Annotated in this window: 58 protein-coding genes and 1 pseudogene; 28 read left to right on the top strand and 31 right to left on the bottom strand. The window is 57.0% G+C overall.

Features of this window, described 5'->3' with window-relative positions; translation table 11 throughout:
* Positions 1-138 precede the first annotated feature (138 nt).
* Positions 139-2,754 carry a DNA mismatch repair protein MutS gene (mutS, locus tag ACR0LH_RS09845; protein WP_480721163.1) on the top strand — a complete coding sequence of 872 codons (2,616 nt, stop codon included), beginning with the start codon at positions 139-141 and terminating at the stop codon, positions 2,752-2,754.
* A 58-nt stretch (positions 2,755-2,812) separates the two neighbouring features.
* On the opposite strand, the gene ACR0LH_RS09840 is transcribed toward mutS, so the two are convergent.
* Both ACR0LH_RS09840 and hrcA read right to left on the bottom strand, forming a co-directional pair.
* Positions 2,813-3,376, bottom strand: coding sequence for a nucleotide exchange factor GrpE (locus ACR0LH_RS09840; RefSeq protein ID WP_170386960.1), 564 nt, complete (start codon positions 3,374-3,376; stop codon positions 2,813-2,815).
* Between the two features lie 10 nt (positions 3,377-3,386).
* On the bottom strand, positions 3,387-4,451 hold the full coding sequence (gene hrcA, locus ACR0LH_RS09835) for a heat-inducible transcriptional repressor HrcA (RefSeq protein WP_480720765.1): 1,065 nt from the start codon (positions 4,449-4,451) through the stop codon (positions 3,387-3,389).
* Between the two features lie 112 nt (positions 4,452-4,563).
* On the opposite strand from hrcA, the gene rph reads away from it, so the two are divergent.
* Genes rph through ACR0LH_RS09815 form a run of 4 tightly spaced genes read left to right on the top strand, consistent with a single transcriptional unit; the run spans position 4,564 to position 7,389 of the window.
* Positions 4,564-5,277, top strand: coding sequence for a ribonuclease PH (gene rph / locus ACR0LH_RS09830; protein WP_170602129.1), 714 nt, complete (start codon positions 4,564-4,566; stop codon positions 5,275-5,277).
* Complete coding sequence (gene rdgB, locus ACR0LH_RS09825) at positions 5,274-5,888, top strand: RdgB/HAM1 family non-canonical purine NTP pyrophosphatase (RefSeq protein ID WP_170620924.1); 615 nt, start codon at positions 5,274-5,276, stop codon at positions 5,886-5,888. Before rph ends, rdgB begins: the two co-directional genes overlap by 4 nt.
* Positions 5,878-7,032, top strand: a complete 1,155-nt coding sequence (gene hemW, locus ACR0LH_RS09820; RefSeq protein ID WP_480720764.1) for a radical SAM family heme chaperone HemW — start codon at positions 5,878-5,880, stop codon at positions 7,030-7,032. Before rdgB ends, hemW begins: the two co-directional genes overlap by 11 nt.
* Positions 7,033-7,035: 3 nt before the next feature.
* A complete protein-coding gene (locus ACR0LH_RS09815) occupies positions 7,036-7,389 on the top strand; it encodes a YbaN family protein (protein WP_480720763.1) in 354 nt (117 codons plus the stop codon).
* On the opposite strand, the gene ACR0LH_RS09810 is transcribed toward ACR0LH_RS09815, so the two are convergent.
* The 7 genes from ACR0LH_RS09810 to ACR0LH_RS09780 form a co-directional block, all read right to left on the bottom strand.
* A complete protein-coding gene (locus ACR0LH_RS09810; protein ID WP_480720762.1) occupies positions 7,379-8,272 on the bottom strand; it encodes a ParB/RepB/Spo0J family partition protein in 894 nt (297 codons plus the stop codon). The genes ACR0LH_RS09815 and ACR0LH_RS09810 overlap by 11 nt on opposite strands.
* A 19-nt stretch (positions 8,273-8,291) precedes the next feature.
* Positions 8,292-9,092, bottom strand: coding sequence for an AAA family ATPase (locus tag ACR0LH_RS09805; protein ID WP_170386946.1), 801 nt, complete (start codon positions 9,090-9,092; stop codon positions 8,292-8,294).
* On the bottom strand, positions 9,085-9,699 hold the full coding sequence (gene rsmG / locus ACR0LH_RS09800; RefSeq protein WP_480720760.1) for a 16S rRNA (guanine(527)-N(7))-methyltransferase RsmG: 615 nt from the start codon (positions 9,697-9,699) through the stop codon (positions 9,085-9,087). Before rsmG ends, ACR0LH_RS09805 begins: the two co-directional genes overlap by 8 nt.
* Positions 9,696-11,564 carry a tRNA uridine-5-carboxymethylaminomethyl(34) synthesis enzyme MnmG gene (gene mnmG / locus ACR0LH_RS09795; RefSeq protein ID WP_480720759.1) on the bottom strand — a complete coding sequence of 623 codons (1,869 nt, stop codon included), beginning with the start codon at positions 11,562-11,564 and terminating at the stop codon, positions 9,696-9,698. The genes rsmG and mnmG overlap by 4 nt, the downstream gene beginning before the upstream one ends.
* A 12-nt stretch (positions 11,565-11,576) precedes the next feature.
* Positions 11,577-12,863 carry a tRNA uridine-5-carboxymethylaminomethyl(34) synthesis GTPase MnmE gene (gene mnmE, locus ACR0LH_RS09790; RefSeq protein WP_480720758.1) on the bottom strand — a complete coding sequence of 429 codons (1,287 nt, stop codon included), beginning with the start codon at positions 12,861-12,863 and terminating at the stop codon, positions 11,577-11,579.
* A 30-nt stretch (positions 12,864-12,893) separates the two neighbouring features.
* Positions 12,894-14,165: a transcription termination factor Rho gene (gene rho / locus ACR0LH_RS09785; protein ID WP_170412710.1), complete on the bottom strand. Its 1,272-nt coding sequence runs from the start codon at positions 14,163-14,165 to the stop codon at positions 12,894-12,896.
* A 148-nt stretch (positions 14,166-14,313) separates the two neighbouring features.
* Positions 14,314-14,763, bottom strand: a complete 450-nt coding sequence (locus ACR0LH_RS09780; protein ID WP_480720757.1) for a CopD family protein — start codon at positions 14,761-14,763, stop codon at positions 14,314-14,316.
* A 404-nt stretch (positions 14,764-15,167) separates the two neighbouring features.
* Here ACR0LH_RS09780 and ACR0LH_RS09775 point away from each other — a divergent pair, with 404 nt between their 5' ends.
* Genes ACR0LH_RS09775 through dnaQ form a run of 4 tightly spaced genes read left to right on the top strand, consistent with a single transcriptional unit; the run spans position 15,168 to position 17,902 of the window.
* Positions 15,168-15,767: a nucleoside triphosphate pyrophosphatase gene (locus ACR0LH_RS09775; protein ID WP_170802926.1), complete on the top strand. Its 600-nt coding sequence runs from the start codon at positions 15,168-15,170 to the stop codon at positions 15,765-15,767.
* Positions 15,764-16,597 carry a shikimate dehydrogenase gene (locus tag ACR0LH_RS09770; RefSeq protein ID WP_480720756.1) on the top strand — a complete coding sequence of 278 codons (834 nt, stop codon included), beginning with the start codon at positions 15,764-15,766 and terminating at the stop codon, positions 16,595-16,597. The genes ACR0LH_RS09775 and ACR0LH_RS09770 overlap by 4 nt, the downstream gene beginning before the upstream one ends.
* Positions 16,594-17,187, top strand: coding sequence for a dephospho-CoA kinase (coaE, locus tag ACR0LH_RS09765; RefSeq protein WP_480720755.1), 594 nt, complete (start codon positions 16,594-16,596; stop codon positions 17,185-17,187). The genes ACR0LH_RS09770 and coaE overlap by 4 nt, the downstream gene beginning before the upstream one ends.
* Positions 17,180-17,902: a DNA polymerase III subunit epsilon gene (gene dnaQ, locus ACR0LH_RS09760; RefSeq protein WP_480720753.1), complete on the top strand. Its 723-nt coding sequence runs from the start codon at positions 17,180-17,182 to the stop codon at positions 17,900-17,902. The genes coaE and dnaQ overlap by 8 nt, the downstream gene beginning before the upstream one ends.
* A 27-nt stretch (positions 17,903-17,929) precedes the next feature.
* Here the strand turns inward: dnaQ and secB are convergent, their stop codons facing one another.
* Both secB and ACR0LH_RS09750 read right to left on the bottom strand, forming a co-directional pair.
* Positions 17,930-18,427 carry a protein-export chaperone SecB gene (gene secB, locus ACR0LH_RS09755; protein ID WP_170386927.1) on the bottom strand — a complete coding sequence of 166 codons (498 nt, stop codon included), beginning with the start codon at positions 18,425-18,427 and terminating at the stop codon, positions 17,930-17,932.
* A gap of 64 nt (positions 18,428-18,491) precedes the next feature.
* Positions 18,492-18,983 (bottom strand): FxsA family protein, encoded by a 492-nt coding sequence (locus tag ACR0LH_RS09750; protein WP_480720752.1) that lies wholly within the window; start codon positions 18,981-18,983, stop codon positions 18,492-18,494.
* A gap of 107 nt (positions 18,984-19,090) precedes the next feature.
* Here ACR0LH_RS09750 and ACR0LH_RS09745 point away from each other — a divergent pair, with 107 nt between their 5' ends.
* From ACR0LH_RS09745 to ACR0LH_RS09735, 3 genes are read left to right on the top strand one after another with little or no spacing between them, the layout of a single operon-like run.
* Entirely contained in the window at positions 19,091-19,750 is a 660-nt protein-coding gene (locus ACR0LH_RS09745; protein WP_170386923.1) for a Tim44/TimA family putative adaptor protein, read from the top strand.
* Complete coding sequence (mltA, locus tag ACR0LH_RS09740) at positions 19,747-20,781, top strand: murein transglycosylase A (RefSeq protein WP_480720751.1); 1,035 nt, start codon at positions 19,747-19,749, stop codon at positions 20,779-20,781. The genes ACR0LH_RS09745 and mltA overlap by 4 nt, the downstream gene beginning before the upstream one ends.
* Positions 20,781-21,368: a Smr/MutS family protein gene (locus ACR0LH_RS09735; RefSeq protein ID WP_480720750.1), complete on the top strand. Its 588-nt coding sequence runs from the start codon at positions 20,781-20,783 to the stop codon at positions 21,366-21,368. The genes mltA and ACR0LH_RS09735 overlap by 1 nt, the downstream gene beginning before the upstream one ends.
* Here the strand turns inward: ACR0LH_RS09735 and ACR0LH_RS09730 are convergent.
* The 3 genes from ACR0LH_RS09730 to hslU all read right to left on the bottom strand — a co-directional run bounded on the left by ACR0LH_RS09730 (position 21,365) and on the right by hslU (position 25,086).
* Positions 21,365-22,585, bottom strand: coding sequence for an MFS transporter (locus tag ACR0LH_RS09730; RefSeq protein ID WP_480720749.1), 1,221 nt, complete (start codon positions 22,583-22,585; stop codon positions 21,365-21,367). The two genes, ACR0LH_RS09735 and ACR0LH_RS09730, sit on opposite strands and share 4 nt — an antisense overlap.
* Positions 22,582-23,679, bottom strand: a complete 1,098-nt coding sequence (locus ACR0LH_RS09725; RefSeq protein ID WP_170483120.1) for an alpha/beta fold hydrolase — start codon at positions 23,677-23,679, stop codon at positions 22,582-22,584. Before ACR0LH_RS09725 ends, ACR0LH_RS09730 begins: the two co-directional genes overlap by 4 nt.
* 99 nt (positions 23,680-23,778) lie before the next feature.
* On the bottom strand, positions 23,779-25,086 hold the full coding sequence (gene hslU, locus ACR0LH_RS09720) for an ATP-dependent protease ATPase subunit HslU (RefSeq protein ID WP_170777173.1): 1,308 nt from the start codon (positions 25,084-25,086) through the stop codon (positions 23,779-23,781).
* Positions 25,087-25,278: 192 nt separating this feature from the next.
* Here hslU and ACR0LH_RS09715 point away from each other — a divergent pair, with 192 nt between their 5' ends.
* On the top strand, positions 25,279-26,520 hold the full coding sequence (locus tag ACR0LH_RS09715) for an MFS transporter (protein ID WP_480720748.1): 1,242 nt from the start codon (positions 25,279-25,281) through the stop codon (positions 26,518-26,520).
* Here ACR0LH_RS09715 and hslV read toward each other — a convergent pair.
* Positions 26,509-27,069: an ATP-dependent protease subunit HslV gene (gene hslV, locus ACR0LH_RS09710; protein ID WP_170483114.1), complete on the bottom strand. Its 561-nt coding sequence runs from the start codon at positions 27,067-27,069 to the stop codon at positions 26,509-26,511. The genes ACR0LH_RS09715 and hslV overlap by 12 nt on opposite strands.
* 198 nt (positions 27,070-27,267) lie before the next feature.
* Between hslV and ACR0LH_RS09705 the strand changes: the two genes are divergently transcribed.
* Positions 27,268-27,462 (top strand): DUF1127 domain-containing protein, encoded by a 195-nt coding sequence (locus ACR0LH_RS09705; protein WP_170386910.1) that lies wholly within the window; start codon positions 27,268-27,270, stop codon positions 27,460-27,462.
* 57 nt (positions 27,463-27,519) lie between these two features.
* Here the strand turns inward: ACR0LH_RS09705 and ACR0LH_RS09700 are convergent, their stop codons facing one another.
* The 10 genes from ACR0LH_RS09700 to regB all read right to left on the bottom strand — a co-directional run bounded on the left by ACR0LH_RS09700 (position 27,520) and on the right by regB (position 40,122).
* Complete coding sequence (locus ACR0LH_RS09700; RefSeq protein ID WP_480720747.1) at positions 27,520-27,882, bottom strand: Lin0512 family protein; 363 nt, start codon at positions 27,880-27,882, stop codon at positions 27,520-27,522.
* Complete coding sequence (locus ACR0LH_RS09695) at positions 27,879-28,229, bottom strand: Lin0512 family protein (protein WP_480720745.1); 351 nt, start codon at positions 28,227-28,229, stop codon at positions 27,879-27,881. Before ACR0LH_RS09695 ends, ACR0LH_RS09700 begins: the two co-directional genes overlap by 4 nt.
* 66 nt (positions 28,230-28,295) lie before the next feature.
* Complete coding sequence (gene trxA / locus ACR0LH_RS09690; RefSeq protein WP_170386904.1) at positions 28,296-28,616, bottom strand: thioredoxin; 321 nt, start codon at positions 28,614-28,616, stop codon at positions 28,296-28,298.
* Positions 28,617-28,676: 60 nt separating this feature from the next.
* Positions 28,677-32,036, bottom strand: coding sequence for a double-strand break repair helicase AddA (gene addA / locus ACR0LH_RS09685; protein ID WP_480720743.1), 3,360 nt, complete (start codon positions 32,034-32,036; stop codon positions 28,677-28,679).
* A complete protein-coding gene (addB, locus tag ACR0LH_RS09680) occupies positions 32,033-34,960 on the bottom strand; it encodes a double-strand break repair protein AddB (RefSeq protein ID WP_480720742.1) in 2,928 nt (975 codons plus the stop codon). Before addB ends, addA begins: the two co-directional genes overlap by 4 nt.
* Positions 34,953-35,639, bottom strand: coding sequence for a nucleotidyltransferase family protein (locus ACR0LH_RS09675; protein ID WP_480720741.1), 687 nt, complete (start codon positions 35,637-35,639; stop codon positions 34,953-34,955). Before ACR0LH_RS09675 ends, addB begins: the two co-directional genes overlap by 8 nt.
* Entirely contained in the window at positions 35,636-36,640 is a 1,005-nt protein-coding gene (locus ACR0LH_RS09670; RefSeq protein ID WP_480720740.1) for an aminoglycoside phosphotransferase family protein, read from the bottom strand. Before ACR0LH_RS09670 ends, ACR0LH_RS09675 begins: the two co-directional genes overlap by 4 nt.
* Positions 36,637-37,110, bottom strand: coding sequence for a tRNA (adenosine(37)-N6)-threonylcarbamoyltransferase complex ATPase subunit type 1 TsaE (gene tsaE, locus ACR0LH_RS09665; protein WP_480720739.1), 474 nt, complete (start codon positions 37,108-37,110; stop codon positions 36,637-36,639). The genes ACR0LH_RS09670 and tsaE overlap by 4 nt, the downstream gene beginning before the upstream one ends.
* Positions 37,111-37,151: 41 nt before the next feature.
* Positions 37,152-38,660: a PAS-domain containing protein gene (locus ACR0LH_RS09660; protein WP_480720738.1), complete on the bottom strand. Its 1,509-nt coding sequence runs from the start codon at positions 38,658-38,660 to the stop codon at positions 37,152-37,154.
* Positions 38,661-38,724: 64 nt separating this feature from the next.
* The gene (gene regB, locus ACR0LH_RS09655) at positions 38,725-40,122 is read right to left on the bottom strand and encodes a sensor histidine kinase RegB (protein ID WP_480720737.1); all 1,398 of its coding nucleotides are present in this window, start codon (positions 40,120-40,122) and stop codon (positions 38,725-38,727) included.
* Between the two features lie 92 nt (positions 40,123-40,214).
* On the opposite strand from regB, the gene ACR0LH_RS09650 reads away from it, so the two are divergent.
* The 9 genes from ACR0LH_RS09650 (at position 40,215) to ACR0LH_RS09610 (ending at position 47,469) form a co-directional block, all read left to right on the top strand.
* Positions 40,215-40,835 (top strand): SCO family protein, encoded by a 621-nt coding sequence (locus tag ACR0LH_RS09650; RefSeq protein ID WP_480720736.1) that lies wholly within the window; start codon positions 40,215-40,217, stop codon positions 40,833-40,835.
* Between the two features lie 181 nt (positions 40,836-41,016).
* Positions 41,017-41,982, top strand: coding sequence for a Hint domain-containing protein (locus ACR0LH_RS09645; protein WP_480720735.1), 966 nt, complete (start codon positions 41,017-41,019; stop codon positions 41,980-41,982).
* Positions 41,979-42,491 (top strand): toxin-activating lysine-acyltransferase, encoded by a 513-nt coding sequence (locus ACR0LH_RS09640; protein ID WP_480720733.1) that lies wholly within the window; start codon positions 41,979-41,981, stop codon positions 42,489-42,491. The genes ACR0LH_RS09645 and ACR0LH_RS09640 overlap by 4 nt, the downstream gene beginning before the upstream one ends.
* 119 nt (positions 42,492-42,610) lie before the next feature.
* Positions 42,611-42,982 carry a cupin domain-containing protein gene (locus ACR0LH_RS09635; protein WP_480720731.1) on the top strand — a complete coding sequence of 124 codons (372 nt, stop codon included), beginning with the start codon at positions 42,611-42,613 and terminating at the stop codon, positions 42,980-42,982.
* 497 nt (positions 42,983-43,479) lie between these two features.
* Positions 43,480-45,012 carry a pilus assembly protein TadG-related protein gene (locus ACR0LH_RS09630; protein ID WP_480720730.1) on the top strand — a complete coding sequence of 511 codons (1,533 nt, stop codon included), beginning with the start codon at positions 43,480-43,482 and terminating at the stop codon, positions 45,010-45,012.
* A gap of 21 nt (positions 45,013-45,033) precedes the next feature.
* A complete protein-coding gene (locus tag ACR0LH_RS09625; protein ID WP_480720729.1) occupies positions 45,034-45,630 on the top strand; it encodes a TadE/TadG family type IV pilus assembly protein in 597 nt (198 codons plus the stop codon).
* 1 nt (position 45,631) lies between these two features.
* Positions 45,632-46,270 carry a TadE/TadG family type IV pilus assembly protein gene (locus ACR0LH_RS09620; protein ID WP_480720727.1) on the top strand — a complete coding sequence of 213 codons (639 nt, stop codon included), beginning with the start codon at positions 45,632-45,634 and terminating at the stop codon, positions 46,268-46,270.
* A 187-nt stretch (positions 46,271-46,457) separates the two neighbouring features.
* Positions 46,458-47,012, top strand: coding sequence for an ActR/PrrA/RegA family redox response regulator transcription factor (locus tag ACR0LH_RS09615; RefSeq protein ID WP_142637470.1), 555 nt, complete (start codon positions 46,458-46,460; stop codon positions 47,010-47,012).
* Positions 47,013-47,097: 85 nt separating this feature from the next.
* Positions 47,098-47,469: a VOC family protein gene (locus ACR0LH_RS09610; protein ID WP_170569938.1), complete on the top strand. Its 372-nt coding sequence runs from the start codon at positions 47,098-47,100 to the stop codon at positions 47,467-47,469.
* Here ACR0LH_RS09610 and ACR0LH_RS09605 read toward each other — a convergent pair.
* On the bottom strand, positions 47,466-48,059 hold the full coding sequence (locus tag ACR0LH_RS09605; protein ID WP_170617868.1) for an HD domain-containing protein: 594 nt from the start codon (positions 48,057-48,059) through the stop codon (positions 47,466-47,468). The two genes, ACR0LH_RS09610 and ACR0LH_RS09605, sit on opposite strands and share 4 nt — an antisense overlap.
* A 205-nt stretch (positions 48,060-48,264) precedes the next feature.
* Between ACR0LH_RS09605 and ACR0LH_RS09600 the strand changes: the two genes are divergently transcribed.
* Together ACR0LH_RS09600 and ahcY are read left to right on the top strand one after the other, a co-directional pair.
* The gene (locus ACR0LH_RS09600; protein WP_170386873.1) at positions 48,265-48,579 is read left to right on the top strand and encodes a hypothetical protein; all 315 of its coding nucleotides are present in this window, start codon (positions 48,265-48,267) and stop codon (positions 48,577-48,579) included.
* Positions 48,580-48,684: 105 nt separating this feature from the next.
* Positions 48,685-50,073 carry an adenosylhomocysteinase gene (gene ahcY, locus ACR0LH_RS09595; RefSeq protein ID WP_170387182.1) on the top strand — a complete coding sequence of 463 codons (1,389 nt, stop codon included), beginning with the start codon at positions 48,685-48,687 and terminating at the stop codon, positions 50,071-50,073.
* 63 nt (positions 50,074-50,136) lie between these two features.
* Here the strand turns inward: ahcY and ACR0LH_RS09590 are convergent, their stop codons facing one another.
* On the bottom strand, positions 50,137-50,784 hold the full coding sequence (locus ACR0LH_RS09590; RefSeq protein WP_480720725.1) for a DUF899 family protein: 648 nt from the start codon (positions 50,782-50,784) through the stop codon (positions 50,137-50,139).
* Between the two features lie 187 nt (positions 50,785-50,971).
* Here ACR0LH_RS09590 and ACR0LH_RS09585 point away from each other — a divergent pair, with 187 nt between their 5' ends.
* Positions 50,972-51,313 (top strand): DUF2853 family protein, encoded by a 342-nt coding sequence (locus tag ACR0LH_RS09585; RefSeq protein WP_480720724.1) that lies wholly within the window; start codon positions 50,972-50,974, stop codon positions 51,311-51,313.
* Positions 51,314-51,513: 200 nt separating this feature from the next.
* On the opposite strand, the gene ACR0LH_RS09580 is transcribed toward ACR0LH_RS09585, so the two are convergent.
* From ACR0LH_RS09580 to tsaD, 4 genes are read right to left on the bottom strand one after another with little or no spacing between them, the layout of a single operon-like run.
* Entirely contained in the window at positions 51,514-51,936 is a 423-nt protein-coding gene (locus ACR0LH_RS09580) for an EVE domain-containing protein (protein WP_170795077.1), read from the bottom strand.
* The gene (locus ACR0LH_RS09575; protein ID WP_170386865.1) at positions 51,936-52,205 is read right to left on the bottom strand and encodes a YciI family protein; all 270 of its coding nucleotides are present in this window, start codon (positions 52,203-52,205) and stop codon (positions 51,936-51,938) included. The genes ACR0LH_RS09580 and ACR0LH_RS09575 overlap by 1 nt, the downstream gene beginning before the upstream one ends.
* Position 52,206: 1 nt before the next feature.
* Positions 52,207-53,169, bottom strand: coding sequence for an NAD(P)H-dependent glycerol-3-phosphate dehydrogenase (locus tag ACR0LH_RS09570; protein WP_480720722.1), 963 nt, complete (start codon positions 53,167-53,169; stop codon positions 52,207-52,209).
* Entirely contained in the window at positions 53,166-54,263 is a 1,098-nt protein-coding gene (gene tsaD, locus ACR0LH_RS09565; RefSeq protein WP_480720721.1) for a tRNA (adenosine(37)-N6)-threonylcarbamoyltransferase complex transferase subunit TsaD, read from the bottom strand. Before tsaD ends, ACR0LH_RS09570 begins: the two co-directional genes overlap by 4 nt.
* Before the next feature lie 96 nt (positions 54,264-54,359).
* On the opposite strand from tsaD, the gene ACR0LH_RS09560 reads away from it, so the two are divergent.
* Both ACR0LH_RS09560 and ACR0LH_RS09555 read left to right on the top strand, forming a co-directional pair.
* Positions 54,360-55,073 (top strand): uroporphyrinogen-III synthase, encoded by a 714-nt coding sequence (locus ACR0LH_RS09560; RefSeq protein ID WP_480720719.1) that lies wholly within the window; start codon positions 54,360-54,362, stop codon positions 55,071-55,073.
* A 54-nt stretch (positions 55,074-55,127) separates the two neighbouring features.
* Positions 55,128-55,371, top strand: a pseudogene (locus tag ACR0LH_RS09555) (hypothetical protein); the annotation flags it as partial.

Here is a 55,371-nt window from a genome sequence, read left to right as displayed (position 1 = left end):
CGGGGCTGATGCGTCATAACGCAGGCAGGGCTGCGCCTCAACGACAATACGTTTTCACCTTTCGTCGCGGATGGGGGATTTGTAAGGTCGCGACCGGAATACGCCAGAAGGGGGCCGCTTTTGTCCACAGTCACGCCGATGATGGCGCAATATCTTGAAATCAAAGAGGCCCACGCAGACGCCCTGCTGTTCTACCGCATGGGTGATTTCTACGAGATGTTTTTTCAGGACGCTGTGAACGCGGCCGAGGCGCTGGACATCGCCTTGACCAAGCGCGGTAAGCACAATGGAGAGGACATCCCCATGTGCGGCGTGCCGGTCCATTCGGCCGAGGGGTATCTGCTGGCCCTGATCCGCAAAGGGTTCCGCGTCGCCGTCTGCGAACAGATGGAAAGCCCGGCTGAGGCGAAGAAAAGAGGCTCTAAATCGGTGGTTCGGCGCGATGTAGTGCGTCTGGTGACGCCGGGTACACTGACCGAAGATGCGCTGCTAGAGGCCCGCCGCCACAACTTTCTGGCCGCTTACGCCGAGGTTCGGGATGAGGCTGCTTTGGCCTGGGCCGATATCTCGACAGGTGCGTTTCACGTGATGCCTCTGACGTCCGTGCGCCTCAGCCCCGAACTGGCGCGGCTAGCCCCGTCCGAGCTGATTGTGGGCGACGGGATGGAGCAGGCGTTGAACGAGACGGTGCGCGATCTAGGGATTTCCCTAACCCCGATCGGACGCGCCAGTTTCGACAGCACAGCAGCGGAAAAGCGTATCTGCGGGCTGTTTCACGTTGGCGCCTTGGATGCGTTCGGATCATTTGGCCGGGCCGAAGTGTCGGCCATGGGCGCGCTGATCGACTATCTTGAGATCACGCAAAAGGGCAAACTGCCGCTGCTGCAAACGCCACTGAAGGAATCCGAGGATCGCGTGGTGCAGATCGACGCCGCCACGCGCCGCAACCTGGAGCTGACCCAGTCTCTGTCTGGTGGCCGCGCCGGATCACTGCTGTCGGTGGTTGATCGCACTGTTACGCCGGGTGGCGCACGGCTGCTGGAACAACGCCTGTCCAGCCCGTCGCGCAATCTGGATGTCATCCACGCCCGGCTGGATGCGGTGAGTTTCGCCGCTGAGGATAGCCTGATCACCTCGGACCTGCGAGAGGCGCTGCGCAAGACCCCCGATCTAGACCGTGCTCTGTCACGCCTATCGCTCGAGCGCGGCGGCCCACGCGATCTGGCCGCCATCCGAAATGGACTGACACAGGCATCGACAATCGCTGAATTGTGCGAAAGTCAGGATCTTCCTGTCCTGTTGGCGACCGCAGTGCAGAACCTTGTCGGCTTTGATGATCTGCTGAACCTTTTGGACGAAGCCCTCGTCGCTGAACCACCCTTGCTGGCCCGTGACGGCGGCTTTATCGCGCCCGGTTTCGACACAGAACTAGATGAGGCCCGCACCCTGCGCGACGAAGGCCGCTCGGTCATCGCGGGCTTTCAGCAGAAATACGCAGAACACACCGGCATCACTTCGTTGAAGATCAAGCACAACAACGTGTTGGGCTATTTCATCGAAACCACGTCCACCCATGCCGAAAAAATGCTGAACCCGCCATTCAGTGAAACCTACATCCACCGCCAGACCACCGCCAATCAAGTGCGGTTTACCACCGTGGAATTGTCTGAGATCGAAACCCGCATCCTAAATGCGGGCAATCTGGCGCTGGAGATCGAAAAACGGCTCTATCAAAGGCTTTCTGGCGAAATTCTAGCCCTCGCCGCCCGCCTGAATCAGGCCGCCCGAGGGCTGGCCGAGCTTGACCTGACCACAGCACTCGCTGATCTGGCGCGCGGAGAAAACTGGTGCCGCCCGCAGGTAGACAATTCGCGTGCGTTCGACGTAAAAGGTGGTCGCCACCCGGTGGTCGAACACGCACTGCGTCAGCAATCGGGCGACGCCTTCATCGCCAATGACTGCGATCTGAGCGCGGATCAAGGCGCGGCGATCTGGTTGCTGACCGGCCCCAACATGGCAGGTAAATCTACCTTTCTCCGCCAGAACGCCCTGATCGCGCTATTGGCGCAAATGGGCGGCTATGTCCCGGCTGAGCAGGCTCATATCGGCATCGTCAGCCAACTGTTCAGCCGTGTCGGAGCGTCGGACGATCTGGCCCGCGGGCGATCAACCTTCATGGTCGAGATGGTTGAAACCGCCGCGATCCTGAACCAGGCCGATGATCGCGCTCTGGTCATTCTGGACGAAATCGGGCGGGGAACGGCCACCTATGACGGCCTGTCGATCGCCTGGGCCACGCTGGAACATCTTCACGCCGCAAACCAATGCCGCGCGCTGTTCGCCACCCACTACCATGAACTCACCGCTTTGGCGGGCAAGCTGGAAGGTGTCGAAAACGCCACCGTCGCCGTCAAGGAATGGGAGGGCGAGGTCATCTTTCTGCACGAGGTCCACAAAGGTGCCGCCGACCGCTCCTATGGTGTTCAGGTCGCGCAATTGGCCGGGCTTCCCGTGTCCGTGGTCGACCGCGCCCGCGTTGTTCTGGACCAATTGGAAAAAACGGAACGCGAAGGCGGCAAACAAAAGGCTCTGATCGACGACCTGCCCCTGTTTTCCGCCGCGCCGCCGCCTCCGCCCTCCGCGCCCAAGGCGTCCCCGCTTGCGGACATGCTGGACGAAATTCTACCAGATGAACTGACACCCCGAGAAGCGCTCGACCTGATCTACAAACTGAAAGAGGCGGCCAAATCCTGACCGCCCCTTCTTCTGTTCAAAAATACTTCCGCCGGAGGCTTGGCCTCGCAGAGGCCAATCAGCTTGCAGGTGTCGAAGACACACCCACCTGTGCCGGACGAAGCAACCGGTCATGCAGCATGAAGCCTTCGGCGGACACCTGAATAATATCACCGGCACGGGTGCCGGGAACAGGAGCCTCGAACATGGCTTCGTGGAGATTTGGATCAAACCGGTCTCCGACTTCCGGGGTAATCACTCGAATCCCGTGTTTTTGGAATACGTCCTTTAGGGCACGCATGGTCAGTTCAACCCCTTCCAGAAGTCCGGCGGCAACCTCTTTCTGCTCGTCTGTTGCTGCCTCCAGAGCGCGCTTCATATTGTCGTAAACCGGCAACATATCCCGAGCCAGTTTCGATCCGCCATACTGTTCGGCATCACGACGCGCCTTGTCACCGCGTTTGCGCGCGTTTTCGGCATCTGCCAGCGCGCGCATGAACTTGTCCTTGAACTCGTCTCGCTCAGCACGCAGCGCTTCAAGCTCTAGCTCTTCTTCGCTGATCTCAGCAAATTCTTCCGCCAATTCTTCCGCTTCGGCGGTTGCGATATCGTCCAGGAAATCTTCGTTTTTGGGTTCTGCCATCTCTTACCCTCTAGCTCCGGTCGGAAATCAGCTTGCCGACCAGTTGCGCCGTATAATCCACGATCGGTACGATCCGTCCATAATTCAGTCGCGTAGGTCCGATAACCCCGACCGCACCGATTATCTTTCGATCAGCGTTCATATATGGAGACACCACCAAAGAGGAACCCGAAAGTGAGAAAAGTTTGTTCTCAGAACCAATAAAAATGCGAACGCCTTCACCTTCTTCGGTTAATTCCAAAAATTCGGCAATATCGCGCTTACGTTCCAGATCGTCAAACAAAGTGCGAATGCGATCCAGTTCCTCTTCCTGACCTGAGTCGCCCAACAGATTCGCGCGTCCACGCACGATCAGCCGGGCGGAGTCTCCGCCGTCTCCGTCCCAGGCCGCCATACCGCTTTCGACCATCTCGCGGGCCAGCACGTCGATCTCTTGCTTGCGGGCGGTGATCTGTGTTTGCATCTGGCGCCTGACCTCGCCAAGCGTCCTCCCTTCGATCAAAGCGTTAAGGAAGTTCGCGGCTTCGCGCATGGAACTGGGCGTTTGCCCCGGAGGAGGTGTAAACAGGCGATTTTCCACATGCCCATCCGCAAATACCAGAACGACCAGCGCGCGGTCATGGGCCAGTGAAACAAATTCGATATGCTTGATCTCGGACTCTTGCTTGGGTGTCAAAACCAAAGACGCGCCATGCGACACGTGTGACAAAGCCGATCCCACCCGGTCCAGCATCCCGCCCACATCGCCTGCGTTAGAGCCTAAAGTCTCATCCAGCTTTTGCCGATCATCCGCCCCCAGATCGCCGACCTCAAGCAATCCATCGACAAACATCCGCAACCCCTGCTGCGTCGGAATCCGACCCGCAGAAACATGCGGACTGTCCAGCAATCCCAGAAACTCCAGGTCCTGCATCACGTTGCGTACCGTCGCAGCGCTGACTTTTTCCGACAGGGTGCGTGTCAGGGTCCGGCTGCCCACCGGCTCACCGCTTTCCAGATAGCTTTCGACGATCAACCGAAACACCTCACGCGACCGGTCGTTCATCTCGTTAAGAATTTTGCTTGCTTCGCTCATCGGCGGTCCCCTGCTGGGTCGTCATTAAATCGCAGGCAAATGAAAGGTCAATCGGGGTTGCATCGTAACGCCACGGGGCGGTATCCCCAACCCAGCAAACAAAGGATTTTCCATGCGACCCTCAGGACGTGATCTAAACGAAATGCGCGCCGTTTCAATCGAGACGGGCTTTACCAAACATGCCGAAGGTTCCTGCCTGATCAAAATGGGCGACACCCATGTGCTGTGTACCGCCACGATCGAGGATCGCGTGCCACCCTTCATCAAGGGCTCGGGCCTGGGTTGGGTGACGGCGGAATACGGCATGCTGCCCCGCGCAACCAACACCCGGATGCGGCGCGAGGCCGCCAGCGGCAAGCAAGGTGGCCGGACCGTGGAAATCCAACGCCTGATCGGTCGCGCCCTGCGCGCCGGTGTGGATCGTGTCGCGTTGGGCGAGCGCCAGATCACCGTGGACTGCGATGTCATTCAGGCCGATGGCGGCACCCGCTGCGCCTCGATCACCGGAGGTTGGGTTGCGCTGCGTCTGGCGGTGAACAAGCTGATGAAAGCGGGCGATGTGATCTCTGACCCGCTGGTCGATCCGGTGGCCGCCGTATCTTGTGGCATTTATGCCGGTCAGCCTGTGCTGGACCTAGACTACCCTGAAGACAGTGAGGCTGGCGTCGATGGTAACTTTATCATGACCGGATCGGGCAAGCTGATCGAAGTACAGATGAGCGCCGAAGGCTCGGTCTTTAGCCGGGCGCAAATGGATCAACTGATGAATCTGGCCGAAAAAGGCGTCGGCGAACTGGCAGCCGCGCAAAAGGCCGCCACCGCATGACCCGCAAGTTCGACGGCGACAGGCTACTGGTGGCCACGCATAACAAAGGCAAGCTCGAGGAGATGGCGCATCTTCTCGAACCCTTTGGTGTAACCGTTGTCGGCGCAGGCGAGATGAACCTGCCCGAACCGGAAGAGACCGAGGATACTTTCGTCGGCAACGCCCGGATCAAGGCTCATGCCGCGGCCAAGGCCACCGGACTGCCTGCCCTGTCGGACGATTCCGGGATTACGATTGATGCGCTGGACGGTGCACCCGGCGTTTACACGGCAGATTGGGCGGAAACCGGCAATGGCCGTGATTTCCTGATGGCAATGACCCGCGCGCATGATGAGCTGGAAGCAAAAGACGCAGCCCACCCCCGAACGGCCCAGTTTCGGTGCACTCTGGTATTGGCCTGGCCCGATGGACATGACGAAGTGTTCGAGGGCATCGCCCCCGGCCACCTTGTCTGGCCGATCCGGGGTAAGGATGGGTTCGGCTATGACCCGATGTTTGTCCCCGACGGGCATGACATTACCTTTGCCGAAATGGATCGCTGGGAAAAGAACAAGATCAGCCATCGCGGTCGCGCGGTGGAGATGTTCGTGAAAGGCTGCTTTGGCGGATGATTGGCGCAACGGGGGCTTTGGCCTGTATGTGCATTGGCCCTTTTGCGAGGCCAAGTGCCCCTATTGCGACTTTAACAGCCATGTGTCTAAAAATATCGACCAAAAACAATGGCTTAACAGTTATCTAGACGAACTGCGCCGCTCTGCTTTGGGCACGCCAGATCGGGTGCTGAATACGATCTTTTTTGGTGGCGGCACACCCTCTCTAATGCACCCGGACACCGTCGCTGCCATTATTGATGAGACCCGCAGCCTGTGGCGGCCTGCTAATGACATGGAAATCACGCTTGAGGCCAATCCCGGCTCGGTCGAGACTGGACGGTTTGCCGCCTATCGCGTCGCGGGGGTGAACCGGATCTCGATGGGTGTGCAAGCGCTGAATGACGACGATCTGCGCCGATTGGGTCGAATCCACACAGTCGCCGAAGCGCGGGCTGCGTATGATATCGCCAGAGCCTGTTTCGACAGGGTCAGCTTTGACTTGATCTACGCCCGCCAGCATCAAACCCTGGCCGCTTGGCGCGCTGAACTGTCTGACGCCTTATCAATGGCCGTTGACCATTTGTCTTTGTACCAACTGACCATCGAGGAAGGCACCGCATTCGGCGACAGATACGCCGTTGGAAAGCTGCGTGGTCTGCCCGAGGATGATAGCGCCGCTGATATGTACCTTGCCACGCAAGAAATCTGCGAAGCGCATGGCTTACCTGCTTACGAAGTTTCCAATCACGCCCGTCCCGGAGCGGAATCTCAACACAACCTGATTTACTGGCGCTACGGTGACTATGTTGGAATTGGCCCCGGCGCACATGGTCGTATCACCCGCGACGGAAAGAAGCTGGCAACCGAAACCTACTTATCTCCGAACAGGTGGCTACAAGCCGTCGATCAAGGTAGCGGAGAAAAGGAACGAACTGAGCTTTCTGCGCAGGATCAGGCCAATGAATACCTTATGATGGGGTTAAGGGTATCAGAAGGTCTAGATATTGATCGGTTTAATTCTTTATCCGGCCAGCCTTTGCCAAAAACCAAGCTGGAACATCTGACCGATATCGGCATGATTGAACAGAAAGACGGGCGCTTGATCGCCACACAAGACGGGCGCGCTGTATTGAACTCGGTCATCCGGGAACTTTTGGGTTAGCGGATGCAATATCTCTGGGCAGCATTGGGATTATTGAGCGTTGCCCTTGCGGTGGTCGGTATTGCTTTGCCTTTACTTCCCACAGTCCCTTTCCTGCTGCTGGCTGCGTTTTTCTTCGCTCGGTCGTCATCCCGCCTGCACAACTGGCTTATCACTCATAAAACCTTTGGCCCAATGATCTTGGATTGGCAGAACTCCGGCGCCATACGCCCAAAAGCAAAAAAGGCAGCAACCCTCTCGATTGCCGCCGTTTTTGGAATTTCAGTTCTTATCCAAGTGCCCAATCACGTGCTAATCATTCAGGCGATTGTATTAGGTGGTGTGATGACCTTTATCTGGACCCGTCCTAACGGCTGAGCTTTGCGCACAGGTCATCAAGTTGATCCAGGTTTTCATAGGTTAGAACAACCTGCCCTGACTCTGTCCCGGCCTTGTGATTGATCGCCACCTTCATAGCCAGAATCGCAGAAAGATCCTTTTCCAACGCGCGTGTGTCTGCGTCTTTTCCTGCATTCAGATTTCGGGATTTCGGCACGGATTTAACAGGATCGGCCTGCTCTTTCTTCACAAGCGCTTCAGTCGCCCGAACGGAAAGACCGTCCTGCACAACAAATTTCGCCAATTCAGAGGGGTTTTCCGCTGTGATCAATGCGCGCGCGTGTCCAGCCGACAGCTTACCTTCGACGACAAGTTGCTGCACATCCATCGGTAGGGAAAGCAAACGCAGAAGGTTTGCAATATGGCTGCGGCTTTTGCCCAAGGCTTCGGCCAGCTTTTCCTGCGTGTGTCCGAAACGATCCATAAGCTGCTTGTAGCCGGCCGCTTCTTCAACAGCATTCAGGTCAGCACGTTGAATATTCTCGATAATCGCGACTTCCAGCACTTCGGTATCGTCGAAATCACGAACAATGACGGGAATATCATGCAGTTGCGCCATTTGCGCTGCACGCCAGCGGCGCTCACCCGCGACAATCTCATAATCGCCTTCCGCTATCTCGCGGACGATCAGAGGTTGGATGATCCCTTTTTCCTTAACCGACGCCGCAAGTTCATCCAGTTGGTCGCGCGAAAAGGTGCGGCGCGGCTGGTTTGGGTTCGCGTGCAGCTTTTCAATCGGAACTTTCATATCCGGGCGGCGAGGTTCTGACGGTCTAAGCCCTTCTGTCTCTTGCGTGACATCCGCCATCAAAGCAGACAGGCCGCGACCCAATCCCCTGGGTTTTGATTTCTTAGCTGCCACTGGACCCTCCTACTGCCGCTTACGCGGCATTTTTATTCTTATGCATGACTTCGCGGGCCAAATGACGATAGGCCATCGCGCCCAGAGACCCAGAATCATATTGCAGCACAGGCAGCGCGTATGACGGCGCCTCGCTGACCCGCACATTTCTGGGTATTTTGGTTTTAAATACCATCTCACCCAGATTGTCACGCGCGTCTTTTTCGACCTGACGGGACAAGTTGTTGCGGTTGTCATACATGGTCAACACAACACCTTCGATTCTCAGGTCGGGATTCGCGGTTTGGCGGACCTCTCGAATCGTCATCATGAGTTGCGACAAACCTTCAAGCGCAAAGAATTCGCTTTGAAGCGGAACCAGTACGGAATGAGCTGCAACCATCGCATTGACGGTCAGCAAATTCAGGGATGGCGGGCAATCTATCAGCACGAAGTCCAGCTCAAACTTGTCGATAGCTGTCTGCCTGAGAGCATCGTGCAACAGATAACTGCGCTTTTCGTTCGAGATAAGTTCGATATCTGCTGAACTCAGATCCACCGTTGCCGGTACAACGTATAGACCACCGATTTCTGTTTCCTGAATGACAGCTTCAAGAGGTGCGTCGTCCAGTATCAGATCGTAGGTCGTCCAATCTCTGTCTTCCACCCCCAGCCCGGTCGAAGCGTTCCCTTGCGGGTCCAGATCAACAACTAAAACCCGACAACCGGCCTCTGCTAGGCCCGCTGCAAGATTAATCGCTGTTGTGGTTTTGCCTACTCCGCCCTTCTGATTGGCAACGGCGATAATCCGGGGCCCTGAGGGACGAGACAGATCAACCACGTGATACTCCTTTAATTTTAAGGATAACGGCCTGAAGTTCAGTTAAACTTGTAATCGGCTCAGCCTGGAAATTCCATTCTTTGCGCGCGTCGTCCAGTTCTTTTTTCCAGGTTGCGCCTTTAGGCAACAGCGCGACACCTGAATCCCCTAAATGTCTGTCACAAAAGGACAATAACACGCCCAGTTCAGCTAGCGCTCGGGCTGATAGGATATCTGCGCCAAGCGGATCGACCACCTCAATCCGTTTGGAAATAACCCTGCAATTTGCCTGACATTCACGGGCAACGTTGCGCAAAAAGGCTGATTTTCGCTGATCGCTTTCGATAAGTGTAAACTGAGCGCTTGGGTTTTCTTCAATGGCCACTATTGCGCAGACCATTCCCGGGAAACCTCCGCCGCTGCCCAGGTCTACCCAATTGGAAAAGGTACCGGCACAACGATAAACCTGAACGGAATCTTTGATATGACGGGTCCAGATGTCATTCAGACTGTTACGCGATACCAAATTGATCTTCGGATTCCATCGCTCTACCAGTTCGACATATTTGGTCAGACGCTCGAATGTTTCACGTGAAACATTCAGATCATCCAATACTCCTTCACTCATACTTTTCTGACCTTTTGTTCTCTGCGGAGCTTCGCAAGAACAAGCGTCAAAGCTGCTGGAGTAACCCCTTCGACCCTACTTGCTTGGGCCACGTTCTCTGGCCGCGCGTTTGAAAGCTTCTGCTTCATCTCAGATGATAGACCATCCAGGGCAAAATAGTCGAAATCAAGTGGAATTTCGTAGGATTCATCACGCTTCATTGCTTCGACATCCCGTTTCTGACGAGCAATGTAGTTTGCATATAGCGCGTCTCTCTCGACTTGCTGGCGTATCTCAGGATCTACGTTGCCAAGTTCCGGAATTAGCGGAAGCAAGTCGGAGAATGAAACATCAGGAAACGCCAAGATTGCCATTCCATCACGACGGTTTCCATCCTGATTGACATTTATACCGACAGAGCGCATTTCCTTTGGAGTATAGGTTCGTTCTGAAAGCCTGGATTTGACTTCAGTCAGCTTTTCGATCTTTTCAGAGAACGACTTTATTCTGGCCTCTCCTACACATCCCAACTCCATGCCGATTGGTGTTAGTCGTTGATCTGCATTGTCGGCGCGTAGGGACAATCTGAACTCTGCTCGAGATGTGAACATACGGTAGGGTTCGGCAACACCGCGTGTCGTCAAATCATCAATCATCACGCCAATATAACTATCAGCTCGTGTGAACTGGATAGGATCTCGCCCGAAAACAGACAGTGCCGCGTTCAGACCGGCCACCAACCCTTGGGCAGCCGCCTCCTCATATCCTGTTGTTCCATTGATTTGACCCGCAAGATATAGACCTGGAACTTCTGGGACGGTCAAAGATGAAGTTAAAACGCGGGGATCCACATAGTCATATTCGATCGCATATCCAGGCTGGAGTATCTCGGCTTTTTCCAGCCCCTTGATCGACCGAACATAGTCCAGCTGCACATCTTGTGGCAAAGATGTTGAAATTCCGTTGGGATAAATCGTGTGGTCGTTAACACCTTCTGGCTCGAGGAATATTTGGTGAGACTCTTTATCGGCGAACCTTACGATCTTGTCTTCGATCGAAGGGCAATACCTGGGACCAACACCATCAATATGTCCCCCATACATTGCCGATCGACTTAGATTCTTCTCAATAATTTCATGTGTTCGCGCATTCGTGTGTGTGATTCCACAGGAAATCTGAGGCGCTACAACAGCCGAGGACATAAATGAGAACAGCGTTGGATCATCATCGCCATCCTGTCTTTCCAAATCTGACCAATCTATCGTGCGCCCATCAAGCCGGGGCGGAGTCCCAGTTTTCAAGCGTCCAAGTGGAAATTGAAAGCTATCCAATCGTTCGGCCAGCTTGACGGACGGCTTATCCCCCATCCGTCCACCCGGGCGCGAAACGTCCCCTATGTGTATGACACCACGCAGGAAAGTTCCCGATGTCAAAATAACCGCTTTAGCGCCAATTTCGGACTCATCCGCGAGTTTCACCCCTGCGACGCGGTGACCATCCATTAGAAAGTCAACAACTTCTCCGGTAACTATCGAAAGATTAGGCTGGGCACTGGTTTCCTGCTGCATGGCAGCTCGATACAACGCGCGATCTGCCTGTGTTCTTGGCCCCTGTACCGCCGGACCCTTTCGCCGGTTCAAAAGTCGAAACTGGATGCCGGCCTGATCAGCGACACGCCCCATAACACCGTCCAGCGCATCTATCTCGCGAACCAGATGACCTTTTCCAAGCCCACCGATTGCCGGATTACAGGACATAACGCCAATATCCGCTGATAAAAGCGTAACCAAAGAAGTTTGGGCACCCATGCGGGCCGCTGCATGCGCCGCTTCGGTTCCAGCATGTCCGGCACCAATCACTACAACGTCGAAACTCGAATGTTTCACGTGAAACACTCCCTATTTTCCAAGGCAGAAACTTGAAAATATCTCATCCAAGAGGTCTTCAACACCGATCCTACCTACCAAAGCCTCTAACGCACGAATGGCCGTGCGCAATTCTTCCGCTGCGATATCATACAAATCCGGGCCCGATTCCAGAACAGACATTGCAGCACCTAGTGAATCTCGGGCGTTATTAAGGGCGATACGGTGCCGTTCTCGCGTAGCTATACCATAACTAGTGGTTCTATGATTCAATATACGCGATATATTGTTTATCAGTTGATCCAATCCCTGACCCGTTTTACCAGATATTCCATCACCTGACCCTTTTCTAAGATCAGCTTTGGGTAAAACCTGGATATCATCCTCGCGCATGACTACGCCCAATTCCGAAGGATTCTCTGTCAGAAAGACTCGTAGATCAGCGGTTTCAGCGCGTTTTCGGGCCAGCTCGATACCAAGACTTTCGACATGGTCCTCAGTCTCGCGCAGCCCTGCCGTATCCAACAAAGTAACAGGCAATCCATCGAGGTCCATTCTAACCTCAATCACGTCACGGGTCGTCCCTGCATATTCAGATGTAATAGCAGCATCACGCCCGGCAAGAGCATTCAGCAGAGTGGACTTACCCGCATTTGGAAGCCCAACGATTGCGACCTCAAACCCAGTCCGAATACGCTCGGCGATCCGCACTCCTTCGGCCTCGCGTTGAAGGTCTGACATAACACCGCTCACCAGTTGACGAACTTCTGGGGTCACATCTGTCGGGACTTCTTCATCCGCAAAATCGATCACGGCTTCTAGCAAGGATGCAGCACGGATCAGGTCACCTCGCCACCGTTCCGCCAAAGAGCCGAGCTCCCCCGCGAGGATGGTCTGAGCTTGTTTCCGCTGTGCCTCAGTTTCAGCGTCGATCAGGTCAGCCAGACCTTCGACTTGCGTAAGATCCATCTTGCCGTTCTCAAGTGCCCGGCGCGTAAATTCGCCTGGCTCTGCAAGACGCAAGCCTTCTGTATCGGAAAGACAGCGGATCACAGCATCCACCGTAGCGGTGCTGCCGTGAATCTGAAATTCAACTACATCCTCGCCAGTGAAACTCGCAGGTGCTTGAAATGTCAGCACTAGGCCGTCATCCAGACGCGACCCATCGGATGCGTAAAGTAACCGAAAGCGCATACCACGGGGCGGCAGCGGATGACCGGTCAATTCAGCAGCAGCAGAATGCGCCAGAGGACCAGAGATGCGGATGACCGCCACCCCTGCTTTGCCCTGCGCGCTGGCCAAGGCGAATATCGTATCCATTCGTAGGCCCCGCGTTGGTTAAGACCTGTATTAGGTGTTCATCGAATCGAAGAACTCACCATTCGTCTTCGTCTGCTTCAGTTTGGACAGCAGGAATTCGATCGCATCGGTCGTGCCCATCGGGTTGAGGATACGGCGCAGGACGAAGGTCTTGGCCAGATCGCCCTTGTCGACCAGAAGATCCTCTTTCCTTGTACCGGATTTGAGGATGTCGATGGCCGGGAACACGCGCTTATCAGCGATCTTGCGGTCCAGAACGATTTCCGAGTTACCTGTGCCTTTGAATTCTTCAAAGATCACCTCGTCCATCCGGCTACCGGTGTCGATCAGCGCGGTGGCGATGATGGTCAGCGAACCGCCCTCTTCGATATTCCGCGCCGCACCAAAGAACCGCTTGGGACGTTGCAGAGCGTTCGCGTCCACACCACCGGTCAGAACTTTACCCGAAGACGGGACGACGGTGTTAAACGCCCTACCAAGTCTTGTGATCGAATCCAGAAGGATCACAACATCTCGTTTATGCTCGACCAAACGCTTGGCTTTTTCGATAACCATTTCCGATACGGCCACGTGGCGGGTTGCCGGTTCGTCAAAGGTCGAGGACACAACCTCACCCTTTACCGAGCGCTGCATGTCCGTCACTTCTTCCGGTCGTTCATCGATCAGCAGAACGATCAGATAGCACTCAGGATGGTTCTGTTCGATTGAATGGGCGATGTTCTGCAAGATTACCGTCTTACCCGTCCGTGGAGGCGCCACGATCAGCGACCGCTGACCCTTACCGATGGGCGCAACCAGATCGATCACCCGGGCCGACTTGTCTTTGATGGTGGGATCTTCGATTTCCATCTTCAGACGCTCGTCGGGATACAGAGGCGTCAGGTTGTCGAACAGGATCTTGTGCTTGGCCTTCTCAGGCTCTTCAAAGTTGATCTTCGTGACTTTGATCAGCGCAAAGTACCGCTCATTGTCATCAGGCGCTTTGATCTCACCTTCGACAGTGTCGCCGGTCCGAAGGGAATGCTGGCGGATCATGTCAGGCGACACATAGATGTCATCTGGCCCCGGCAAATAGTTCGCTTCGGGCGAGCGCAAGAAACCGAACCCGTCCTGTAGAACTTCCAGAACACCGTCTCCTCCGACGGTCCAACCCTCATCCGCGCGTTCGCGCAGAATCTGGAACATCATCTCGCCCTTCCGCATGGTCGAGGCGTTTTCGATCTCCAGCTCTTCGGCCATGGCCAGAAGGTCTTTGGGGCTTTTGGCCTTCAGATCGGCCAGATTCAGGGATTCAGTAGACATGATACAAACCTTCACCGCTGTCAGCGCGGCACGAAGTGGAATTTCAGTACGGAAGATACGCCGCCCGGACGGGCGTGTTGACCCCTACATAAGCGTGGCGTCTGGCGGAGTCAAACCGCCCGTCTGACCCTTGCGCTTAAAAACGCCCTCAGAACTTCAGAATGACCGCTAGAACGATGATTACCATCAAAACGGTCGGAACCTCGTTCATCATGCGATACTGCCGCCCAGTGAGCTTGTTTCGCCCCTCTAAGAAGTCTTTACGGCGTGCCATCAGCCAATGATGAAACCAGGTCATGCCAATGACGGCCGCACCCTTGACCCAAGGCCATGCAAAATCCCACCCGACGATGCCAGGTGTAAACACCATGATCAGGCCACAGACCCAGGCCACGATCATCGCGGGGCGCATGATCACGCGTAGCAGCTTTTCTTCCATTTCAAAGAAGATTGGTTCTGCCTTATCGACAGCCTGCGCTTTTTCGACGTGATAGACGAACAGTCGGGGTAAATAGAACAGTCCTGCCATCCACGAGATTACCGCCATGATGTGAAGTGACTTCACCCATGGGTAAATCGTGAAAAGAAGATCCGTCATCTCGGCTCCGAAGGTTGCTCGGAACTCTCCCTAATAAAAAAATAAGAAAAGAAAAAGGAAGATGGTTTTGTAGGGTGAACAAAATCCGTGGATTACTTTTTTACACAAGTGTTTTCCCCAGGTGGATAGAATCCCCTCAAGAATAGGTGATTCTGTAGAAGGAATTTATTTCACAATAAGATCAGGTACTTATATCTTCATTAAGATGGGAAATCTGGGGGTAACTCTTTGGGTAACGTATGAAAAATCGCTTATCCCCGTGTTCCAAGTTATCCTTGTCCCGTTTGGACAGTGTTCGGGCGAATCTGGGAAGTTTGGCGCGAAAATCCCGGGCTTGCGTGTCAACTGGAAAACCATACAAACCATCCCGGAATAGCTAACGGTTTACTCAAGGGGTTTTCCACATGTCTGTCCCCATCATTCTGGCCTCTGGGTCGTCGATACGAGCGCAGCTTCTTGAGAATGCTGGCGTGCCCTTCACCGTGCAAACCGCGCGCGTGGACGAAGAGACGGCTAAGCGGGCATTACTGGCCGAGGATGCAAGCCCGCGCGATATTGCGGACACGCTGGCCGAAATGAAAGCACGCAAAGTCAGTGACAAGACTCCGGGCGCGATGGTGCTGGGCTGTGATCAGGTGCTGGACTTTGACGGTCGGCTGCTGTCCAAGCCTGAATCTCCAGCGGATGCACTGGCGCAGCTCAGGGCGATGCGCGGTAAGCGGCATATGCTGTTGTCCGCCGCGGTGATCTATCAGGACGGGGAACCCATCTGGCGACATGTTGGTCAGGTGCGATTGCGGATGCGGATGAGCTCGGACGCGTATCTGCGTAACTACGTTGATCGCAACTGGGACAGTATCCGGCACGCGGTCGGGGCATATAAATTGGAAGAAGAAGGCGTGCGTCTGTTCGCAACCATTGACGGAGACTATTTTAACGTCTTGGGTATGCCCCTATTGGAGCTATTGAATTTTCTGGCGGTCAAAGGGGTGATTGATCAATGAGTAAAGACCGTATTCCTCTGGCAGGCGTGATTGGGCACCCGGTTGCGCATTCAAAATCCCCAACACTTCATGGGCATTGGTTGAAGTCCTACGGACTGGCCGGGCACTATATTCCAATGGATGTTGCCCCGGATGATCTTGAGGTCGTTCTGCGTAGCTTGCCCAAGGCCGGGTTTGTTGGGGCAAATGTGACAGTGCCCCATAAAGAAGCGGCCTTGCGATTGGCGGATGACGTATCGGATCGGGCAAGGAAAATCGGTGCCGCGAACACGCTGGTCTTTCGCGAGGACGGTACAATCCACGCCGACAATACCGACGGCTACGGATTTATGGAAAACCTGCGCAGCGGGGCACCGGATTGGACGCCGGGCGACGGACCGGCCGTGGTTTTTGGCGCTGGTGGAGCCGCGCGCGCCGTCTTGCAAGCCTTGGTTGAGGCCGGAGTGCCTAAAATTATGCTGACTAACCGAACACGGGCTAGGGCGGACAAGTTAAAGGATGAATTCGGCCAAACCATCACTGTGGTCGATTGGGTGCAGGCCGGAAACGTGGTCGAAAATGCTGAGCTGGTGGTCAACACGACGTCACTCGGTATGCAGGGGCAGCTTGAGCTGCGGGTTCCCCTGGATGGGTTGCAGCCGGGCGCTGTTGTCACCGATCTGGTCTACGCGCCGCTGAAAACCCACCTTTTGCAAACGGCTGAAGAAGCCGGATGCACAGTGGTGGATGGGCTGGGTATGCTGCTGCACCAGGCGGTTCCCGGATTTGAAAGCTGGTTCGGGGTAAGGCCCGAGGTAAATCTGGACCTGCGCGCGGCCGTTTTGTCATGAGTTTTGCACTGGGCCTGACCGGTTCGATCGGGATGGGAAAAAGCACGACGGCTCGGATGTTCGTCGACGAAGGCTGTGCGCTATGGGATGCGGATGCCGCCGTACATAGACTCTATTCAAGGGGCGGAGCAGCTGTTGAGCCGATGCAGGCCACTTTTCCAGACGTAATCGTCGATGGCGCGGTCAGCCGTGATGCGTTGAAACAGATCATTGCGCGGGACGTGTCCGCCTTGAAACAGATCGAGGCCATTGTTCACCCACTGGTCGCTGCAGATCGCGCGGCATTTCGGCAAAATGCGACTGCGGATATTCTGGTTTTTGACATCCCCTTGCTGTTTGAAACCGGCGGAGATGCAGCAATGGATGCTGTTGCCTGTGTATCGATCCCGGCTGATGAACAAAAACGCCGTGTGATGGATCGCGGTACAATGACCGAGGCGCAGTTTGAACAGATCCGCGCCAAGCAGATGCCGAACGAAGAAAAATGCGCACGATCAGATTTTGTGATCGTGACAGACAGTCTGGACCATGCTCGTGCGCAGGTGCAGGATGTGGTCAAACAGATACGAACGGGGCTGGCAGATGCGTGAGATTGTACTCGATACCGAAACCACGGGGTTTGATCCCGAAAGCGGTGACCGGATCGTGGAAATCGGCGCGGTCGAACTGTGGAACCACGTGGCCACGGGTGAAACGTACCACGTCTATATCAACCCTGAACGCTCGATGCCCGAAGAAGCCTTTGGTGTGCACGGCATCGGGCCGGATCTGCTTGAGAATCCGCGCCCGCCGGAAAAGGGCGAGGTGATACTGAAGGATAAGCCGGTCTTTGCAAAGGTCGGTCAGGGATTTCGCGACTTCATCAAGGATTCGCGGCTTGTGATCCATAACGCGTCGTTCGATATGAAATTCCTGAACGCGGAACTCAAATGGATGGGTCTACCCCCGATCCCGATGGAGCAGGCGCTGGATACGCTGGCCATTGCGCGTAAACGGTTTCCCGGCTCACCTGCATCATTGGATGCGTTGTGTCGCCGGTTCAATATCGACAACTCGAACCGAACGCTGCACGGGGCGCTGCTCGACTCTGAGATTTTGGCCGAGGTTTATCTGGAACTGATTGGCGGGCGACAGCCGGATTTCGGATTGTCGACTGCGGCGTCCTCATCTGCGGGCGGCGCTGAGAAATGGCGGCCGTCGGCCCGTCCAAACGCGCTTCCACCCCGAATTACCGAGGACGAACGTGCCGCGCATGATGCTTTCGTGGAAAAACTGGGCGAAAACGCCTTGTGGACCCGCGCCTGAGAAATATCCCGGCGCGGGACCGGAACTTTAGGCTTCGGTTTTCTGGGCTTCGGCCTGACGGCGCATCAGCTCATTGCGGTACAGGCTGACAAAGTCGATATTGTCCAGATTCACCGGCGGGTAGCCACCGTCGCGGGTCACATCGCTGACGATGCGGCGCAGGAACGGAAACAGCATCCGGGGACATTCGATCATCAGGAACGGATGCAGCTGATCTTCGGCAACGCCTTCCACGTGGAACAGGCCGCAATAGTCCAGCTCACACAGGAACAGGATGTCTTCCAGACCTTTGGCCTTGGACTTGAGGTTCAGCTTGATCGACACCTCGTACTGATGCTCGGCCGGGCGCTTTTTCGCATCCAGATTGACCTGCACTGCGATCTCGGGCTGGACATCGCCCGACACGCCTTTTTGGGCCATCACGTTTTCAAAAGACAGGTCACGGATGAATTGTCCCAGAACGCGCATCTGGATTTGCGGGGCGGCCTGGGCCGCGGTGTTTTCTTTGGCGTCTTCGTCGGCCATGGATCTACTCCGAAAATAAAATTAGTCACTGCTTAACAAGTTGGGGCAGACACCTCAATGCAGGTCACGACCCTTCGACCCATTTCGATGGCTTTGACGGGTCCTGGCGTGGGCGAACTTCGGTAAACTCACCATCGATTACGTCATCCTGTTGAAATGGATCAGGCCCGGTGCGGAATTGAGCGCCAGTTCCCATCTGAAACTGCGCGATGGTGACCTTGGATTTCAGATACCGGAATACGGCCACTCTGACACCGGGAATTAGCAAAGCAAAACCAACGGCATCGGTGAAAAACCCCGGCGTCAGCAACAATACGCCTGACAGCAGGATCATTGCGCCATGGGCCAGCGGCTCGGTCGGGTCATCCAATTCGGCAAAAGACCGCTGTAGGTTTTCCAGCGCCATGCGACCTTGTGTCCGAACCAAAACGGTGCCCAGAACGGCCGTGAGGACTACAATCGCCAGTGTGGGCCATAGGCCGATCAAACCGCCAACCTGAATGAACAGGGCGATCTCTATGATCGGGACCAATAAAAATGCCAGGAACAGGTACATTCGTGTTTTCCTTTACCGTGGTCCGGGCGGTGGACTTGCCCGGAACTGTCACCTACATAGTGGCATGAGGCTGCGTATACAAAGTCGTGGCCCGAAAAGAGGATGAAATGAACGAACCGATGATCCAGTTGCTGGTCCTGGCCGGAATTGCCGTTTTCCTGATCCTGCGCTTGAAAAGCGTCCTGGGTACGCGTGAGGGTTTTGAAAAGCCCCCGGTTCAGCAGCAACCAGAGGCGCACAAGTCGCGCCGTGACTTCGAGGTGATCGAAGGCGGCCCGGATCACGACATCACCGACCACGTCGCCGAAGACAGCGAGCAGGCGCAAACCCTGACCGCGATGAAGCGGGTTGAGCCCAGCTTTTCCGTCAGTGAGTTCGTGCAGGGCGCGCGCGGTGCCTACGAGATGATCGTCATGGGGTTTGAAAAGGGCAACCTGGATGAAATCCAGCCCTTCCTGTCCGAAGAAGTGTTCGACACCTTTGTTTCCGTCGTTGCCGATCGGGAAGACAAAGGGCTGACCATCGAGGCCGAGTTTATTGGCGTGCGCGAGACATCCCTTGCCGATGTGAAGTTCGACAAGGATACGAACGAAGCTGAGATCACCATGAAGTTTGTCGGTGAGCTGACCTCGGTCGTGCGTGATCGCGGCGGCGATATCATCGAAGGCAACCCCAATACCGTCAAACGCCAGAAGGACAGCTGGACCTTTGCCCGCGTCATGGGCGCGGACGATCCGAACTGGCTGCTTGTCGCCACGGACGCATGATTGCTGCGCTTCGGTCGTTTTTGCTGGGGGCTGTGATGGCAACCTCTGCCAGCGCCGAAGCGACGCGTTCCATTCTGACTTTTGACGATCTTGATGGCTGGGCCGAGGATGACCACGGCGCAGCCCTTTCGGTATTTCTGAACACATGCGGTGATCTGGACGACCCGGACTGGCGTGCGCTGTGCGGTGTGGCCCGAGCCTATGAACCCGATGCCGCCCGATCGTTCTTTGAACTGTTCTTCCGCCCTGTTCTGGTCGAAGACGGTAAGGATGCCTTGTTCACCGGCTATTTCGAGCCCGAGCTGGATGGATCCCTGACCAGATCCGAGCGTTTCAGATACCCGATATACAAGATGCCACCAGAAGCACGCGCCGAAGGTCCGTGGCTGAGCCGCCGAGAGATACTGACCGGCGACAGCATGACTGGCCGGGGCCTGGAGATTGCGTGGGTCGATGATCCGGTCGAACTGTTTTTTCTACAAATTCAGGGTTCTGGCCGCATTCGGTTGCCGGATGGCCGCGCAGTTCGCGTCGGGTATGGCGGGGCGAACGGCCACCCCTATAGGTCCATCGGGGCGGAACTGATCCGCCGTGGTGCGCTGGGCGCGCATCAGGTCAGCGCCCAGATGATCCGGGCGTGGGTGCGCAAGAACCCCGAAGCGGGCGCGGAATTGCTGTTCCACAATCCGTCATATGTGTTCTTCCGCGAAGTGAACCGCGTCGCGCCAGAGCTGGGTCCGCTGGGCGCAATGAACCGGTCCGTCACCACAATGCGCAGTATTGCGGCTGATCCGGTCTATACGCCTCTGGGCGCGCCGGTCTGGGTTGAGAAAAACGGCAAGGCTCCGTTCCGCCGATTGATGATCGCGCAGGACACAGGCGCTGCCATCAAGGGCGCACAACGCGCGGACATCTTCTTTGGCACGGGGGATGAGGCCGGGGAAGCCGCCGGTCGATTGAAAGATCCCGGCCGGATGGTGCTGTTGCTGCCGATTCAACGCGCCTATGCGTTGCTGCCGGATGAGTTCTGATGTCGCGCCGTAAACTGACCCCGGAAGAGATTGAGCTGTGGCGCAAGGTGACCAATCAGGCCGAGCGCCTGCATCCCGAAATACCTCAGTCAGTGCACCCGACCACTTTACCCAAGCCCAAGCCAACCAAGACCCCCAATGTACGGATTGAGCGGTTTGAGGTCGGACAGAACGCCTTGGGCAAACCTGCGCGAAATGCGTTGAAACCCACCGTGACCGAAAGCCTAGGTGCGACGCCGGTTCAGATGGATACAAAGGCGTTCGGCCGCATGAAACGGGGCAAGCTGAAGCCCGAAGGCAAGCTGGACCTGCACGGGTTGCGCGTAGATACCGCGCACCCGGCATTGATCCGGTTCATCCTATCGGCGCAGGCATCAGGCAAGCGTCTGGTTCTGGTCGTGACCGGAAAGGGCAAGGATCGTGATGAGCCCGGCCCCATACCCACTCCACGCGGCGTGTTGCGCAATCAAGTGCCGCAATGGTTGTCCTTGCCGCCCTTGGCGCAGGCTGTTCTGCAAGTGACACCTGCCCATATCAGCCATGGCGGTGACGGGGCTTATTACGTGTATTTGCGCCGCATTCGCTAAAGCGTCTGAACGGCTCTGGCTATGCCAATGCGCGTAAGGACGCAGACCAGAACGAAAAACCCGCCAATCCACAGGAACTGGATATCCAGCGGCATCCCCAGATCGATCAACACGCCGGTTAACCCCGGCCCGATGGCTGACCCCAGAACCATGACTGCTGTTGCCATGGCTTTGATCGCGCCTATATGCCGGGTGCCGTAGAACTCGGCCCAGAACGCGCTGGGCAAGGTGCTGTTGGCACCAACCGTCAGTGCCAGAAACATCAAGGCCAGCGTTGCCCCTCCGATCGACGACGTCAGCCCCACGATCCCAAACCCAACGGCCATTGGCAGTTGATAAAATGGCATGATCCTAGCCGTGCCCCATTTATCCAGCGCCCAACCCGCCGCAAACATCGACAGCAGGGAGACGCTGGTAAAAACCGGAAACAGGGCAACCAACTCGATATGCTGCCAGCCTTTTGTGTCCGCCAAATGGACCTGATGAAAGAAAAAGGCAGTGATAAAAGCAGATGGACCCAACAAAGCCGGTGCCATGAACCAGAACAGCGGATGAAAGATCGCTTCTTTCCGGGTCCAATGGCGGTCCTCCATGCCCGTAGCCGAATATTCGCTAGACAGGCTTTGCGGGGTTCTTTCCTGACGGAGCAGGCGTAACAGGATTGGGATGCCCAAAAGGGTGACACCGGCAGCAATCACCCAAAGCCACCGCCAGTCCAGCAAGGCCATAGCAGCCACGAAAGTGACTGGCAGCAATGCTTCGCCCACCGAAAATCCGACCGACGCGATCGCCAGCGCTTTGCCCCGTGTGGCGGTGAACCACCTCGCCATGGCCACCAGCGCCAGATGGGTGCTCATCCCCTGCCCAAATAGCCGCAACAGAAATACCACGACCGGCAGCAGAACAACCCAAGTGTTTATTGCCATCGCCACGGTCGCCAGTGCCAGACCTGCCAGAACCGCCGGGCCTAGAACCCTAACTCGAAAGATGTCGGTCAGCCCCCCGGCCCAGATCATCACGACAGCCGATACGGTGGTGCCAAGCGAATACAGTCCGCCCCACGCGCCGTGGCTAAGGCCAAAGGCGGCGCGGATTTCTCCGGAAAAGATCGAAATGAAAAAGGTCTGCCCAAAGCTGGACATGAAGGTCAGCAAGACCCCTGCACCCAACCATGTCGCGTTGTTCTGAAGATATTGGCCCAAACGGAACCCAGTCACGGAGAGCTGACCCGCGCCTGCCCCGTTTCGCTCAGTACGATTTCAGTTGCCCCGGTCGGGTTCCGAATGCTGGTCGGTGCGATTATGTCAAATCCACGCCCATCCGGGTCGAACGTGCTGCTGACCCTGCGGGCGGAATTGATAATGGCCAAAAGCGCGGGCGACGTCGCAGCGACGAAATGCGAGGACTCGGCGTCCCGGTTGAAGGCCGTCGTGTCCAGAATGTTGATCTTGTAGTCGGCCAACGCCTCAGCAGAGTCGATATTGCCAAGGCGCTTACCCTCTTCAACGCCGCGCAGCCGGGCCGAGATGTTCAGCAGCTTGTCTTTCTGCGACACCATAACGATGAAAGGGTCAGGCGGCGTTTTGATCGTATCCATTTGTGACCGGAACAGATCAATATCCAGGTCAGGGGCGATCAGGACGACACCTTCGATGTTTTTGCTGGACCAACCGGGTTCTCGCAATTCGGCTTGCCGCATCATCTCCATCGTCAGGGCCGTTCCCATCGAGTGCGCCACGAGCACGACGCGCCTTATGCCCATCGCCTTTAGGTTCCGAACAGTCTGTTCCAGCCCATCGCGGGCAAAAAGCATACTGTCCAGATCATAGGCATACCCGGCACCCTTAGCTTGGCTGGGCCAGGAATACACCATGATGGCACCGGGAATGTTGACGTCTCGGCTAAGCTGCGCCGCGCGAAACGTGGTCTCGAACTGGGTCGTGTTGTAGCCGTGGATAAAGATGGAAACCTCATCTTTACCCCCCAATCGGGCTTTCATCTCACTCGGCCCTTTCAACTCGTCCACACTGGCCATGACAAACTGCTTTTCGGGGTCGGGATTGGAATAGGAAAAATCAAGCGTACCGGGCGTGTGATTGGGTGGAATCGACACCGTCATTTCCAGATATTGCAACGTCTCACCACGCCGAAATCCGTAGGAACCGTCGGGCTCTCTCGCTCGAGTCGTTGTCGCAAATACGGTTTCGGGACTTCCTACAGACAGCGCGGTTGGCACCGTTTCGGATATCGTTCGGTCAACACAAGCGGTCAGGGGCACCGCCAACAGGAAAATGAAAAAATAGCGCAGCACAGGGTTGGCCCTCGGGACAATATGCGCCTACGCTATCGGATTTTTGTCTAAGGTCCAGCGGTGCCGCACAGAAATTCCGGCGGAAACCGGCTGGACATATCACAAGACGTAACGGCTGAGGTCTGTGGACTTGGTCAGTTCGCCCAGATTGTCATCGACGAATTGCGCGTTGACCGTGATCTCGGCCCCTGCCTGATCCGGGGCAGTGAAGGAAAGTTCCTCGAACACGCGCTCCATCACTGTATAAAGCCGCCGCGCACCGATGTTTTCGACGCTTTGGTTCACGTCCGCAGCGATTTTGGCCAAGGCTGCGATGCCATCTTCGGTAAAGCTGACCGTGACCTCCTCGGTTCCCATCAGGGCGGTATATTGGCGGGTCAGGGCGTTGTCCGTCTCGGTCAGGATACGCACAAAATCCTCCTCGGTCAGTGCGCGCAGTTCAACCCGGATCGGTAGACGGCCCTGCAATTCGGGCAACAGGTCCGAGGGTTTGGCGATGTGGAACGCGCCCGAGGCTATGAACAGGATGTGGTCGGTTTTCACCGGGCCGTGTTTGGTGCTGACAGTCGTGCCTTCGATCAGGGGCAACAGGTCGCGCTGCACCCCTTCCCGGCTGACATCGCCGCCGCGCGCATCAGATCGTGCGCAGACCTTATCGATCTCATCCAGAAACACGATCCCGTTCTGTTCAACCGATTCCAAAGCCACGCGGTTGACGGTTTCATCATCCAGCAGCTTGTCGGCCTCTTCCCCGATCAGCGCGTCATAGCTTTCGGCGACGGTCATCTTCTTCTTGACCGTGCGACCGCCGAACGCCTTGCCGAAGATGTCGCCCAGGTTCATCATCCCCATCTGGCTGCCGGGTTGACCGGGAATGTCAAACATCGGCATCGGGTTCGAGCTGTCGGACAGCTCCAACTCGATCACCGTATCGTCCAGTTCGCCCGCTTTCAGTTTCTTGCGGAACATTTCACGCGTGCCTTCCCGGGCATCGGTGCCAGCGATGGCTTCGATCACGCGATCTTCGGCGGCCTGATGCGCCTTGGCCTTTACATCTTCACGCATGTATTCACGGGTCTGGATAATCGCGGCATCCGCCAGATCGCGCACGATCTGTTCCACGTCGCGCCCCACATAGCCGACCTCGGTGAACTTGGTGGCCTCGACCTTGATGAACGGCGCACGGGCGAGTTTTGCCAGTCGGCGGCTGATCTCGGTCTTGCCAACCCCGGTCGGGCCGATCATCAGGATGTTCTTGGGGTAGACCTCATCGCGGATGTCATCCGCCAACTGCTTGCGCCGCCAGCGGTTGCGCAGCGCCACGGCGACCGCGCGTTTGGCGTCTTTTTGCCCGATGATAAAACGATCCAGTTCCGAGACAATCTCGCGCGGGGTCAGGTCAGTCACGGGGGCGGTCCTTTCGGTCGGCGTGGGTCAGATGCGGCTTAGGTAGTCACCGCGTGGGCGAAAACAACCAAGCTACTTTCATTGGCAGCGTTGGTTAACAACCGTCCCTCCGGTTTGCAAATGCTTTCCATAGGTGAAACGCGCGCCCTCTGATACAGTGATTTCAAGGCGTTGAGGGTCAGGAGCGCGGATATGACGAAAATTGCGAAGATCACCCTGTTGTTCGTTGTGTTTGTTGACCTGATTGGACAAGGGCTGGTCTTTCCCATCATCAACTCGCTGATCATGGAGACGAAATCCGGATTCCTGCCCGAGAATACTCCGATGGGACAGCGGCATTTCTACTATGGGCTTGTGATCGGCTGCTTCTTTTTGTCGTGGTTTCTTGGCGTGGTTTATGTGTCCAAGGTTTCGGACTCGATCGGGCGCAAGAATGCGCTGCTGGTCTGTCTGGGAGGGGCGCTGGCCGGCTATGCGATCACCATAGCGGCGCTGTATATGAACAGCCTGCTGCTGTTGATCCTTGGGCGCTCGATCACTGGGTTTACTGCCGGGAACCAGCCTATCGCACAGGCCGCCATGATTGACGGCAGCACCGATGCGGCCGACCGCGACCGAAATATGGGATATATCGTGACCGGCGTCAGTTTCGGACTGGTCGGCGGGCCGATAATCGGGGCGGTCCTGTCCGACGCCGCCCTGCTGGGCAGCATAGCCACACTGAAAACGCCATTCTACGGCGCGTTCGTTCTGGTTCTGATCGCCATTTTCCTGGTCCTGTTTTTCTTCAAGGACACACGAACCGAACGCGCTGCCTTTGTCTTTCGCCCACGCGATGTTACCGACAGCCTGATCGCGGTGAAAGGTCACCCGACGGTGTTGAAAATCCTGCCCGTCTATTCGTTCTTCATGATAGCCAACGTCACGTTCTACGTATTCGTTGACAATTTCCTGACCAGCAAGTTCGGCTATGGCGTGATCGGAGGCAGCGTGGCGATGGTGGTCATAGGCGTGGCACTGGCGTTTTCCAGCACCTTCCTTGTCAAACCCGCGCAGGAAAGGTTTAGCAAGCACAAGATCATCTATGCGTCGCTGATCGTTATGGTGATGTGCGGCTTTGCCTTCGCCTTCAGCCCCAGCGGAGTGTTCAGCTATGTCCCGGTCTTTTTCTTCTATTTCCTGTTCGGCGTGGCCTACCCGACCCTTCTGGGCCTGTTTTCGTCCAGCGTCAGCGAGGCGGATCAGGGCTGGGTCATGGGCGTGACCACAGCTGTCTTTTGTTTGGCCGGAGGCGTCATGTCCCTGATCGGTGGTGGGCTGATGAGCATCGACATCCGGGTGCCGTACTACATCGTGATCGTCGCCGCGATATGCGGCCTGATTGGAATGCACCGGCGCTGGAAGGGAAAAGAGATCAAGGCGCTACTGGCCTGAGATTTCCTCAACCGTCAGGTTGCCATTGGTATAAACGCAGATATCGGCGGCAATCGCCATGGCCTCACGCGCCACCGTTTCGGCGGGTTTGTCGCCGTCCATCATCGCGCGCGCAGCCGCCAGCGCGAAATTGCCGCCCGATCCAATGGCAGCCACGTTATGCTCGGGCTCCAGCACATCCCCTGCCCCGGTGATCACCAGTAGATCGTTGCCGTCGGTGACAATCAGCATCGCTTCGAGCTTTTGCAGGTACTTGTCGGTGCGCCAGTCCTTGGCCAGTTCTACCGAGGCACGGGCAAGCTGGCCGGGTGTGGCCTCCAGCTTGGCCTCCAGCCGCTCTAGCAGAGTGAAAGCGTCTGCCGTTGATCCGGCAAAGCCTGCAACAACCTCGAACCCGCCCGGAGACAGACGACGCACCTTGCGGGCAGTGCCTTTGATGACCGTCTGACCCAGACTCACCTGCCCGTCCCCGGCGATCACCACCTGGCCGCCCTTCTTGACGCCAATAATCGTTGTGCCGTGCCAACCGGGAAATTCGCTGTCTGCCATGAAAGCCTCCGTTTTTTTCTTGCACCCTATATGGGCCGGACCCATCCACAGCGCAACAGTTCACAAATTGCCCAAAAGATATGCAAGAAATGCAATTCGGGGTTACCGGACTAGCAATTGTGAGACTCAGCCAATGCTCCTACATGAGCCTCACAACCGACAAGAGGTCGGCTGTTTCAGTTACAAGGAAATGCGCAAATGGCAACTACTGCAAATATCCATGCGCCGCTCGGAGCAGCTACCATCCTGCATGTAGTGGACGCGTTCTTCGGAACATTTGAAAAAGCAACTGCGTGGAATGAATCCCGCAAAACTCGCAAGGCCCTGTCGGTCCTCAGCGACGCTCAACTGGACGACATCGGCCTGAGCCGCGCGGATATCAGAAACATCTGATCCGCGAGACATTCGACAGTAAGATGAGCCGCTCAGATCTGGGCGGCTTTTTCTTTGTCAGGACAGTCTAAAAAGCCCGTCCATATCGGGAAGAAACGCCTCAACCGCTGCAGTTGCGATGACGTGGCGCGTGCCGTCCTCGGGGTCCTCTACATCCAGTCCTCCGGTGACCGCCCGTACTTCGGCGCGACCGCGTGGAAGATCGCCTGCGACAAGTTCGCAATCCACTGCTTCTGGCTGTTGAACCCCTATTGTTACCCGCACACGCATCTGATGGTGGTCTACGCCCAGCTTGGAAAACAACGTGATCGACGAGTGATGCAGCGCGTCCTGCACGGCCCGCCGCGCAGCTTTGGTATAGTCTTGTCCGTACAGATCGTTGCCGGTTCCCATTTCCAGAATGATGCGTTTTTCCATCACAGTTTGGCCTCCATGTCGAAGGACACGATGATCGCCGCATTGGCAATTACCGTGTGGCCGGCGGTTTCCGGTTTCTTTATGTCCAACCCGCCCTGCGTCACGCGGATGTTCGGTTGGCCATATGGAAACACCGCCGTCAGCGCTTCGGTGTCGACCTTTTCTGGATGGGCGACTCCGATTTCGGCGTCGATAATCATGGCCTCTTTAGGAAAGCCGAACAGCTCTGCCATGTTGACCGAGTTGTGCCACAACGCGTCTTTGATGGCCCGCAAAGCGGCCTCGGTATAGTCTTCGCGGCGCAGCGAGGTGCCCATGCCAAACTCAACAAGAACGCGTGTTTTCGCCATGTGAACCTCCGGCATGAAAAAGGCGCCCCGGATGAGGCGCCCCCGATCTTTGCGTATCCAAACGGATCAGATGGATTCGTCAATCCAGCTTTGCAGGGCGGCCTTCGGCGCGGCACCTGCACGGTTCGAGACCACCTGACCATCCTTGAAGATAAACAGCGCAGGAATACCGCGCACGCCCATCGCGGCAGCGGCGTTGGGGTTGCTGTCTACGTCAACCTTGGCGATCTTGACCTTGTCGCCATACTCAACCGCCAGCTCTTCCAGAGCGGGACCGATTTGTTTACAGGGGCCACACCACTCGGCCCAGAAATCGACAACAACGGGGATGTCGGAATTCTTGACTTCGGCGTCAAAGGTATCGTCGGTTACGGCTACGGTCGACATATTCTGTCTCCTGAATGGGGAATGCTTGGTCACTGAAACTAGGTGCGGGGTTTTCCAAGGTCAAGGCATCGACGCACGCGTCAGCGCATCCGTCACCAGATCGTGTGGCAACCACATCAACCGAGCCGTTCTGGTCCACAGAATCGCAGTTTTGATGTCGCGGTCGGGGTAAATCTGTGACAGCGCACAGGAATACGCCCCCATCTGTCGCAGCAGGCCGTCAGGACACGCGGCTGCGGTGTCCGGCACAATCATATTCGATTTGAAATCAATGACCTGAACGTCCTTTTCCGTTACGATCAACCGATCGATGACCCCGTGCATCCGACGCCCGTTCAGATCGGCGGATACCGGAACTTCGGCCAGAGAGTCTGGGCCGAATATGTCCTGCAGATGGTCTGCGGACAGTACGGCCCGCGCCTCGGAAAACAGCGCATCGCGTTCCGAATCCTGCATATCGGGAAGAACCCTTGCGCAAAGCTGCGGCCAGAATTCGGACGCAACCGAAGGCAAGTGCTCGAGAAGAAGGTGCAGCCGGGTTCCGCGCAGCTTTGCGGCGTCCTCATCCTGTCCACTGTCGCCCGGCAAGGCTTTCGCGCCACCGAGATCCGACGGGCTGAGCGTTTCGGTCACTGGCTCGGGCGTGGCTGCCTCAGCCAGAAACGCTTGCGGAAGGTCTACACGCTCGATCGTTGATTCTGCATGTTCGATCAGCGGCGGGCCAAGCCACTCACCATGCGACAGCCTTAGCGTTTCTGAACCCGGCTCTGAAATGGCACCTGCCCGTTCCATGGCGGCCTGAACCATCTGGTACCAGCTTGACCCATCTTTGCCGACATCCCCGGCTGCGGCCACGATCAACCACTTCTCGGCCCGTGTTAGAGCCACATAGAGCAACCTCAACCGCTCGTTTTCTTCCCGTTCGCGCGCCTCTTGGCGGGCGCGGGCAATTAAGGCCGGTGATCCGTCTGCCGAGACTTTCCACAAGGGCATCCCCTCTGCCACCATGATTTCGGCATCACGCGGGGCTTGCCGTTTACCCGTATCGGGCAGGATTACGATCGGCGCTTCCAGCCCCTTTGATCCATGCACCGTCATGACTCGGATCATGTTGCCGACACCGCTCATCTGTCGCTTGATCTCAAGGTCATCGGTCTGCATCCACACCAAAAACCCGGTCAGGCTGGGAATATCGGTGCGCTCGTATGCAAGCGCCTGCGACAATAGCGCGTTGATGCCGTCTTCGGCTTCGGCCCCCAACCGCCCGAGCAGTTTGCGCCGCCCGTCATGGCGGGTCAGAATGCGTTCGATCAGGTCGTAAGGGCGCAGAAAGTCGATCTGCCCGCGCAGGTCGTTCAATACGGCAAGCGTGTCGGGAAACTCATCGGCGCGGCGGCGCAGCGCGGCCCAAAGAAACGGGTCTTTTCGGCGATGGGCCAGATCGAAAAGCTGCTGTTCAGTCCACCCCAGCAACGGAGATTTGAGCACTGTCGCCAGCGAAAGGCTGTCTTCAGGCGTTGCCAGAAAGCTGAGCAGCGCGGCCAGGTCCTTCACCGCCAATTCCGCGCCGACTTTCAGGCGGTCTGCCCCGGCGATTGGCAGGTCAGCGGCTTTGCACGCCCGAATGATTTCAGCGAACAGGTCCGAGCGACGCTGAACCAGGATCAGGAAATCCCCCGGTTGCACCTTGCGTCGTACAAACTCTCCCGGTGTTTCGCTATCATCGGGAATGGTTTCGCCGCGCTCGATCATCGTCTTGATCGAATCTGCTACCTGTTGGGCCAGAATAACGGTGTGATGTCGCGCGCCGGGTCGATCCACAGGGTCGGTCCAGTCACCGTCTTCGTCTTCCTCGACCTTTTCAACCACGGGCCACAGATCGACCCGCCCCGGAAGATCGGCTTTGAACGCACGGTGAAGGCTTTCTTTGTGGAAGCCTGCCTCTACTTGGTTTTCAAACAGAATATCCACCAAGGACAGGATCGCGCTGGAGGACCGAAACGAGTACTCAAGCGTGGAATCCCACAATTTAGAGCCTGATTCAGTCAGCTTTCGCCCGAATTCAAGCTGCATCCGGTCAAAGGCTTGCGGGTCGGCGCCCTGGAAGGAATAGATCGACTGTTTCTTGTCGCCGACCACGAAAATCGTCCGCTCAACCCCCGATCGGGCACCCTCTCCGCTGGTGAATTCCTGGGCCAGCTTCTCGATCACGTCCCATTGGTCGGGGCTTGTGTCTTGCGCTTCGTCCACAAGGATATGGTCGATACCGCCATCCAGTCGATACAGCACCCATTCCGCGACCGCCGGATCGTTCAGAACTTGGCGCGCACGCAGGATCAGGTCGTCAAAGTCCAGCCACCCCCGTATCTGTTTGCGTCGTTCGTATTCCGGTAGGAAAGCCGCTGCAAACCGATGCAGTACACGTGTTTTACGCGCGGCCGTCAAAGCCAGCCGTTGCTCTCGGGCTGCCTCAACCCGCAACATGAAGGCTTCGAGTTGCGACATTCGGTCTGCCAGAACCCCTTCGCGCAGCGCTTTGGTCGGAAAGTTGTTGATTTTGGCTGAAAACGGTTCCTTCGCCGACTTTCCGGTTAGGAAGACCCCTTCCAAAGTTGGCAGGATGCTGGTTCGCGGCTCAGTGAATCCGGCCAGCTTTGCTGCGGCCTTCGCGTTGTTTCCACCGCTTTCAAGCATGGCGGGCAGGATCGAGCGGATCAGATCAACCTCGCCGCCCAGAAAAACGCGGGACAACAACGTCTCTTCGTCAAACCCTTCGGGAAGGTCGAATTGGCGTTGAATCTCGTCCCAATTCAGGGGCTTCGCAAACAGGTTTCGCTTGTGCGTTATTGCGGCCGTCAGCTTTTCAAAACCGGTATCCGTCACGAACCGGGCCACATCTTCGATCAGCGCGGCTTGCGGCCCCTCTGCAAAATCTTCGACGATTTCTTCGCGCAGCAGCGCGGCGGCGCGGTCCTCCATTTCGGAAAATTGCGGGCTGACGCCAGCCTCAAGCGGAAAGCGGCGCAAGAGAGACGCGCAGAATGAGTGGATTGTCTGTATTTTCAATCCACCGGGCGTCTCGATGGCGCGCGCAAACAGCGTGCGAGCCTGCGCCAGCCGGTCAGGGTCGATGACACCCGGAACGCCCAGATCGGTCAATTGCGCCAGTAGCCGGTCATCGTCCAGCATCGCCCACTCACCCAGTCGTTTGAACAGGCGGTTTTGCATCTCGCTGGCGGCGGCTTTTGTGTAGGTCAGGCACAAAATGTGCTGCGGTTGAATACCGTCCAGCAACAATCGCGCCACCCGGTCGGTCAGAACCCTGGTCTTGCCCGAACCGGCATTTGCCGCCAACCAAGTTGAGGCTTCGGGTCGCGCGGCCTGTACCTGACGTTCGGTCGCGTCGTTTCGCGGGCTCATTTCAGATCCTCGGGGTTTGTTTCGTGTGTCCGGTCCCACTCGCCAAATCGTGCGAGGTGATCGTAGTCGCCAATGTCGGTGTCCTTATGCAGCATCCGGCGCGAGGAATAGCCTTGTTCAGGCTCTAAATAGGCTGAAATCAGCTCTTTCAGCTCAGCCAGAACTTTGTCGGGCGGTTCCTTGCCAAGTGGCGCGGGAACTTCCTTATAAGCCCCTCCCATACCGACAAAAATGGCTTCTGCCACTGGCAGTGGGTCAATTCCCTCAATCCCGCCCTGCTCGGCCATTGCAGCTTCGATCAGCAATTGTTTGTCAAACTTGGCTTGCTGGCTTTCGCTAGGTGGAGTGCCGGTTTTGTAGTCGACCAGTCGTAGCGCACCCCTGCTGTTCAAGTCGATCCGATCAGCGCGACCCGAAATCGTAAAGTCCAGAGGCGACAGTACCAGTTTCATCGCAGCCTCAAACGCCACGGGGCCACCATCGCCGTGCCGCGAGGCCTCAGCTTTCAAAAAGTCATCGGCAATCCGTTCAAGTCGCGCCAGCCAGAGCTTGCGGGCTGTCGGCCATGCAACATGCTGTTCCAGCAGGCTTTCAGCGCGTTTCAAAAAGTTGTCACGCGACAGAAGCGCCGAGTCCAGCAAGCTGTCCTTGACGAAATGTTCAAGGATTTCATGGATCACGATCCCGCGCAGCAACGCGTCCGGTGCCTGCACCAGAGGGTCCAGAGGCTTCAGGCGCAGCACGTGTTTGGCATAGATCGCGTAGGGATCGCGGATCAGGCGTTTGATTTCCGTAACGCTCAGACGGCGCGGGCGCGACGCAACGGGCGGGCGCGGCGATGGTCGTGGGGCAGCTTTGATATGCGGGGCGGTTTCAAGCTGCTCGGACCAGCGCAGCCATTGCCGACCACGGGAACGCATGCCGGACAACGCGTCGCGACCACCTTGATCCGGTAGGCCTTGCAACAAGTTCGTCAGCCGGTTCAGCCAGCGCGAAGGCACTGTTTCCGCGTCATCGGACCGGATCGCGCGGGTCAGCCAGACCTCGGGCGCGCCAATAGCCTGCTGAAAGTCATGCGCCGACAAGCCGATCCGCCGTTCCGGTAGCAAAAGCCCCGCCTTGTCGCGCATCTGGCGGTTCAGCCACGGGTCGGGTGCGGCGGCTTCCGGCCAGCTACCTTCGTTCAGGCCGCCGAGAATCAGCAGATCGGCCCCTTGTACGCGGGCCTCAAGCGTTCCCCAGATCATGATATGTGGATGCGGCGCGTCCCGATCGCGCACTTCTTCTCCGGCCAGTAATGCCCCCAGCAGGTCCGCGAAGTCATGCGCGTTCATTGACCCACCATGGTGTGCCTCGGACTCGAGTGAGGTGAGAACGGATTGCGCCTTTTGACCCGCGTTTTTGTCCCAAAGCGTTCCGGTGTCGCCCGCACTGCCGGCTGAGATGGCTTCGGCCAACGTTCGCAGACGGGCAACCCAATCCGACAGGGGCAATTCGGTCGAGATCTCTTGGTCGCAGAAATGCCGCGCGAGCCATTGCATCCAGTCACCCGGAACCTCTTTGCGGATGGCGAAAGCGGTCAGGCTGGCGCTGTCTGGAAACGGAGGACCGTGGCGACGCAGGTCCAACTCAAGATCACGGGTGTGCAAAAGATGCTCACCCCGACCCCCGCCATCGTGACAGAGGGGGTGCTTCAGCAGCGTCAGCAGAGCTTCACCATCCAGACGTCGTGCGAACAGGTTGGCAACGTGCCGCAAAAAACGTCCGGGCGGAGAAAGTTGCAGGGGCAGGCCGGCGCTGTCATCGGGCAGGATGTTCCAACGATCCAGCGCGGCACTGACCTGACGTGTCAGCATCCGGTCCGGGGTTATCAGAGCAGCGGTCTGACCGGTCTCGGCGGCCTGACGCAAACGCAGGGCAATGGCCAGTGCTTCGGCGCGAGGAGATTGGGCTTCGACCAGTGTCAGGTCGTTTGTCGCACGGTCCAAATCCCTCAGCATTGGGCCTTCGGACATCCAGGCATCCGTGATCGGCGCTGGGCGTAACGCCAATGAAACCAGCCGGTTACGGGCAGGCGAGGGGGGCGCGTCCGGTGTCCAAGGTTCAATCTGATCTGGTTTCACCCCAAGTTGGGTCATCAGCTTTCGGAACCTGTATTGCGGGTGATCTTCCGACGTCAGCGCATCATCCAGATCGGTCCAGACACGCTCGGGCTGGTCAAAGTCAAACCCCGGCAGGATCAAGGCACCTTGTGGCAATCGCGCGACGGCTTCCATCAGCATTAGAGTTGTCCCCCGAGACCCCGTAGACCCCGCAAGAAGCACAGGGTGACGCGGTGGATCATCTCGCCAACGCTGGATCAGGTTCACTACCACGCGACGCTGTCGAGCCTGAGCGTCCAGCGCATCGCCACCGGGATTGATAAAGCTATCTGCAATTCCGATAAATGCCTGCGCCCGCGCCCAGTGACCGGAAAGGTCGCTGACGTCCAGTTTTCGGATCGCATCGGGCGATACGCCCTCACCCTGCATCTCGTCTATCAGCGCGGCTAAACTGTCAGAAAGGTCAAACAAGGACGACCGCGCGGCCAGATCGGGCTGTTGGTCCAAGAGTTTGGAAACCAGTTGTGTCAGCTCCAGCCTGCGTCGGAGGGGCGGGATGGCTGGTGGGACACTGGCAAGATCGACGCTTTCACCCAGATCAGTCACCAGCGAAAGCCGAGGCAACAGGCAAGCTGGACCTTGATCGAACAGGCTGCGTACCCGGCGGGCCATGCGTCGGGTGTTGACCACAAGCTGAACCCGGGCCAGCGCTTCGGGTGGCTGATCCGCGCACCGGGTTCTCAGCCCCTGAACCAGTGCCTTGGGAAAGTCCGTGCCCGGTGGGACGGCAAAGACTCGGGGCAGGTCGCCGGGTTTAAACATCGGCCAAAAGCCCTTCAGCCAAGGCGATCCCGTCCGGGTGGCCGACGTCACACCAGCGCCCGGGATACGAAAGCGAAAACAGACGATTCTGCTGGTGCATCCGGTCCCAAAGTAGGTTCAGTGAAAATGACTTCTGAGGGAATTCTTTCAACCTTTCGGTCTTAGTGATCTGTACACCGCCATAGATCAAACCGGGGCCGCGGGTGATCCGGCCTGTAGCGTCGGCGGTGAAATCGCCTGTCCCCCTGTAGCCGATCGTCTGGGCAACGGGCACGCACATCAGAAGGGCATCCATTCGCTCGGGATCCCACGCGTTGCGCAGCAGCTTCAGCGGGTTCGGACCGGACCAGATCGCGTCTGAATTCAGGGTGAAAACCGGCTCAGACCCCAGTAAGGGCAAAGCGGCGCGCAATCCGCCCCCGGTGTCTAGAATGTCCGGCTGTTCCAGCGATAACTGCACACCCTTCGGGGTCAGATGCGCCTCAAGTTGATCCGGCAGATAGTGCAGGTTCGCGACAACCCGCTTTGGGTTCAGTTCGTCCACAAGATCAAGCGCGTGGTCGATCAAGGCCCGGCCCGAAACTTTTATGAGCGGCTTGGGCGTGTCTTTGGTCAACGCGCCCATACGTGTGCCGAACCCTGCTGCGAACAGCATGACAGCATCAGGAGATCGGGTCATGCCTGTCTGAGCCTTTCCAAAGCTTCGGGTGTCGGTGCGGGCAGGGCGTCGCGTAAAAGATCTGCAACCGTCACCAGGGCGGGATGTTCGAGATCCCGCATCAGGTGGGCCCAGGTCGCGGGGATCAGGTCTATATATTGCGGCTTTCCGAACTCGGTCGCCAAACGCGCGAATACTCCGAGTATCCGAAGGTTCCGCTGTGCACCTAGAACGGCGTAAGCCGTGCGGAAATCATGATCGTTGACCCCTGTTGCCGAGATGTATCGGTCGACCATCCGCATCTCGGTGCCCGGTGCCACGTCGCGGCGGACGTCCTGCAACAGCGATACAAGATCATATGCGGGATGTCCCAGCATCGCGGTTTGAAAGTCCAGAAGGCCCACGCGCTGCACACCGTCGCGTTCCGGCAGCCAGATCAGGTTTTCGGCATGGTAGTCACGCTGAACAACGACCTTTCGCCCAGATGCCTCACTGTGCAGGATGTCCGAGAACCGATGCTCGAACCGATCCCGTGCGTCTTCGTCATAACTGCCCTGAACGGCCTGCGCGTATTTTGTGAACGAAAGTGCGGCCAGCTCGGTCATCAACGAGGGACCATAAGACGGCAGCGACAGGGTTGGCGCATCATGTAGCGTGATCAGAACGTCTGTTGCCGCTTCGTACAGTTCACGTTCTTTCTGCGGATATTGCCGAAGAACACGCGCGAACAGATCATCGCCCAAATCTTCAAGCAACAAGAACCCGTATTCTGTGTCTTCGGCATAGATTTCGGGCGCGCTCAGGCCAATGGACCGCAGATATTCGGCCATGCGGACAAATGCCTCAACAGGTTCGGCCTGACCCGGAGGGGAATCCATCAGAACGGCGGTCTTGCCGGTTTTCGGGTCGGTCAGACGCTCGTACCGGCGGTTCGAGGCATCCCCGGCCAGAGGCGTACGCTGCGCGTCGGCCCAAGGCGTCTGTGCGATCAGGGCTTCGGCCAGAACAGCACGGTTTGTCATGAGCGGGACTCCAGCCTTTGGGCCCATTTTGGGTCCGACCACGATAGGGTCAGTATTCGTTTTTCCATTGTGTCAGGGTCTGTTTCAAACGTCATTGTAAGGGCGGTATCAGGTCGAAGCGGACCCAGCTTTTCCGGCCACTCTATCAGGCAGATCGACGAGTCCAACGCCTCGGTCAGGCCAAGCTCTTCCACTTCTTCCACGGCGCTCAGACGGTACAGGTCGCAATGCCAGATCTCTGTGGACTCGGTGTCGTAAACCTGCACCAGCGTAAACGTCGGAGAGGGCACATCCTCGGGGGTGGTCAACAGTGATTGGATCAGACCGCGCGCGAAATGGGTTTTGCCGCTGCCGATCTCACCTTCAAGCAACAGGGTGTCTCCGGGCAGCAAAGTCGAACCTAACCGAGTGGCAAACCCGGTTGTTTCTTCTGGGGAATTCAGGGCAATCGTCAGCGGTGTCGTCGTCATGGCGCCACAATGGCCCTGTGTCCGGTTGGCCGCAACCCGGTTCAGGCGCTGATCTGCCGTATCTCTGCCGGTTGCAGAGCGTCCGCGTCCGAGGAAAAGCGTATAATTGTGGCACCGTTTTGCAGCGGGCTGATCATGCAAGTCAGATGCGTGCCGTTGCGCATTTGCAAAGTTCCATTCCATTCGACGCGGTTTTCGCGCATTTCAACGAAATCGCGAATTTCGCCCAAGATGGGCGTCGCCGTGCACTGTGTCTGCCAGCCTCGCGTCACTTCGAGCACAGTGTCCGAGTCAAACCCCACGTCAGATGGTTCGCCCCAAAGCTGCTGGTAAGCGAAATTGGTGAATGCCAGCGTGCCATCATCGCCAAAAACGGCGATGGCGTCGGCCAGTTTGTCCAGAATCGATTGCATCAGGTCCATCTCTGAGCGGAACCGCCGAGTCAGCGTGATCTCGGCCGTGATGTCCTCGAACAAAAAGGCCACCGCGCCGTCTGGGTGCGGACGCCCGCTGACCGAATAGACTGAGCCTGAGGGCAATGACCACGTCTCATGGTAATTTCCGTCCTCTGCCGCTTCGAGCAGGCTGTTCATTTGGCTCCGCCAGCTACGGTAATTCTTGGGCTCGGGCATCATGTGCTGGTCGCGCAGACGGTCGAAAAAACTGGACAGGCTTGGGCGGCAGCTCAGAAAATCAGGGGGTAGGGCGGTCAGGTCGATCAGGGCCGGGTTGAACAGTGCAAGTTGGCGATTGCGGTCGAATATGGCCAGCCCGATCGAAAGCTGGGCAAATGTTTTCGTCATTGTCTGAACGAATTTTCGTTGCGCGGTTTCGGCATCGACAATGGCGTTGATGTCCACGGCATAGCACAAGTACCCTTCCGGGTGGTTCACAAGCGTCAGGTCGAACCAGAGCTTGTTTGCGCTGTCTTCCGATGAGATCGAAACTCGCGTTTTGGTGCGCAACCCCGTGTTGCCCTCTGCGCCTGGAAACAACGGTGCCGTGAGGTCGGTATCCTGACCCCGAACCTTGCGTACCAATGACACATACGCCGCGTTACACCATCGGACATTGTCCTGCTGATCAAGCAGCCAGACGGGATAGGGCGCACGCTCCATCGCCATGCGAATAGGGTCACTTGCCCCCTGAGGAACAGCTTGCTGACCACCCCTGTTGTCGCGCAGCCGGACGCGGACGACGCCGTCTATCCATTCGCACAGCACGTCACGCTCGACCGTGCAGTCGATAGCCGGAATAACCAGGTTCCCTTCCTTCCGAATTCGATCCGGGGTTTCGGGAAATGTCGGAAAGTCCCGTTTCAGCAGGCGTTGCAGGTCGGCCCATTGGCGAACCTCTTCAAATCCATCAAGGGCGATGTCCGAATGGCTAATCAGCCGGTCGCCATCAAACAGAAACACCACGTCGAAGAATGAGGAAGGCGAGGACAGGCCGAAATTGTCGCCCCGATGCCGGCGGCGCGGCAACAACCACTGCGCGGCAAGACCGGCAGATACCAAGCTGATAAAGGCCAGAATGATCCAGTCCACCATGCGCGCCCCGCAACGAAAATCACGGGTACAGATTATGGTTTCCAATGGTTAACGGGGTCTTAACTCAGACCTGAAAGCGTTGATTTGCACCAGATGGAACAGGGGTATCTCCGATCTGGGCGTCCACCAGTTTGCGAGGCCATGTGACCTTGACGATCGCGCCTCGGCGCTCGGGGTGGTCGGACAGGGTTTGATAGGGGTCCGAGCCGTTGGCGAATTCAAGTTCTGCGCCGCTCCGTTCCAGAAGGGTCTTGGCGATGAACAGTCCCAGGCCCATGCCTTCGTATTCTGGCCGCGCGCGTTGTTCGGTCTCGGCGCGGCGACGGCGCATGAAAGGGTCTCCGATCCGGCCAATCATTTGCGAGGGATAGCCGCGCCCGTCATCCATGATGCCTACCGTGATCTGATCAGGGGTCCATTCGGCCTCGACCCAGACATTGGCGCGCGAAAAATCCACGGCGTTCTGGATTAGGTTTCGCAGGCCGTGGATGATTTCGGGTTTTCGCAGGATTGACGGTTGCTGCACGTCGCCTTCGCCTGCGGGACCCTCGGCGAAATGAACGATCTTACCGCGATTGATATGAGGCTCGGCGGCTTCGTGGACGACCGTGGACAAGGGCGCCTGCCGAAGATGCAGATCGTCTTTGCCCGCGCGCCCCATGTCCCGCAGGATGTCCCTGCATCGGTTGGCCTGTTCACGGATCAGCGCAGCATCGTCTTTCAGGTCGGGCCGGTCGTCCAACTCTTCGATCAGTTCCGAACTGGTCAGCTTGATCGTGGCCAGAGGTGTCCCAAGCTCGTGCGCGGCAGCGGCTACGACCCCGCCCAGATCGGTCAGTTTCTGTTCGCGGGCCAGCGCCATATGCGTGGCCGAGAGCGCCTCGGACATGGACTGCACCTCGGTACTGACGCGGTGGGAATACGCACCGAGAAAGACAATCGCAATGACGATGGCGGCCCAGTTTCCGAACAGCAGGATATCGGGGATGTCCAGATCGACGCCCACCGCCGTGCGCAGGGGCACGTGAAATTCCGCCAGCAGGGTGGTCAGGGCAATGGCGACGCCGCCGATGATCATCGTCGAACGGGTGCTCATGACACTGGCCGAGATCGTCACCGGCCCGACCAGCAACAGTGCAAAGGGGTTGTTCAAGCCGCCGGTCAGATACAGCAGGATCGTAAGCTGAAGCAGGTCGAACAGAACCATCAGAAAGTTTTCAAACTCTGACAGCCGTTTGTTTCGCGGAAACACAAGAATAGCCGTCAGGTTGCCCATGATCGACACGCCGATTGCCAAATAGCACAGCGTGGCGTCCAACTGCACCTGATAGGTCTGCTGGGCGACGGTGATTGCCGTGATCTGACCGATAATGGCGACCCATCGCAACAGAATGAGGGTGCGCAGGCGGATCCAGCTACTGCGTTCCTGACCGCGCCATAATGTGATGTTGGAAATTGCCATTTGTCCATTATGTCCTGTTGCATCGGCTGTTCATCTTGATAGGTGTCCCGGCCGAAACGATCAACAACCCCTTTTTGGTCAGGAAACCCGTCATGATCCGCCTGTATGCCATTCTTGCGACCGTTGTTCTGGCCATCGGTATAGGTGCTATGTGGCTGCTGACACAGGGCGGTGGGTCAGATGACAAGTTTGCTCAATGCCGTTCCAGCCAGATTGCTGGAGGGTCGGCCGCGATTGGTGGACCGTTCGAGTTGATCAACGGAGCAGGCGAAACGGTCACCGACGCGGATGTGATCACCGAGCCGACTTTGGTTTATTTCGGCTATACCTTCTGCCCGGATGTCTGCCCTTTTGACATGTCACGGAACGCCGAAGCCGTGGACATTCTGGCCGAGCGCGGCCAGTCGGTGACGCCGTTGTTCATCTCGATCGACCCGGACCGGGATACGCCCGAAGTGGTGGGTGATTTTGCTTTCAATCTTGGCGGCAAGACCATCGCGCTGACCGGATCGCCCGAGCAGGTCAAAGCGGCCAGCCAAGCCTACAAGACCTATTACAAAGCCCATGAAAAAAGCGATGAATACTATCTGGTGGACCACTCGACCTTTACCTATCTGGTGACGCCACAGGATGGTTTTATCGAGTTTTTCAATCGCAACGATACCGCCGAACAGATGGCCGACAAAGTGGGTTGCTTTCTGGACCAGCTCTAACCCGCGCTGGCCCGAAACTCTGTTCAGTTTTGGGTCGATTGGACCATATTCACACAGTTTCCATCTAAAATTGGGTGGCCTGCTCGTTTAATTGCAGAAACAAACCCGCGCGACGTGTATTGAGGTAACGACACGTGATTTGCCGGTCCACGCCCGGCGACCGAACCGGGTGCGATGAAAGATGGGTTTTGTATTAAACATCAGTGAGGTTGACGGGTTCACCGGCAGCGGTGAGCAGGGTCTGGATATCTGGACCGCCACCGCCGACCTCAGCGATCCCAGCGTGACAACGGTCTCGGGCGATTTTGATCTGGATAACGACCTGGATGGCGTCGGAGAGGGTGAGGCGCCAGGCGGTTACGTTTTCAGCCCGCTTGTCACGCCCTACGGTACTTTGGTGACAGACACCGCCACCGGCGAGTTTACCTTTTTCGTCGATCGCGCTGCGGTCATTGCTTCGGGATCAGATCAGGTCATAAGTTTCACTGTGACGGCCACCGGTTCGTTTGGAACGGGTGACACGGACACCGTGGTTATCGAGCTTTTGATCTGTGTCACCAAGGGCACTTTGATCAACACCCCCAGCGGTGAGCGCTTGGTCGAAGACCTGATGATCGACGATGAGGTTCTGACAGCAGACGGGCGAGCCGAGAGGATTCGCTGGATCGGAAGCCGACGCATTGAAGCAGAAGAACTTGCCAGCAACACCCGTCTTTACCCTGTTAGAATCTGCCGGGATGCAATAGGTCCGGGGCAACCCAAAAGCGACCTGTTGGTTTCCCCGCAACACCGAGTGCAGCTTAGCGATCCAATGGCTGAAATGTTGTTCGGCCATCCGGTTGTCTTGGCTCCGGCCAAGGGCTTGCTGAACGATTCCACGATCACGGTTGATCGGAAAGTATCGGAAGTCGAATACTTCCATCTGGCGTTCGATCAGCACGAAGTCATGGTTACCAACGGACTTGCGACCGAGAGTTTTCATCCCGGACCGACCAGTCTGGAAGGCATTGACCTTGATGCGGCCGAAGAGCTTTTTGAAATCTTCCCGAATCTGAGGAATAACTCGCGCAGCTTTGGCCCTTCGGCCTTGCCCGGTCTCAAGCCGTGGGAAGCCGCCTTGCTTAACAAAAACCCTGATTTAGCATGAAAAAAATATTTGATGCCTCGGGTAAACCTCTGCCGCGAGAAGAAGCGCCGGACGCGAAACTCCTGCGTGCCTATGGCGACGCGATGTTTCTTGCCTTTCGTAGCAGCTATCACAACCGGATGAGTGTTGCGAACTTGCGGCTGGCGTTTGAACCACCCCTTGTATTGGGCCAGTACAGGATCTTTCGTTTTGACGAGGTTCCCCGCGCGATCTTCACCTGGGCCTTTCTGTCGCCCGAGGCAGAAAGGAAACACGTTCAGGGAAAACCGCTGATGCCAGAGGACTGGAAATCGGATGGAGGGCGGATGTGGGTGATTGATCTGATCGCCCCGTACCGCAAACTCATGCCCAGCATTTGGAATTGGGCGATGGTGCCGGGCAATGTCAGCAAGGACGGTTTTCGGTTTTGCCGTCACAAGACCGAGGACAGAAACCGAAAGATCGTAGACATTAACTTTGGGCGATCGGGCAAGACACAGCGCATCCTGACGGATAAAGACTTTTCTTGAAGGTCTGGACGGAGACACTTCGGGAATAGGACAGAGCGGCCCGGGACCATTCACCTGAGGTCATTTGACCGCTCAGGCTGCACGGCTGGTCCCCAGCGGGAAACAAATCGGAGAAGATCATGCTCAAGTACAAGCCGGGTGACGATGTGGGCGCGCTTGATCCTTGGCCATTCGACGATCCAAGAAGCGACTACGTGATTGTTGAGGGCGCACCCGAAGTCTTAGGGCGTCTGGATGCAGGTGGTCCGGGTCACACGACGCGGGCAGGTATCTGGCGATGTACGCAAGGCGTTTTTGAATGTACGGAACAGGGCGATGAGTTGATGACGATTTTGTCCGGTAAGTGTCGCCTGACCGACAAGACGACGGGACAGGTCAGCGTCCTGAGCGCCGGCGAAAGCCTTTTTGTCCGCGATGGCAGCCGTGTGGAGTGGAACATTTTCGAGGACGTGACCAAGGTATTCTTCGGCCACAAGCCGGATGGGTTCTGAGAGCGTACACGATTTCTGAAAAGCTGTGCGATTGGTTACTGGGCGGATACTTTCGGGGCGCTATTGATCAGAACCTCGCGACATGTGTTCCGGCCAAATTCACTGGACAAAGCGACCGGGTTACAGCGACGCTAAGCCCCTAGAATCACTTTTCATTTCTCTGTTGATGTCCGACGTGTTTCAGGCGGTCAAAGGCGCTGAGCATCTGTGAAAATTTGACTTTGTGTCGAAATTATGTCCATAATTCGATCTTACCCGTTCATTTTCAATTCATTTTCAATTCATATTGGGGTAAGTTGTTTAAAGATTTTTAGTGTTCTGATTGTGCCAAAATGTTCGGCCGAACCAGATGTGTGTGAGTGATTGACATGGTTACGAAATGGAAAAAGCCCTCTGGGCGCTTTGTTTCAGGGTCCCAGATTAAAGCAAGTCACAAAGAACAAAACCGGGTTAGCAGTCTGTTGCTGCGGTTCCGCAAGCAGACAGACGGTGCTGTCATGGTCTTTGTTGCGGTTATGCTTATTCCAATGATGGCTTTTGTTGGGTTCGCGATGGAAATTGCCCTGACCGAGCACCTCCGGGTCAGACTCCAGAACACAACGGATTCAGCAAGCCTCGCATCGGCGGATTTGGAACAGGTTCTGGACCCCGAGGCCGTGGTCAACGACTTCTTTGCCAAGGCTGGTCTGGCGGACAATCTGCAAAACGTCACCATTGTGAACACCGCCTTTGAGAGAACGGTTTCTGTTGAAGCCGAAGCGCATCTTCCTGCCTTGCTTACAAGGGTTGTGGGGCGCACGGGCTGGGACGTTCCGGTTGTCGGGGCCGCGACCGAGTCTCGCCGCGATCTTGAGATCGCAGTTGCGCTGGACAATTCCGGTTCGATGTCTTGGGCGCCCGGATCAACCAGCGGACCGGCCTCGAACCCATCACGTATGGACCTGCTTATCCCGGCTGCAGAGGCTTTTGTAGACGCGGTGCAGCCCAGGCCAGGGCAACCGGGAACCACGACGATCTCTCTTGTTCCGTTCGCCACTCAGGTTTCTGTTGGCGCGGACTTGCTGAGTAATTTCACGGTTACGTCCGAGCACACGACATCAAACTGTGTGACCTTCAACTCAAATTCCGACTACGGCGTCACAGCCGTACCGACGGACACCTTGTTGACCCGAACGGCGCATCATGATCCGGCGACCTCGGGCTGGGACCTAAGTTCGTACAGCACCGTTTGCCCTACGGATTCGTCCGTGCGCGATATCTTTGCTTGGTCAGAGAACCCCGAACTTCTGAAAGCCCGTATCCGGGCGATGGAACCATACGGATATACCTCGATCGAAATGGCCGCCAAATGGGGCGCGGCGATGCTGGACCCTTCACTGCGACCCGTTTTGTCGTCCATGTCGGGACGAGCGGGGTATGATTACCTGTCTGGGCCTGCCGGTCGCGGTATGCCGTATGATTACGACAACCCGGACTCTCTCAAGTACCTGATTGTGATGTCTGACGGTGAAAACACACTGAACTACGACATCAAAGCACCGTATCGCGAGGGCGACTCGCCGCTGTTCCGTTTGCCCGGTTCAAACAACTACGTCTATTACCGCAACCGAAGCGGGACGAGCCGGGATTTCTACCGGGTGTCTGACAGAGAATGGAGCAGGACGGCAGGCCGAGGGGCAAGACGGATGACTTGGCAGCAGGTCTGGGCCGATATGCCTGTGGAACGGTTTGTAGACAGCATCCTGTCCAGAGCCGACACCCGGCGCAGCGCAGACGCCCACTATGACCGGATCGTTCAGGTAAGGAGTGGTTCGTGGAAAAACAACCGAACCTCGCAGATTTGTCAGGCAGCAAAAGACAACGGCGTTGTTGTATTCACGATCGGAATGGACACCTATGGGCAGGGTGACGCAACCCTGGCTGATTGCGCCTCGTCCCCCGCATATTTCTACGACGTCAACAGCCTTGATATTGCGTCGGCCTTCGCGTCGATCGCGCGTCAAATCAACAAACTGCGCCTGACGCAGTGACCGAGCCGGAGATTTGATGTCATGAAACAATCCCGTCGCGATGCACAGCCTTCAGGTAAACAGACGACTTCGTCGCTTGCCAGCCGCCTCAAAAATGGATGGCGAGACGAAACCGGCACCACGCTGGTCGAATATTCGCTTTGCCTTCCGGTGCTTCTGTTGTTCCTCTTTATTACACTGGAGTTCAGCTACCTGATCATGCGGCAGGTTTCACTGGACCGCGCAACCGACGAAACCTTTCGCGAATTGCGCCTGGGCCTGATACCCGAGCCGGACCACGAAAAGGTCAAGACTGCGATCTGCACAAAACCGCTGGCGCGGATCGTGTTGTGGAGATGCGATGAAAACCTGCTTTTGGAAGTGCGGCAGGTCGAAAAGTCAGACTGGTCATTGAATCTGGCTGACGTCCTTTGCATCGATACAACACCGCCCGACGGCTATGAGCCGCCCATCGTTTTCAGCGCGGGAATCGAAAACCAATTGATGATTGCACGCGCATGTTTGGTTCAGAACTCCATTTTTCCCCCGATCCCGATGCTAGCTTCGCTTCCCCGATATGACGACTTAGGCAATTTCGCTCTGGTGTCGAGGTCGGCCTTTGTAAACGAGCCATTTTGATATGTTCATCCGTTTTAAGAGTATTTCAGCCCGAATTCAGCGCTCAGTACATCGCTTTACACGCGACACAAGCGGTGCCGCGCTTGTTGAAATGGGGATCGCCCTGCCGATGCTGATCCTTCTGACCTGCGGTGCGCTGGTCGTACAGGATGCTGTAAGGATGTCTTACTTGCGATCCAAGGCGGCTTACACCGTATCAGATATGGTCAGCCGTGAAGACAGCCTGATCGACTCCGATTACTTTGATGGGTTGAACAGTGTTTTCAAATACATACTCGGCGACAAACACCCTAGCGAGTTGCGCATTTCGACGATTGAATGCACGGCCGATTGTGAAAACGAGGCCGAGCGAGTGCTCGAGTTCTGCTGGTCCCATCCCTCCTCCGGCTTGCGGGCTTTGACCAACGACGAGATTGCATTCTACGCAGCGAACACGCCGCTATTTACCGAAGGTGACACGCTTCTCATGACCGAGGCGTTTTTGGATTACACACCAATGTTTGGCGACTTCATCCTGTCCCGGCGTACCTACGAGACGCTGGCGTTTACACGTCCACGCATTGCCGGACAGATCAAATTCGATACCGGTGCAGTGGACACAGATGGAAATGCGATCATTAGGGACTGCTTTAACAACTAGTAAACCCTTCGGCAGCTTATGGGCTGCCCCACTGCTGTTTTCCCCAAGATTTCCGCCGGCCAGAGGACCAAATTTCAACACGAGATTTTAAAGTCCGTGCCGTAATCAAGCGTTGTTTGACCTTTCTCATGGCGCTGCTATTACTCTTGTTCAAGCCAAAGGCGTGAAATAGCGGAAAGAATAGAATATGGCGGACAGCTCTGATCTCGATATCGGCCCGGACAAATCCCTGCTTCTGGTAGATGATGACGAGCCGTTTCTGAGACGTCTTGCCAAGGCCATGGAAAAGCGCGGCTTTGAGGTTGAAACCGCAGGGTCGGTCGCCGCAGGCCGCGCCATTTCCACGGCACGTCCACCTGCCTATGCGGTTGTGGATTTGCGGCTTGAGGATGGCAATGGGCTGGATGTGGTCGAAGTGCTGCGTGAAAAGCGCCCCGACAGCCGGGTCGTGGTTCTGACCGGGTACGGTGCCATTGCCACGGCCGTGGCCGCCGTCAAGATCGGCGCAACGGACTACCTGTCCAAACCCGCCGACGCCACCGACATCACCAACGCGCTGCTGGCCAAGGGCGACGAGCTGCCGCCACCGCCCGAAAACCCCATGAGCGCGGACCGTGTGCGCTGGGAACATATCCAACGCGTGTATGAACTGTGCGACCGCAATGTTTCGGAGACTGCCCGTCGCCTGAACATGCATCGCCGGACCTTGCAGCGGATATTGGCGAAGCGCAGCCCGCGCTAGCGGGCATCGCTTTTTGATCTGATACCTTGAAGCGCTTTGCCGTAAGCCCGCTTCTGAAAACTTACCGCAAAACAAGGATACTCTCATGATCGGTTATGTGACCATCGGCGTCTCGGATATAGAGCGCGCAAAGAAATTCTATACCGACCTTTTTTCGGATCGCGATGCGAAGGTAATCATCGACGCAGGGCGCATCGCCTTTATCGGCAGCAAACCCGGTGAGCCGATGCTGGCCGTTTGCGAACCCTATGATGGCGGCGATTGTTCGGCTGGTAACGGCAGCATGATTGCCTTTGCCGCCCAGTCCAAAGAAGAAAGCAAGGCGCTGTACGACAAGGCCATCAGTCTGGGCGCAACCGACGAAGGAGAGCCCGGTCAACGTGTGCCGGACCGCTTTTACGGATCATATGTTCGTGACCCGGACGGCAATAAGCTGTGTTTCTTCGTATTCGGCTAAAGCTGACGTAGCAGGTCGGCATGTCGGTCCGTATACGCCTGCCGCACCTCAACCGGCGGGCGTAGGACGATCTCAAGCCCCTCCATCACGGTCTTGTCCGGACGGCCAAAGAACTTGGTCGCCTCAGACTCGGAAAAGCCTGCGATCTGGGTGGCCTCCATCCAGGCGCTGATCTTGTCGGCCTTTTTGATTTGGCGCTTGACCGTTTTGGGCACTGCGGCGGGTAGGCCGAACCGAATGTGGATCGCAGCCGCCAGCCGATCATCCAGCGCGCCGTAGTCGGGACCGACGGCGGATTTGACCGGTGAGATCATATCTCCGATCACATATTCCGGCGCATCGTGTAACAAAGCCGCGAGCTGCCATTTGACGGGCGCTTTGGGTGCGATCCGGCGAAAAAGCTCCTCGACCAGCAGGGAATGTTCAGCAACTGAATAGGCAAAATCCCCGGCTGTCTGGCCGTTCCAGCGCGCTACAAAGGCCAGACCGTGCGCGATATCTTCGATCTCGATATCCACGGGGGTCGGGTCCAGCAGATCCAGCCTGCGACCTGACAGCATCCTCTGCCACGCTCTGGGTTGTGTTGCCATTATGCCATGCCCCATATGAACAGCCGCGATTGCGCCGCATTTTTGTGGTATGGTTTACCTGTCAAGATCACCTGCTGCCAACTTTTTCTTGAGCATTCGTGCTTTGAACAGGCGCGCGGTGATACCGACATCTAGTACCGAGGGGGGCGCACGCTCCTCCCGGTGTGCCCCTCTCGATCGTAACTCGTATCGAAAGGAGCTTGCTATGTTCAAGCGTTTGTTGGGAATTGCCTGTGCCTTTGGCATGGCCGCGACTGCACCCCCCGCTTTTGCACAAAGCTGCGCCCAGCGCGAGCATGTGATTGCCAAGTTGCAGGACAGCTATTCAGAAGAACTGACTTTTGGCGGTTTGCAAAAGTCCCAGAGTGGGCGATCCGTTATGGAGGTTTGGACCTCAAAGGAAACGGGAAGCTACACCGTTCTGGTAACCCGTCCAAACGGCATCAGTTGCATTGTCGCCGTCGGCACTGACTTTTTCGAGGCGATCCCGAAGATAAAGGTTGAGGGGACGCCAAGTTAATCAAAAAAAGGCGTGATTTTCCCGTTTCCGGCCGTCCTCGTTGCCACCTTCATAAAGGGATGCTAGTGGCAATCTGGAGTTAATCTTACCGGAATGGAGCACCTGATGGCCGGGGACTATATCGTCAAAGACATTTCGCTGGCCGGGTTCGGCCGCAAAGAGTTGGACATTGCCGAAACCGAGATGCCGGGCCTGATGGCCCTGCGTGCGGAATACGGTGAAAGCAAGCCTCTGTCAGGTGCGCGGATCGTTGGATCGCTGCACATGACCATCCAGACCGCAGTTCTGATCGAAACACTGGTAGCGCTTGGCGCGGATGTGCGCTGGGCGTCGTGCAACATCTTCTCGACCCAGGACCACGCCGCCGCTGCGATTGCCGAGGCAGGCATCCCTGTTTTCGCCATCAAAGGCCAGACGCTGGAAGAGCATTGGGATTATCTGGACAAGTCCTTTTTGTTCGACGACGGTCCGAACATGATCCTTGACGATGGCGGCGATGCGACGCTGTACATCCTGCTGGGTGCTCGCGCCGAAGCCGGCGAAGACATCATCCCTGTTCCGGGTTCGGAAGAGGAAGAGGTGATCAAGAAGCAGATCGCCAAGCGCATGGCGGCTTCACCCGGCTGGTTCACCAAGATGCGCGATCAGATTCAAGGCGTGTCCGAGGAAACCACAACCGGCGTGAACCGCCTTTATCAACTGGTTAAAGATGGCCACTTGCCGTTCCCTGCGATCAACGTGAATGACTCGGTCACCAAGTCGAAATTCGACAACAAATACGGCTGCAAGGAATCGCTGGTCGACGGTATCCGCCGCGCCACCGACACGATGATGGCCGGTAAGGTTGCTGTGGTTTGTGGTTATGGCGACGTGGGCAAAGGCTCGGCCGCTTCGCTGCGTGGTGCAGGCGCCCGTGTGAAAGTCACTGAAGTAGACCCGATCTGCGCGCTGCAAGCTGCGATGGACGGTTTTGAAGTCACTCTGCTGGAAGACGAAGTTGCCAGCGCAGATATCTTTATCACCACCACCGGCAACAAGGACGTGATCCGCATCGAGCATATGCGCGAGATGAAGGACATGGCCATCGTCGGCAACATCGGACATTTCGACAACGAAATTCAGGTGGCCAGCCTGAAGAACCACAAATGGACCAACATCAAGGAACAGGTGGACATGATCGAGATGCCCTCGGGCAATCGTATCATCCTGCTGTCCGAAGGTCGTCTGCTGAACCTCGGCAACGCCACCGGGCATCCTTCGTTCGTGATGTCGGCCTCGTTCACCAACCAGGTACTGGCGCAGATTGAGCTGTTCTCCAAGGGGGATCAGTACGAAAACAAGGTCTATATCCTGCCCAAGCATCTGGACGAGAAAGTGGCCCGCCTGCATCTGGACCGTATCGGCGTGAAGCTGACCCAAATGGACAGCGACCAGGCGGCCTATATCGGTGTAAAACCCGAAGGCCCGTATAAGCCGGAACACTATCGCTATTGATTTTGGCGAAAAACGGAATTGAAACGGCGGTCTGTAGGGCCGCCGTTTTTTTGTGCCTGATACTCAGCGCAGGGCCGGAAAGAAATCGCCGCGACCCTCGGGCGTGAGATCCAGAATATTCCAAAGCGGCCATGCGGCATCTACGTGCCGGGGGTGCCAATCACTGGGCTGGAAGAAAAGCTCGGAACTCCAGAAATGGTGGATTCCGTCCTGTGCACGCCGAAAGACGTTCAGAATGGGTAATTGGCTTCCGTCTTCGGCTTCGGCCAGATAGTCGCGCTGATACTCGGTGCCCAGCGCGGAAAATAGCGGCAGGTCGTGCCATTCCATCTTTGCTGGCAGCGCCGCCAGTTTTTCCGGTGTATTCTGGGCAACCACGGCAAAGCTGATCTTCTTTGAAAGATGAGCAACCTGTCCGTTCAACCCGTCCAGAAAGGCCGAGCACATCGGGCAGGGCAGCTCTGCATTTGGGCCATACATCAGCGAATAGATCGCAAGCGTGTCATGTGAACCAAAGAGCGAGGACAAAGGCGCATCATCGCCCTGAAGGTTTCGGAACGCATAGTCCTGCGGAATCTGGCCACCCGCAGGAAGTTGGCGGCGCAGATTGGCCACGTCTTCTATTTTGGCGCGCAATTCCACTTCGGCGGCCAGCAGGCGGTTTCGTGCCTCTCGGTACGCGGGGCTTTCGTTGGGCAAGGAAACGGTCATGGCGATCTCCTGACTGTATAATTTAACCTATACGTTAAATAAAGGGCAGTGTGAAATCAAGACCCTGCGCTTGAGGGACGGGTCTAGGGGGAACGCCAGAGATTTTCCCCTTTGAGCAAACCCGCTTGGCCATTACCGTGATCGGGGTGATGGGGAATTTCAAATATACCCAATTCAGGAGACGACTATGGGAAAACGCGATGAGCTGATTGCCAAGTATGCAGAGGACCTGAAATCCAAATGCGGCATGGACGCGGATATGGATTTGCTGACCAAAATCACCATCGGCTGTGGACCAGCGATATATGACGCTGATGCGTCAACGGTTGCGGCCACTCAGGAAGGTGAGCTTGAAACGGTCAAGAACAACTTTCTGATCAAGAAACTGGGCCTGTCAGATGGCCCCGAACTGATGGAAGGCATCAACAAGGTTCTGGAAGCCTATGGCATGTCCGAGCGCAACAAATATCGCGCGGTCGTTTACTACATGCTGACCAAGCATTTCGGGAAAGAGTCGGCTTACGGATAAGGTACCGTGAAACGGTCGCGCCCGCCGTACCAAAAGGGCGACTTAAATTTTAGATACTTGAGGTTTGTACCCGGCCCAATACTTCGGCTAGTGTCAGGGTGTGACCAGGACGGTCAGAACCAGACATTTCCATACGCGTGTGGTGAGTAGGGAGCACGCGGGGTAGGGAAGGTTCTGCATCCGTCAGAGCCTTCCCTTTATTAGTCCGCTTGTGTCTGACCCAGATCGCAGATCACCTGCCATTCCGCCTCGGTGACCGGTTGAACGGACAGTCGCGAGTTCTTGACCAACACCATATCGCCCAAACGCTCATCCGCTTTGATATCGTCCAGGGTCACCTGCGTCGTGAATGGCCGCACTGCCTTGATGTCCACACACTCCCAACGGTCGTCATCCGTGGTGCTGTCGGGGTGGGCCTCGGCGCAAACCTCGACGATGCCGACGATCGCCTTGTCTTTTTGCGAGTGGTAGAAGAACCCTCTGTCGCCGATCGCCATCTGCCGCATGAAATTGCGCGCCTGATAGTTGCGCACGCCGTCCCATTCTTCGCCTGCGTCCCCTTTGGCGACCTGCTGGTCCCAGCTCCAGGTCGATGGCTCGGATTTGAACAGCCAATACGCCATCAGCCCACGACCTTTTTCCACGCGATCAGGTCAACGGACTGGAATAGGCCGGCCTTGGCATAGGGGTCATTGTCGGCCCAGGCTTGGGCGGCGGCCATGTCCTCGACCTCGAGAATGATCAGCGAACCGATCATCGCGTCCCCATCCAGCAAAGGCCCAGCCTGTGCGACAACGCCGGTTTCCTCGATATAGCCGAGATGCGCGGCGCGGTTGTCCAGACGGGTTTGCAGTGCGCCGTCCTTGTCGCGGGCGATAAGGGCAATGAGCATATTATTCCTCCTTCAGGGGTCGGTTTAGCAGGGATTGAATGGCCTCGGGTACACTGTAGGCACCCCGGCTCAAGTCGGCCACCGTTGCGCTTATGGGCATATCCAGCCCTTCTTGTATGGCGATGTCCGACATCGCGCGCGCGGTGGCGACGCCTTCGACAGTGGTCGCGGCGTCAAAAGGAAGATTTCGACCCAAAGACAGGCCAAAACGGTAATTTCTGGACAGTTCGGACGAGCAGGTCAGGACCAGATCCCCCAGACCGGACAGCCCCATCAGCGTGTCGACCTGCGCTCCGCGCATAAGCGCAAAACGCTGCATTTCGGCGAAGCCCCGCGTCAAAAGGGCGGCGCGGGCGCTGTCACCTAGTCCCGCACCAATGGCGGCCCCGCATCCGATGGCCATCACGTTTTTCAAAGCCCCGCCCAGTTCGGCCCCGGTGACGTCCGTCGTGCGATACAGGCGCAGGTTGGACGTTGTCAGGGCGTGCTGCAGGGTTTGACTTAGTTCGTGGTCGGCACAGGCCAGTGTCAGGGCCGTCGGCAAACCACGCGCGATGTCGTCGGCGAAGCTCGGTCCGGTCAACAGGGCAGGGCGCGCATCCGGGATGGCCTGCTGAATGACCGAGATCGGTCCAAGCCCTGTCGATAACTCAATGCCTTTGCAGCAAGCGACCAGGGTCTTTCCCGACAGCGCAGCGGCGTGGTCCAAAAGAGCACCGCGAAGTTTCTGCATGGGCACGGAAACCAGCAGAATCTCGTTCTGCGCCGCCTCTGCGATGTCAGAGGTAATGGAGATCGCGCTGGGCAAGGACACATTCGGCAGGCGCGCCGTGTTTTCGCGGTCTCTTTGCATTAAACGCGCTTGATCCGCGTCGCGCGCCCAAAGAGTGACCGGCCCTTTCCCTGCCAACGAAATCGCCAGCGCTGTCCCAAAGGCACCAGAACCGAGAACCGAAATACTCATGCCTTGGCGCCTTTCTTACCGCTGCCCAGCATGGCAGGGCTGGTTTGGTCCAGAGGCCAGCGCGGGCGTGCAGTCAGGTCCAGACCATCGCGGGCACCGGTGCGAAACCGTTCGATCCCGGCATAGGCGATCATCGCGGCGTTGTCGGTGCAAAAGCGCAGCGGGGGCCCGGTAAAACGGGCGCCACATTCGGCAGAAACAGTCTCTAACGCGGACCGAATGGCAGAATTGGCCGCCACCCCACCCGCAACGGCAATAACGGGATCAGACGGGCTTTCCTGCAGATACAGGTCAATGGCCCTGCGTGTTTTCTCGGCCAGAGTATCCACGATCGCCTGTTGAAATCCGGCGCATAGGTCTGCCCGGTCCTGACGGGTTAACCCACCTTTTTCCGCAGCGATCTGGTCGCGCATACGCATAAGGGCCGTTTTCAAGCCTGAGAAGGACAGGTCGCAACCGGGCCGATCCAGCAGGGGTCGGGGAAAACGGAACCGTTTCGGGTCACCTGTACGCGCTTCGGCCTCGACCGAGGGGCCGCCGGGCTGCGGCAAGCCCAAAAGACGTGCGGTTTTATCGAACGCTTCGCCGGGGGCATCGTCAATCGTACCACCCAACCGCGTGAACTTTTCCGGGCCATGGGCGATCAGATACTGACAATGCCCACCCGACACGAGCAGCATCAGATAGGGAAAAGCGATCCCGTCTGTCATCCGAGGTGTCAGCGCGTGACCGGCCAGATGGTTCACACCGATCAGCGGCAGGCCGGTTGCCGCGCTGATGCCCTTGGCGCACATGACGCCGGACATGACCCCGCCGATCAGACCCGGACCGGCGGTCACGGCGACGGCGTCGACGTCTTTCAGGGTCATCCCTGCGGATTCAAGCGCCTGCAACACGCAGGTATCCAGCTTTTCGGCGTGGGCGCGGGCCGCGATCTCGGGGACGACACCGCCATACGCGCTGTGCAGATCCGTCTGGCCAAAGACTACCGATGACAGCACTTCGGCCACTGCACCGTCACTTTGGCGCACGACTGCGGCTGCTGTGTCGTCACAACTGCTTTCCAGCCCGAGGACAGTAAGTGTTTGCACCATTGGCCTGATCCGTTACACCTTGATTGCAAAGCGGGGTATCACCCTGCGCGGATGCAAACAATCCCAAGGCCAAGGGCACCGCCGTTGTATTTGTTGATGACCCGCCCTCGCGCCGCCTCGGAAAGGTTCGTTGCGCAACTACCGACCCGCGTCAGGTCACGGGTTCAGGTCATCTATTCCCCGATCCTCGAAATCAAGCCCTTGCCGGTTCAGGTAAACGACACGGATGTGCGCGGTCTGATTTTCACTTCGGCCAATGCGGTCAATGCTGCGGCGTCCATGGGCGTGGATCGCGAACTGCCAGCTTACTGTGTAGGTCCAGCGACCACCGGAACGGCCAAAGGTGCGGGGTGGCAGGCGCAGATGGTGGGCCAGACCGCCGAAGAACTGGTTGCCGCGCTGTTGAAAGCCAGACCCGACAGCCCGCTTCTTCACCTGCGCGGAGAGCATACGCGCGGAAGTGTCGCCGAGCGGTTGACCGAATCCGGCCTCACCGTGCGCGAGTTGCCTGTATATCAGCAGCGATTGTTACCGCTGACATCCGAAGCGATCGCTGCTGCGTCCGGTAAAGTGCCCGTAATTGCCCCTATTTTTTCCCCCAGAACAGCGCGACAATTTGCCGACATCTGGCGCGGATCGGCCCCCTTATTCGTGGCTGCAATCAGCGCCGCGACAGCGGAACCCCTTTATTCCTTGGGCTATCAGCGTCTGAAGATTGCCAAGGAACCTACACCCAAGAAAATGCGGAAAGCCATTAAAAAGCTTGTGAAACATGCGTTGCGGGTTGAGGGCGGCGAGGCCACAGATTAACTTAGTCGGGTCTGTTGTTCAGGTAATTTTGGATTCGTTAGGGGGAATATTGCGTTGGCTGGTAAAGACAAAACCGATCAAAAGCCGGTGGACGACCCCAAGACGGACGACGTGGCCGAAGCTGGCGTCACTGCCGAAGACACTCCGGTTGACGAGTCTTTGCCCGTAGAAGAAACCCTTTCCGAAGCCGAAGCCGAAGCCGAAGCCGAAGCCGAAGCCGAAGCCGAAGCCGAAGCCGAAGCCGAAGCCGAAGCCGAAGCCGAAGCCGAAGCCGAAGCCGAAGCCGAAGCCGAAGCCG

It is taken from the genome of Ruegeria sp. CL6 (genome assembly GCF_056536465.1).
Note: the sequence above shows the minus strand (reverse complement) of the source record. Positions and strands in the feature narration are given on the sequence as shown.

Excerpts from the sequence above, each read along its gene's own strand:
- mutS (WP_480721163.1), top strand. The coding sequence starts at position 139 with ATGATGGCGCAATATCTTGAAATCAAAGAGGCCCACGCAGACGCCCTG.
- ACR0LH_RS09840 (WP_170386960.1), bottom strand. The coding sequence starts at position 3,376 with ATGGCAGAACCCAAAAACGAAGATTTCCTGGACGATATCGCAACCGCC.
- hrcA (WP_480720765.1), bottom strand. The coding sequence starts at position 4,451 with ATGAGCGAAGCAAGCAAAATTCTTAACGAGATGAACGACCGGTCGCGT.
- rph (WP_170602129.1), top strand. The coding sequence starts at position 4,564 with ATGCGACCCTCAGGACGTGATCTAAACGAAATGCGCGCCGTTTCAATC.
- rdgB (WP_170620924.1), top strand. The coding sequence starts at position 5,274 with ATGACCCGCAAGTTCGACGGCGACAGGCTACTGGTGGCCACGCATAAC.
- ACR0LH_RS09815 (WP_480720763.1), top strand. The coding sequence starts at position 7,036 with ATGCAATATCTCTGGGCAGCATTGGGATTATTGAGCGTTGCCCTTGCG.
- rsmG (WP_480720760.1), bottom strand. The coding sequence starts at position 9,699 with ATGAGTGAAGGAGTATTGGATGATCTGAATGTTTCACGTGAAACATTC.
- mnmE (WP_480720758.1), bottom strand. The coding sequence starts at position 12,863 with ATGGATACGATATTCGCCTTGGCCAGCGCGCAGGGCAAAGCAGGGGTG.
- rho (WP_170412710.1), bottom strand. The coding sequence starts at position 14,165 with ATGTCTACTGAATCCCTGAATCTGGCCGATCTGAAGGCCAAAAGCCCC.
- ACR0LH_RS09780 (WP_480720757.1), bottom strand. The coding sequence starts at position 14,763 with ATGACGGATCTTCTTTTCACGATTTACCCATGGGTGAAGTCACTTCAC.
- ACR0LH_RS09775 (WP_170802926.1), top strand. The coding sequence starts at position 15,168 with ATGTCTGTCCCCATCATTCTGGCCTCTGGGTCGTCGATACGAGCGCAG.
- ACR0LH_RS09770 (WP_480720756.1), top strand. The coding sequence starts at position 15,764 with ATGAGTAAAGACCGTATTCCTCTGGCAGGCGTGATTGGGCACCCGGTT.
- coaE (WP_480720755.1), top strand. The coding sequence starts at position 16,594 with ATGAGTTTTGCACTGGGCCTGACCGGTTCGATCGGGATGGGAAAAAGC.
- dnaQ (WP_480720753.1), top strand. The coding sequence starts at position 17,180 with ATGCGTGAGATTGTACTCGATACCGAAACCACGGGGTTTGATCCCGAA.
- secB (WP_170386927.1), bottom strand. The coding sequence starts at position 18,427 with ATGGCCGACGAAGACGCCAAAGAAAACACCGCGGCCCAGGCCGCCCCG.
- ACR0LH_RS09750 (WP_480720752.1), bottom strand. The coding sequence starts at position 18,983 with ATGTACCTGTTCCTGGCATTTTTATTGGTCCCGATCATAGAGATCGCC.
- ACR0LH_RS09745 (WP_170386923.1), top strand. The coding sequence starts at position 19,091 with ATGAACGAACCGATGATCCAGTTGCTGGTCCTGGCCGGAATTGCCGTT.
- mltA (WP_480720751.1), top strand. The coding sequence starts at position 19,747 with ATGATTGCTGCGCTTCGGTCGTTTTTGCTGGGGGCTGTGATGGCAACC.
- ACR0LH_RS09735 (WP_480720750.1), top strand. The coding sequence starts at position 20,781 with ATGTCGCGCCGTAAACTGACCCCGGAAGAGATTGAGCTGTGGCGCAAG.
- ACR0LH_RS09715 (WP_480720748.1), top strand. The coding sequence starts at position 25,279 with ATGACGAAAATTGCGAAGATCACCCTGTTGTTCGTTGTGTTTGTTGAC.
- hslV (WP_170483114.1), bottom strand. The coding sequence starts at position 27,069 with ATGGCAGACAGCGAATTTCCCGGTTGGCACGGCACAACGATTATTGGC.
- ACR0LH_RS09705 (WP_170386910.1), top strand. The coding sequence starts at position 27,268 with ATGGCAACTACTGCAAATATCCATGCGCCGCTCGGAGCAGCTACCATC.
- ACR0LH_RS09695 (WP_480720745.1), bottom strand. The coding sequence starts at position 28,229 with ATGGCGAAAACACGCGTTCTTGTTGAGTTTGGCATGGGCACCTCGCTG.
- trxA (WP_170386904.1), bottom strand. The coding sequence starts at position 28,616 with ATGTCGACCGTAGCCGTAACCGACGATACCTTTGACGCCGAAGTCAAG.
- addA (WP_480720743.1), bottom strand. The coding sequence starts at position 32,036 with ATGAGCCCGCGAAACGACGCGACCGAACGTCAGGTACAGGCCGCGCGA.
- addB (WP_480720742.1), bottom strand. The coding sequence starts at position 34,960 with ATGTTTAAACCCGGCGACCTGCCCCGAGTCTTTGCCGTCCCACCGGGC.
- ACR0LH_RS09675 (WP_480720741.1), bottom strand. The coding sequence starts at position 35,639 with ATGACCCGATCTCCTGATGCTGTCATGCTGTTCGCAGCAGGGTTCGGC.
- ACR0LH_RS09670 (WP_480720740.1), bottom strand. The coding sequence starts at position 36,640 with ATGACAAACCGTGCTGTTCTGGCCGAAGCCCTGATCGCACAGACGCCT.
- tsaE (WP_480720739.1), bottom strand. The coding sequence starts at position 37,110 with ATGACGACGACACCGCTGACGATTGCCCTGAATTCCCCAGAAGAAACA.
- ACR0LH_RS09660 (WP_480720738.1), bottom strand. The coding sequence starts at position 38,660 with ATGGTGGACTGGATCATTCTGGCCTTTATCAGCTTGGTATCTGCCGGT.
- regB (WP_480720737.1), bottom strand. The coding sequence starts at position 40,122 with ATGGCAATTTCCAACATCACATTATGGCGCGGTCAGGAACGCAGTAGC.
- ACR0LH_RS09650 (WP_480720736.1), top strand. The coding sequence starts at position 40,215 with ATGATCCGCCTGTATGCCATTCTTGCGACCGTTGTTCTGGCCATCGGT.
- ACR0LH_RS09645 (WP_480720735.1), top strand. The coding sequence starts at position 41,017 with ATGGGTTTTGTATTAAACATCAGTGAGGTTGACGGGTTCACCGGCAGC.
- ACR0LH_RS09640 (WP_480720733.1), top strand. The coding sequence starts at position 41,979 with ATGAAAAAAATATTTGATGCCTCGGGTAAACCTCTGCCGCGAGAAGAA.
- ACR0LH_RS09635 (WP_480720731.1), top strand. The coding sequence starts at position 42,611 with ATGCTCAAGTACAAGCCGGGTGACGATGTGGGCGCGCTTGATCCTTGG.
- ACR0LH_RS09630 (WP_480720730.1), top strand. The coding sequence starts at position 43,480 with ATGGTCTTTGTTGCGGTTATGCTTATTCCAATGATGGCTTTTGTTGGG.
- ACR0LH_RS09625 (WP_480720729.1), top strand. The coding sequence starts at position 45,034 with ATGAAACAATCCCGTCGCGATGCACAGCCTTCAGGTAAACAGACGACT.
- ACR0LH_RS09620 (WP_480720727.1), top strand. The coding sequence starts at position 45,632 with ATGTTCATCCGTTTTAAGAGTATTTCAGCCCGAATTCAGCGCTCAGTA.
- ACR0LH_RS09615 (WP_142637470.1), top strand. The coding sequence starts at position 46,458 with ATGGCGGACAGCTCTGATCTCGATATCGGCCCGGACAAATCCCTGCTT.
- ACR0LH_RS09610 (WP_170569938.1), top strand. The coding sequence starts at position 47,098 with ATGATCGGTTATGTGACCATCGGCGTCTCGGATATAGAGCGCGCAAAG.
- ACR0LH_RS09605 (WP_170617868.1), bottom strand. The coding sequence starts at position 48,059 with ATGGCAACACAACCCAGAGCGTGGCAGAGGATGCTGTCAGGTCGCAGG.
- ACR0LH_RS09600 (WP_170386873.1), top strand. The coding sequence starts at position 48,265 with ATGTTCAAGCGTTTGTTGGGAATTGCCTGTGCCTTTGGCATGGCCGCG.
- ahcY (WP_170387182.1), top strand. The coding sequence starts at position 48,685 with ATGGCCGGGGACTATATCGTCAAAGACATTTCGCTGGCCGGGTTCGGC.
- ACR0LH_RS09590 (WP_480720725.1), bottom strand. The coding sequence starts at position 50,784 with ATGACCGTTTCCTTGCCCAACGAAAGCCCCGCGTACCGAGAGGCACGA.
- ACR0LH_RS09585 (WP_480720724.1), top strand. The coding sequence starts at position 50,972 with ATGGGAAAACGCGATGAGCTGATTGCCAAGTATGCAGAGGACCTGAAA.
- ACR0LH_RS09580 (WP_170795077.1), bottom strand. The coding sequence starts at position 51,936 with ATGGCGTATTGGCTGTTCAAATCCGAGCCATCGACCTGGAGCTGGGAC.
- ACR0LH_RS09575 (WP_170386865.1), bottom strand. The coding sequence starts at position 52,205 with ATGCTCATTGCCCTTATCGCCCGCGACAAGGACGGCGCACTGCAAACC.
- ACR0LH_RS09570 (WP_480720722.1), bottom strand. The coding sequence starts at position 53,169 with ATGAGTATTTCGGTTCTCGGTTCTGGTGCCTTTGGGACAGCGCTGGCG.
- tsaD (WP_480720721.1), bottom strand. The coding sequence starts at position 54,263 with ATGGTGCAAACACTTACTGTCCTCGGGCTGGAAAGCAGTTGTGACGAC.
- ACR0LH_RS09560 (WP_480720719.1), top strand. The coding sequence starts at position 54,360 with ATGACCCGCCCTCGCGCCGCCTCGGAAAGGTTCGTTGCGCAACTACCG.